Below are 46990 nucleotides of genomic sequence, written 5' to 3'. Positions count from 1 at the left end.
TGCTATTAGTTTACAGGGCAGAGAAAAATCTGTCCGTAAATCTAGCATAAGAGCAAACTGCCTTTTATTAATTAGTAGAAATATAAATTCCGCGTAATTACGCAACGGGTGTTTAAAAACAGTTATCTATCATACGGGTGGGAAAATTATAATTTATAAACACACTGCTAACAACTATTGTTTTAATAAAGTATTTCAAGTTATTATCCGGAATTTGACATAAAGCATTTAAATATAGAGTTGTACTTTATTTTAATTATAGGGCAGAAATGAATACGCAATTATGTTGATTGACAATGACAAGAGATATAATTACAATTATTGACAAGGTGTCATTGACATTGTGTCAACGAAAGGAGTGCTATATGCCTAAAGAAATGCTTAGTAAGATAAGTTTTGAGAAAAAAAGTAACTTAAAAAAGGCGTTAATAGATGAATTCTCACACTATAGTGTGTCGGATTCTCAAGTTGCCAGAATTGTCCAACAGGCTAACATATCAAGAGGTTCCTTCTATACTTACTTTGAAGACTTGTATGACTCGTATGAATGGGTTTTTGAACAAGTTATGTCCGATGTTCATCAGGAAAAACTTGACACACGATTAGATACAGCCATTTATTTTATTGAACATGTACAAGATAATCCATATCGTGAGTTTCTTAAGAAATATTATGAAGTAAATAAAAGTTTACTTAGTTCATATAACTCCCATAAGGAATCAAGCAGTTGCCTAAATTATCGAACAGGAAAATATGATGCACTGTCCTGGGTTGAAAAAATAGTTATCCATGAATCAATTAAAGAAGCTTTTATTACAGGCACAGATAGTAATAATGAAATAATTAGCAGACTTAAATATATTGAACAGTGGCTTAAGGATAAAGAGGTTTAATCATGTTTTTGGCTCTTAAAGAAATGGGTTATGAAAAATTAAGATATAGTCTTATAGTGATAGTAATTAGTTTAATTAGTTTTCTAATTTTTATTTTAAGTGCTTTAGCTCTAGGACTGGCAAATGGCAACACAGCAGCAATTGATTCATGGGAAACGAAAAGCGCTCTTATGAATAAGGATTCCAATGGAAATATGGGGCAGTCATTGTTGACAAAGGAACAAGTGGATAGTCTTAATCACAATAGAGATACGGCAGTAGTTGGTGTAACACCTACTAATATTAAATATAATGATGGTTCAGAATCTCAGTCTGTACAATTTATTGGTCTTCAACCATCTCAGTATATTTTTAAAAATCTTGTATTATCATCTGGTACGAAGCCAATAAATAGTGATCAAGTTATGGTTTCTGATAAATTAACTACCCTTAAATTGGGAACAAAAATAAAAATTGGCTTGGATAATAAGGTTTATACAATTGTTGGAAAAGTTAGAAATGCGCAATATAATATGGCGTCTGTAGTTTATGGTGATATCAGAAATTGGTTTACCATCAAGGGTGTTGGAGAAAATTATTCAGCGAGTGGATTTATTTCAAAAAGAACCAATGCTCTAAATGTAAAAGATAGTACATTGGTAAGTTATTCCAAAAAAGAATACTTAAACAAGTTGCCCGGATACGCAGCACAGAACAATACATTTCTCTTTATGATAATTTTTCTCGTACTCATATCTTTGGTAATTATCACGATATTCTTGTATATACTAACTATTCAAAAATTACCGAGTCTATCAGTTTTGAGAGCGCAAGGCATTCCTAGTGCATATCTTATTAAAAATACATTTAGCGAAGCTGCCTTGATTTTGAGTATCTCAATTTCACTTGGTCTACTAGTCACGGTATTAATTTCTTTTGTAATACCTAGTACTGTACCAATGTATTTTGACATAGGGTTAATTACAGGTGTAGCCAGCGGAATATTGGTAACTGGCCTTATCGGCGCAATTATACCTATGAGAATTATTTCCAAGATTGATCCCGTGACAGCTATTGGAGGATAATATGGCAACTTTAGAATTAAAGAAGGTTAATAAAACTTTCGGTAGTGGAACAAATGCTGTACAAGCTCTAACAGAAATAGATTTCGAAGCAAATGAAAATGAATTGACTCTGATACTTGGACCATCAGGATCGGGTAAAAGTACTCTATTAACTATTCTTGGGGGATTACAAACACCTACGAATGGAGATATTATTTTAAATTCTGCATCTATGAGTTCCTTAAATAATCGAGAGAGAGAAGAAATTAGGTTACATCAAATTGGGTTTGTTTTACAAAGATACAGTTTAGTTCCTTTTTTAAAAGTTCAGGATCAATTTTTACTGGTAAACAAAGTAAAGCCAAATAACAATTTAAATAGCAGCGAATTCGATAAAATATTAAATCAACTCGGTATAAAATCATTATTAAATAAGTACCCAAATCAATTATCAGGTGGGCAGTCGCAAAGAGTAGCTATCGCGCGCGCGTTATATACTAATCCTAAAATAATTTTAGCTGATGAACCCACTGCAGCATTAGATACCGATCGTGTGGAAGTAGTGGGTAAGTTACTACAATCCATTGCGCATGAACAAAATAAAGCAATTGTTACAGTTACACATGATCTACGATTAAAGAAATTTGCTGATCATGTTTATGAGCTAGTAGATGGTAAATTGTCTAAATCTTATTAGTCAATTACTGTATACACTATGGATACAGTAATTATCTAAGTAGGTAGTAACTGAAAAAGGCTTCACCTTTGATTAAGGTGAAGCCTTTTTATACAGAATTAATTGTGTATCTTTTTACCTAATTTGTCTCCAGCAGTATCAATCTCTTTTGCCGTAAAAACTGTGGCTGCAACAACAATACCACTCAATACAAGTGATGTTACAGCAGCGACTTTTAATATAGTGTTAACCATTAATCAATGCCCCTTTCTTCCCTATTAAGATAACAGGTGTAGTTATTGTACTCGAGCATCATCTGAATCGGTAACAGATTTTACCTTATCAATTCCTACCGTGGCTTTATCTTGAACTGATTTTCCAGCATCAGTTACGCGATCCTGTATTGTTACTTGTGATTCTTCGAATTCTGATTTTGTCTGAATATCGATCACTTCAACATTCAGCTCCACTAGAGTAAGACTTGTTGCTTCTTCTATCTGTTTTGCTACAACCTTACTGATTTCTTTATAGACATCATGTGCGTTATGGCCAAACTCCATCACAATATTCAAATCAACAGCTACTTGCTCTTTACCAACCTCTACATTAATTCCATCAGTTGGATTATCACTATTAACGATTTTATTCTTAATATTAGCTACAAAGCCGCCATCTACGCCTAGCAATCCTGATACATTTTCAATTGCATAACCAACAATCTTTTGGATTACTTTATCATCAAACGTCAATTGTCCTTTAGGAGCTACAGTCTCCTGCGTTACTGTCTTATTTTCCGTAGTCATAAATTTATCCTCCGCATTATTTATTAAAAATGTCATGTAACAATTTACTTAATTGGATACGATTATTATCAAACAAAAGGCCTAATAAACCGAACATTCCTGTTATAAAAACTACTAGTATCGTTTTTATAAAGCCAAATTGAATTAATAAAATAGTAATTACAAAACCAATTAAGCTACTTAAAAAAACTACTGTCTGTTTACGATCCATACTCGATAAACTCCTAAAATTAAATAACTCGCGATGCTTTATTATTACGCTTATTAGATTGATTTACCTTTATATTTACTCGAATAGGTGATTTATCAACCCCAGATAGTAAGTTTCTCAAGCTATCAGTTAAGTTTTTTTCTACTCGTGGCAAATCAGATATAATCGATTTTTTATATTCAGAATCGGCGGTAACGTTGAAACGCTTAATATGTTTAGTGTTTTTGATATTGACTTGAATATTACTTAATCCTTCGCCAGATAACTGTGTCTTAATAAAACTGCTAATTCCCTCATTTCCCAAAGATAGTGTGCCTTTCCCTGAGTTAATTAACAAAATAGATTTTCTTTGCCGAGGCAACGCAATTACAACAATTAAAATTACACTAGTTAATCCTAGAATAAATAGCTCATTATATCTAAGTAACATTTGTTCGCTTAGCGAACTGTGTAAATTAATATGATCTAAAAATGAAAGTATTTTGGTAATTATATCGGGCCAGATTATCGTAGAAATACTAACTAAGTAGATTAGAAGAATAATAACAAGTAACACCTTGTACAATCTCTTCATAGCATGCCCCCTCAGTACGATATAGTGCTACTTTTTTGCCTTAATGCCAAAAATTGCAGACACAATCAAAACTAAAATAACTGCTCCAATAATTGATGGGAAAATTGCCATTCCAGCTAAGCTAGGGCCCCAACGTCCCAAAACACCTTGTCCAATTGAAGAACCAATCAAACCAGCTAGAATATTACTGATCCACCCCATTGACTCTCCACGATTTGTAATAGCTCCAGCTACAGCTCCAATTACAGCACCAACAATTAGTGACCAAATCATGATGTATCCCCCCTGAAATATAAAGATTGAAACTTTCTGTATAAGTTTCTTGCTTAAAGAGTATCACCATTTTCAAAATATACAAACTAATATGCCTTGTGTGTTCAAACTTTATCTATAAAGGTACTAAAAGCCAATCCTATGTATTTTATTCGGTCAAGTTAATCAGCATATGATAACGGTAATCATTAAGACAACGATCACTTTTAGCGAATCTATATCTATTGGTTACTACGGTTGAGATATGGAACCTATTTATGTCTATATCCGCTGATCAGAAGTTAAAATATTTATCCATATGAGTAAATTTGTGCAACAAGTTGATTATTTATATTGATTGCTTTTAAATAAATATTCCAACTAGTTCTAGGGGCGCCTGGACCTTCCGTATGATTATAGTGGACCAGTGTACATTCAATACATAAATCATACCTAAGATGGTTTTTTCGTATCATAATTTCAGGCGCGTATTATGTATTGTATTTATTATGATGATGTGAAGGACATTTAGAGACAAAAACCGATGAGGCCCATGCATGAGTAATTAACTATGCTGCAATCAAGAAACTCTTACCTCCAATTAAGATAAAATCTCTTTGCCTACGTTCATATAAAGAGCGCTCTGTTTCAACTTTGGATCCATGTACTTTTCTATACTGTTTAAAATTTTAAATCATATTTTTAGAACACCTTTAATTGAGTCGGCCTGTAGTAGCTAACCATGTATACAAAGGAACGATATGTTATATTACGTCATCGAAAATGGTGTCCTTAGGGAGTTACTTTTAGTGGTTACCAACACGCCTGCTGACAAAAAACACTTTTTTGTAAAGAAAACCCCAAACAGGTGAGTACATCTGTTTGGGGATATCTAGAAAGACGCTCTATGGTCGAGAAAAGTGAGATGGTGTAGAACTTAATATACTGTACACACAAAGCGAGTTGAATTGGTTAAGGTTGAAGATCACTAAAGGTATCTAAGGAACAAAGGTGAAACAAAAAGTATTAGCATTGGAAAGTGAATTACAGCAAGATTAAGTTGTGTCAGAATCCAACGCCAACGGCGCTAAGAATAAAAAATTTTTTGGCCTCGTATATTTAGATAGTCGGCTATTTTAACTCGTAAGATCTAGCCAAGATTTCATTGCACCAGTCAACCTTGTGCTGACAATGTGAACTTATGCCCTTGACACCTGTCAAGAGTAGTTTGCCAAGGATTTCATCCTTGATTTTTACTTGTATCAGAAGGCTAACGCCAACAATTAATTAATCACATTATGCAGGATCCAATGGCTATAAGATAAGTGGGCGCTCATCGTAATTAACCATGGGTGATTCACCTCGAAAATTTGAATTTCCGTTTCTAAGTACAGGAGTGTTTTACCATGATTAAAAGTTAAAATTGGTGCTGGGAAATCGGGTCTGGTCGCAACCTGATGTACGCTTTGCCGTGAGTTCATCTCCCAACGGTCTTTTAAGTCTTCTCGTGATAAAGTTTTGGCAACTGTTCTTTCTTAACTAACACTTGTTTTGTGAGTTGTGCCGTTAATTCTTCCTTAGCCGCATTGGGATGCCAATCATTTAAAATATCATATGCGTTATTACCTAAATCTAATTCCATGAATAGTCCTCCTAATGTGGCATGGTTACAAGATAAATATTCACCGCGGATAGTAAACTTTACTATCATCGCCATGAAATACTTCAACGCTTAGATGGTAATAATTATCATAGATACCAGCTTGATACATCGCTTCCGTGATGTTGTGTAGCATAGGCGGTTCTAAGATACGTTCACGTAACAACCAGAAATGTTCATTATCATTTTGAATAAACACACAGCACCGTTTATCTTTCACATTAAACACACGGATTTCACGGCCGTCATCATAGCGAATAATAGCTTGTAAGGCTAAATTAGTATTGGTCATATATTCATCAAAATTAGTCATGATTCATCACCAAAATAATGATCCAGTAATAGATAACCCAGTAAGTCAGTATCGCAGGTGTTATCCATGGTTGCATCAAAGGCGTCTGCAAAATAAGTCTGGCTAGCTGTATCAGGACCTTGTTTATCTGACGCTGTAATGATGCTATCTAATTGTGCCTTAGTAATCCTAGTCATTAAAAATACCTCCATGGTGGCGTCAAAATGAGCAAATACGGGCTAATTTCAGGAGAATAGTTGGCGATATTACCCAAAATCAATTTAATCTAACATTGTTTCGCGACTTGCTTGATCTACCCCAAGATAAGTCGGTGTCATAGCCTCACTCGAATGATTCAATAAGTGCACGACTAAGCCAATATTATAATATTTTTACTTATTTAGAACTATTTCATAAACTTGATGGACGTCAAGTTTATATCTCCCCAAAGCTAATACACTTTAGTTGAACTAAAATTAAGGGAGAAATCATATGCAACATAATATTCTTAAACATAAAAATAAAGTTACTAGTATCAGTGGCTTACTCATTGCTTTAGCACTAATCGCACACTTTATTTTTGCCAATACAACAATTTCTAATAGTGCTTTTATTATAGCTTCGATATTAGGCGTTACCCCCATTTCTTTACAAGCTTATCAGGCTATGAAAGTAAAAGTAGTAAGTATTGATGTTTTAGTAACGATAGCGGTCATTGGTGCTCTCTTTATTCAAAATTATGAAGAATCAGCAATTGTTACTTTTTTATTTTTATTTGGATCATATTTAGAACAACGAACACTTAACCAAACACGATCAGCTATTAAAGAGTTGACGGAAATGGCTCCAGAAACTGCTTTTAAGCAATTGACAGGGGGACAATTTGCAGAAGTAGATATTGATGAAGTAGAAGAAGGGGATATTCTCCTAGTAAAGACTGGTTCCAAGATTCCCGTAGATGGTAGGGTAACTACTGGAAAAGGATATGTAAATGAGGCTAATATCACAGGTGAATCTTTACCCTTAAAGAAAGAAAAAGACGATGAAGTATTTGCCGGTACTATTATGGACAACGGTACTATTCAAATAGTGGCTGATAGAGTAGGGGAAGATTCTACATTTGGAAAAATTATTGAGTTGGTAGAAGAAGCACAGGATTCTAAATCAGAAGCAGAACGATTCATTGACCAGTTTTCTCGCTGGTATACACCTGCAGTACTTACAATTGGGCTGTTGGTTTGGGTATTAACCAAAGATACAGAACTTGCGATTACCGTATTAGTACTTGGTTGCCCAGGAGCCTTGGTAATTGGTGTACCTGTTTCAAATGTTGCAGGGATAGGAAATGGCGCAAAAAATGGTGTTTTATTTAAAGGTTCTGAAGTGATTAGTCATTTTGCCAATGCAGATACAGTGTTATTCGATAAAACAGGTACCTTAACTGAAGGAAAGCCTGAAGTGAGCGATATTATTTATTATGGAAGTAATCAGGAGGAGGATTTATCTCTATTGCTTTCAGTTGAAAGTGAGTCTGATCACCCATTAGCTGTCGCTATTGTAAATAAATTAGCACAATATAAAGTAAGGCCTATAGAAAATACACAGGTTGTAAAAGGTGGGGGCGTAATTGCTCACGTAGATGGGCACGTTGTTTCAGTAGGAAATAAAACCTTAATGAAACAAGAAAGTATACCGCTATCTGATGATGTTCTTAAACAATTGAATAAATTAGAAAGAACCGGTAATTCAATTGTATTAACGGCAGTTGATCATAAGTTAATCATGTTAATGGGTATCCGCGACAAAGTTCGACCAGGTGTTAAGCAGGACTTACAAAAATTAAAATCACTCGGTATTAAAAATCTTATTGTATTATCAGGTGATAACCAAGGTACAGTTAATTTAGTTAAAAAGGAACTAGGTTTAACGGAAGCCCATGGTGATATGCTACCAGAGGACAAACAAGCATTTCTAAAAAGACGACAGGACTCGGGTGAAATAGTTGTTTTTATCGGTGACGGCGTTAATGACAGTCCCTCTCTGACTACTGCAGAGGTAGGTATAGCTATGGGGAATGGAACAGATGTCGCAATTGAAAGTTCAGATATTGTTTTAATGAATTCTAACTTTAACCGCCTTCCTCATGCTTTAGGCCTAGCAAAAGTAACATATGCGAATATGCGACAAAATATTCTAATTGCTGTTGGCGTCGTGATAATACTATTGGTTAGTTTAATATTTAGTGAATGGATGTCTATGTCAATTGGGATGTTGGTTCATGAGGCCAGTATTTTAGTAGTTATTTTAAATGCAATGAGACTAAGAGGTTATCAATTAAGATAATTGATCTATATCAAGTATCTTAAAAAGAATGGCCTATATAATTTATTTAAAGGAGTGATAGATATGACTAAAGCAATATTAAAATTAGAAACATTAACTTGTCCATCATGTTTACAAAAAATCGAACGTGGCTTAAAACAGACTGCTGGTGTAAAAAAAGATTCTGTAAAAGTACTTTTCAATGCGAGTAAGGTAAAAGTGGATTTTGATGAAAATCAGGTCAATTTGAATACAATTGAAAAAGCAATTGAAGACTTAGGATACCCAGTAATTAGTTCAAAAGTAAAGGAAGGTGCATAAAATGACGACAGTAAATGAAAGGCAAGAAAAATTAGCCGTCGAACAAGCATATAAAGAACACATTCATCATACTAAGATTAATTCTGCAGCTGTTACAGATCATATACTTGCTAATATTCATACATTACATGTAAAGTTGCATCAATATCATTGGTATGTAAAAGGCAAAAACTTCTATGCATTGCATAATGTTTTTGAAAATTTATATAACGAGAATGAGGCATGGTTTGATAAAATTGCAGAACGCTTACTAGCTTCAGGATTTAAGCCAGCATCAACAACTACTGAATTTCAAGAATTTACAACGATTTCTGAAGATTCTTCGGAAAAATATTACACTGCTGATGAGATGGTCCTACAGATAGTAGAAGATTTTAGATCTAATCGTGAATTTACTATTCGTGCAATTCGCTTAGCACAAGAAGAAGGAAATGATGCTTTGGAAGATTCACTAATTAGTTATAAAGCTTATTTAGACGTAAATATTTGGCAACTTCAAGCATTTATTAATAAGGATGCCTTAGAAGACGATGACTATATAGATAACGATTAATTAGGAGAAAAACGGAATGGCATACCATAATCATCATAGTCATGTAGATTGTATACGTTTAGTGCCGATTTTTAATCATCTCAATGATGAACAAATGCATCTAATTGCTCAATCAGCGAATGAAGTACAATACGTAAAGAATGAGCTATTATTTAGGTTTGGTGATAAAGATGACACATTATATATCATAAACAATGGACGTGTACGTATTTATAGCCTAAGTGAGTCTGGTCGTGAGCAAACCATACGTATCCTACATCCGGGTGATTTTATGGGGGAATTTGCTGTTTTACAGACTGAAGGTTATCATTCGAATTATGCTGAAGCAATATCGGAATCAAGTATTTGTAGGATTCATAAAAAGGATTTAGATCAATATCTAGATCGCTATCCAGAAATCATGCGACGAATGTTATCGGATATTACAAAACGGCTACAGTTATCAGAAAAACAAACTGTGCAAGTCAGTATTGAGCCTGTTGAAGCTCGGATTATTGATTTTCTATCAGAAAATGTTGAGGATGAAAAAAATCATACTTATGTGACTTTACCCATGTCAAAAAAAGATTTGGCTACTTACTTGGGGACAACTCCAGAAACAATAAGCCGTAAGTTCTCATCATTGGAAGAGAGAGGTCTAATTAAACGGCACACCCAAAAATGTGTTGAGATATTTGATTTAGATGAATTATTATTTGTATCAAGTTAAGTCGATTTATACTTAAAAATAAGGATATTGATTTGAATGCATACCAAGCATTAATTGAAGTCCAAGCAGCCATTGGTTGATATATCAATTTTTATAATCGCAATCGCATCTCAATTATCACTAAGTAACTGGATAAAAATGGTCCAATTATTCAGTATGCTTTTGATGTAATTATCCAAAATCAATTTGATCTAACATCGTCTCGCGACTAGCTTGATCTAAACCAAGGTAAGTCAGTGTCATGGCTTCGCTTGAGTGATTCAATAAGTGCACGACTAAACCAATATTGTAACTTGACTGTGTATAGACACGATAAGCGCCTGTTTTACGCATGGTGTGCGTGCCTAAATAGTTGATACCTAGTAGATCACCAACACGCGCCATCACTTTATAAAACTGTTTCTCGGTGATATGGCGATCATGATGGGCTGTCGAGGGGAATAACCACTCAGAATTGATGTTTTCTTTTACCAGCCAATCATGATATTGCAACAAGTCTTGCTGAACAGGCTTTAAATATAACGTGTTTGCTTTACCGGTCTTTGTATCATGAATAAAGGCTGTATTTTTGACAGAGCCGTCTGGATTATAGACATCTGATTTTTTTAATGTCATGACATCACTCACACGTAGTAGCGTGGCCTTACCAACTTGAAAAACGGTGTAATTTCGGCGACCAGCACGGAAACTATCGAGAAGTGTATCTTGTACCATCTTTAAAACGTTGGAGTCTTTGATGGGTAGGACAATTTGTTGCGCCATGATTCATATATACCTTTCTGAAATTAAATAATTAAATAAATAATTATGTTTATTTATTGATGACCAGGACCATATTTCTAAACTTTTTATGGTTTATTATATCACTTAACAAAAAAACAACCCCCATTATCTAACTAGTAGATAATGGGGGTTGTTTTAATAAGGTTTCATAGGGGCGATATTATAGATAGACCCTGTAAAATTTAGAATTAATCAGTGTATACATTAAATAAATCAATCAATTTCATGCTGAGAAATCGTAAGCGGCATTCGTTTAATAATGTACTCCCGATTAATGAGTAAATCTCATGGAAAGTTGTTTTTTTACCATTCTGAATTCCAGATATTGGAACTGGAATTAGCTATTTTTTGACATAACATATCAGAATAATTTTCTGTATGATGTGAAACAAGCCTTAATCGCTCTGACCATGTTTCAATAAAACCAACGTTAGGCTCTCTTAGTTACGTAAAGGGCACTATTACGCTAATGTCCACATCGCAAGGGTCACTCGTTACTCAAAATGACAGAAATACAATATTATTTCTCACATGAATCACATGCTCCCTTATCAATCGGAAGTGTAAAGGTAAAAGTACTACCCTTGCTTTCTTGACTCTTCACGGAAATATTACCACCTAACTGCTCCACAAGTTCTTTAGCAATATACAATCCTAGTCCATGTCCTCCCGTTGTAGAATTTCTTGATTCATCAACTCTATATAATCTTTGGAATACATTTTCCAAATTACTGCTATTTATTCCTTTTCCAAAATCCGTCACGTCAAATCTTAATTTATTTTCTTCAATTGCTGCATTGATAATTATTTCTGTTCCATCATTAGAATACTTGATGGCATTATTAACTAAATTAAACAATATGCGATACACTTGCTCTTTTTTGGTATATATGCTCGCCCCATTTGGATTAACATTAATCTTAACTTCTCGATGTTCTTTTCGTAACTGTACCTCAAATTCCGATAAAACATCAATAATTAATTGATCAACAAATACATTCTCAAATAAATCTGTTTTTCGACTATTACTGTAGGTAATATACGTTAATTCTTCCACTAATGAATTTAAACGTTCTGTTTGATGATTCATTATATTTAAATGATGTCTAACCTCATTTTTTGGAATAATACCATCTAAAATAGCTTCAATAGTTGTATTAATTGAGGTAATCGGTGTCTTAATATCATGTGATAATTGTTCGATCATGCTATTTTTCTCTTGTTCACTCTCATGCAAAGATTTAAATGTACGATTAAGTTTTTTTGACATATCATTGATATCTTTTGACAATTCTTTTAATTCAGAAGGGAAAGTAATACTATCAATAATTTCAAATTCATTATTTGCAATTTTATTTGTTTGATCTCGAATATATGTTAAAGATTTAAAAACAGGTCTTAAGAGAAGTAGATTAACACAAATTCCTAACACACTTGCTGCTAGTATCAGCAAAACAATTAAGTATCCTGTTTTTTCGTTAATATACATTTTATTTATTGCTATAAAAATCAAAAATGTTGTTACAAAAACAGAGGCACTATATCCACATATAATTATGCTTTTTAACTTAATAATTACACCTCCATTTTATATCCAAGACCCCAAACGGTACTAATTTTTGGAGTTTTATTCGAGCCGTATTTTGAGAGTTTTGATCGCAAGTCATGAATATGCACACTAAGTGTATTGGCATCTATATTTTGATTATATTCTTCATGCCAGACCTTTTGATATATCTCAGATTTTGAAAAAGCTCTATTTGGTTCATTAACTAATATCCATAATAATTCAAATTCTTTAACAGTAACATCAATTTTATGACCGTTAACGCTCACTTCATGGGTACGATTATCTACTTTTAAATCTTCCAAGAGACCTACTTCTGAATTATCTGAGTCACTATAAATTCTCCTTAAAATATTTTGCACTCTTAAAACCAACTCGCGTGGACTAAATGGCTTGCTAATAAAATCATCTGCCCCTAAACTTAATGAAAATATTTTATCTTGATCTGATGACTTAGCTGTAATGAATAAGAATGGTTGATCTGGATTAATCATCTGAATATTATCCATTAATTCATATCCATCCATTTCAGGCATCATGATATCACTAATTACTAAATCAAAGCTCTTTTCCTTATACCTTTCAAGCGCTTCTTTTCCATTAAAAGCGACTACTATTTCGTATCCTGCTTTTATCAAATACCGCCTATTTATTTCAGTTATATCTAACTCATCATCTATTAATAATATAGTTGCTGCCATTATATCGGTCTCCTTCCCACAATTATTTATTTGAATAATATTTAACATATCATATAAAAGTAAAGAGGTCATTCCCTAGAATGGCCTCTTTACTTTTATAATTACTTATTTTGATTAACTAATTGTAACAAATCATCACGGTGGCCACTAGTAGCTAATTCACTTAATTGTTTTGAAGGTTTGTGATCGAATCCCTCATTTTTAGTGGAAGAGACTTGCCATACTCCTGATGAGAAAGGTGTCTTATAATCCTTTTTAGACATATTCTTAATTTTCACAACATACTGATCATCTTTAACCTTTACTTTAGCAGACAAATATTTATCAGTTGGTTCAAACTTCAACTTACCATCATTCTCTTTTACTTTATTAACCGTGTCCTTATCAGGGGCCGCATATAAACTGATTTTATTGGTAATATCTTTTGTTGAATCAGATTTCATGCTCTTGTTATTCAATTCGACTCCATCACTAGATTTAGGTGCAAAATACCATCCTTTATCCCCCGAGGCCGCATGCATGAATGCAAAATGAAGATATGTTTTGTTCGTTTTAGTCATAGGTACAGTAAATGTAACGTCTTTTCCTGGCAATGTTGCGCCGACAACTGTTTTATCTTTACTATTGTAATCCCCAACAATTGAACCTGACATTTTCATTTCTGATTTATTTGAGTTAGAATTTGCAGAAATTGAATTATCAAAAAAACCAAATAAACTTACTGGAATAGATAGCAATGTGGCGCTCAATAATACCTTATTTTTCATAATTTTATATCTCCTTTTGCTTTTTAAAAAGTTATACCCTTCACAGTCAAATAGTAATATGTAAGCACCAATTTTGTCAAAAAAAATAAACTTACAAATATTGATTATTTATATATTTAAAGTCAGTTAAAAGTATTGATTGGGCATTTATTTTTCTGGAATTAATAGAAAAATAATGATTGGTTAATTAATTTTAAACATCAAATTAAATATATATCTAATTTTATTTAGACCGAGTTAAAGTTGAATTCAAGAGTCTTGTTGTACAGCTACTTGATATTTTATTAATGTGTTTCGAGTGTAAGGCCATTTGAATATTTTAATTGAGCAAAAAGGCCTCCTATCAAATACAGAAAAGGATAGTCAGGATAAACATTAGGATTTAACAAACCTCTGACATTTAATGTAGGCGCCTAGTTGCTTGACTGAAGTATTCTTAACGATTTTAAAAATTGACGGTCAAAAGTCAGAGGACGACTTTGGACTACACACGCGTTGAGACGCAGACCACTTTGCATACATGGTTGTTAAAAACGCTAAGTTTCATGAGACTGACCGTGATCTATTCTACGAGAACGAAATCAAAACTGTTACGGTCGATGGACATACTGGTCAAGAAAATGACCTAATTGTGAACCGCACAGAACTAGAACGTCGTGTTAATGCAACCCTAAATTGGCTGTTTAACTATTTTGCTGAAATTCAATTTGCTCACGGCATTGAGAATGCAGAGTTTAACGCGGAGTATTACAATAAGCCAGAGAAAAAGGCTGTCATGCCAGCTGATAAGTTTGTAGCCGCTAAGTTTGCAAATATGAGCGAACTATTGTGGGCAAAACTTGATTACGTCTATAATGCCATTGCAAAAGATGACTGGTTCGATGAATTTGAAAATTCACGAGTTCTTGATGGTACATCATTTGACTCATGGATGTGTATTATGCAACTAATCATTCGGGCATTCGTCGCAAGTGATAAAGCAGAGGGTGACAAGTCTATCAGTTTTGACATCTGGTGGTAAGAGAAGAAAGGATATTCTTAAGCCAAAAGACTATACGACATTCGAGAAGATTAAACATTGATGGAAGTAAGGAAAAGTATTACAATATAGGTAAGGAAAAGTATTACCAGGAGGTGCTTACAATGGCTCAAACTGTATCAATGACTTCAAAAGGTCAAGTAACAATTCCACGGTACGTTCGAAAAGATATCGGTGCCAATGAAGCAGGCACGCAAATTGAATTCGTAAAAAACGATAATGGTCAATATGTTGTACAAGTTGTTGCGTCTGAACCCGAAAACCTATTTGCACAATTAGCACCCGGTGAAGGCTATCAAATGATTCAAGAATTTGGATTTGCTGATACATCTGTCGGTGTAGAAGGAAAGATTGCTTTCTAATGGAAATCAAACAAGGCGACATATTTTGGGTAGATTCAGAACCACACGCGGGTAGTGAGTTTGGAGGACACAATGCAAAAGCAAACAACATTCGTCGACCAGTTGTAGTTGTTAGTGGCAATATGTACAATCGGGCACAGGCGCCCTTTGTAGTAGTTGTCCCGGTAACTTCCGGATCATCTTCTCAAGAAGCGCAAAATCGTTTGGAAAACGATCCACTAGCGTTGCCAATCTTAGTTAAGAATGGCGCCGATGAAACGCACGGGTTTATGTTCTTGCATCAACTGTTGGGTTACGACCTAGAAGCACGTAATGCTGAATACGTTGGACAAATTGACGCAACCACGCTACGCGTTTCACTTAAAATTATCACTAAGCAAATTTTTGCGTAATAAGCAAATCTCTTACCAGACAAATGCGCTAGGTAAGTGGTTATTTTTTCAAAGACAAAACACTTTGCGTGATAGTGGGTGATTCTCACCCACAGAGGCTGCTTTTCAAGCACAAGAAAATTGATGAATAAAATTATCAATTGTACTTGGAGGTACTAATCATGACTGAACTACAAACACCTGAAGAAATACTTGCATCTGCCAAAGTGCCAAAGTTAGACATCGTGCGAAAAACCGCTGAAGAAGGTAAGGTAGCTGTGGCGCTTAAGAAGGCTCGTGACCATGCGCAAGACATCGCCAACAGCCGTAACAAAGTAGGTGCGTTGATTGACGAAGCTGCTAAGGCAGGCGACGATTTCGTTGTCGTGCGATACTCTGACGCAAGATTGCACGACGACAAAGAGTATCGTCAAATGCTTGAGTCAGAAGGATTCGAACTGGAAAGTGACTACTTCGACGCAGATAAAGTCAACTACGTCATTAAGTGGTAATCGTTATTTGATAAACACGGCTCGTCCCCACAAAATATCATCTTATAAATAATTAATCCCTTATTCGCTGACATGGTGAATAGGTGATTCTTTTACTATTCGTGAAAAGAATAGAACCGTTATTCTGCGACAAAATAAATAACAGTGAAAAAGGCACCGTGCGATGAATCCCATCGAGCGGTGCCTTTAACTTGAGATTATAAAATGGCGCCAGTCCACTTCTTCATGGCGATGTTGGTAAAGTTAAACTTTTCCAAAGCAGCAAAACCTTCTGTTGCAAGGTCAACATTTGAAACGGCCCCGTATGACAACATCAAGTTAACTGGGTGTTCGTTACGATCACCGACCGTGACCAAAATAGCAGGCTTGTTTGAAGCAGTCATGTAACCAACTTCAAACGCCGTGCCTGAATCTGGGTCAGTCGCATCGATAAAGGCCACAATCAAATCGGCGTTGTTCATCGCCGTGATATCAGCCTTGTAAGTCATCGTCCCCCATTCGAAGTCAGGTTCAAAATCACCTTCAGATTCGATAACTTGTCCACCGTATTGGTTAAGGAGGGGAACATAGATATCGTTAATTGTTGGGTTAGCCTTCAACGCTTGGTAACCTTGCATCAAGATATTTTGTTGGTCCTCGTTGAACCAACCTGCGCCAAGATAGATGTTGCGAGTGCGTTGACCAACAACTTCGCTGGCCTCAGCAATTTGCGCAAGCTCAGAAATCAATTGGTGTTCAGTAAGCATTAAAAATTCCCCTTATCGTATAATTATTAATAGTATAGCAATATTTTTAGAAGATATTTTGGTGCTCAACCAGTTTTAAACAGCGAAATGCCCACGCCTGTAAGGACGACGGCTAACGCGAATCTTTTAAATTGTTTTGAAAAATAAGATGTCGAATATAAAGGGCGGTCAGGATATCTTGAAAGTTAATTTTAACCGTGGTATATTAGGTTTAACTTAACGGGAGCGGGTGAACAACATGGCAGATAAACAAACGGAATATCGCATGTGGCACGGTCGGTTGGCTGCGCTACTTGCGAGTGAAATTGAAGATATTAGATATGACGCTTTTAACGAATTTGATGCCAAAGTAAATGGTGGCTTAATTCCGGTTGTCGCGTTTAAAACGATGCAACGTGATTTTGTATTGCCAATTATTCAAACGCACAACCTAGACATGAGTGATTTTTACGATGCAGAGGCAAGCGTCTTGGGGAGTGTTTCATTAGCTGATATTAAGTTTTGGGCGAAGTTAGCGACCCGAATTGGTGTGAGTGCTGCTAATGGCAATTGGCGGGCCCGCGATAAGAAAATGTACGTCTAGTCTTGGTGGGTAACCGCAATTTCCAACGTCACATCAATCTCACTACCAAGCGCATCACAATGCCCATACGTCGAATAAGTGGCGAGAAAGCCAATCGCGGGTTCTTCTGATTGCTGCGCTAAATCGGCAATGAGTTGGCAGGTTTTTGCTTCATCAAATGGGATGTTGCGAATGTCTGCATCAAGTTCAACGCCGGCTAAAAATAGGTCTAAGTCGTCATTGCTGAAGAGTGGTTCGCGTTCGTAAAGTAGGACGTATTGCATATCATGACCTGCTGGGAATCATGCTATTAAGATAGTACTTATTATAAGAGGACACCCGGGGTGTGTGCTATGATTATGGTACAAACTACTTAGGATAGGGGGATAACAATTATGGTTGAAGCACAACATCAAGAGGCAATTGAGCAGGTTATTTTGAATTTGAAAGCTCAGGCTGCCGGGTTGAATCAACAAATTGCAGTGTTGTCGAAGTTATTAGAAGTTAAGCATGAAGACGTTAATATTGACGATGTACCAGGTCAATTGAAGCGTGCAACGACGAAAGTCATGAACAATGATCATTTGAAGATGATTTTGGTTCGTGGTGAGAACTACGAATTCCGTGAACGCTTGATTAACCAGGCGTTCGATACCGATGTGACCATTGTTGAAGTTGAGCAATTCATGGAAGACTATGAAGCTGGACAACGTGGTGGTCAAGTTGGGGCGCAAAAGTTCAAGGATTGTTATGACGATTACGATGTTCTTGTGATTGAAAACTTGGAGCAATTGGCCGGTAATCGTACTAAATTGCAAGAAGAATTATTTGACCGCGTATATGCCCGTTCACACGCCGGAAAGTTGACGGTGCTTTCAGGTAATGCGGCCTTTATTATTGGTGGTGAATCTGAAGAGTACTTGCAAATGTTGAGTTTGGGTAAGAATATTTTTGTGGGCTAACAATAGCCAAAAAGCCGGTGAGCCTTTGTATCTCACCGGCTTTTTTAGACTGTCGTGGCTCCGTGTAGTAGATTTGGTGCGACGTAAACTGACGTTACCGTTTCGCCAGCCAATTGTTTCATGAGCAAAGCGACCATACGTTGGGCAATGGTTGCAAGTGGTTGCTGAATTGTCGTAAGTGGTAACTCCGCTAGTTGATGGATGTAGATACCATCGAAACCAACAATCCCTAAATCAGTAGGTACCGTTAGTCCCTGACTGTGGCCAGCCCGTAATGCCCCTAATGCCAACCGATCCGTGGCGGCCACGATACCGGTATTGCCGCGCAGATTCAAATCAGCTAAAAAGGCTTGGGCTACGTGCTCATCATTTGGCAGATGATAAATTTCAGTTGTCCGACCAGCTGTTAACATCGCGTCACGGTAACCAACCTCACGATTAATAGCAAATGGTTCAGACATATCGATACTAAGATAAATCAGGCGCGCATAACCAGCGTCGATCAGGGCGTTGGTCGCCAATTGTGTGCCAGCTTTATTGTCGATATCCACCGACGGAATCCCCGGCTCAGTACCATAAATGACGACAGGGACGGTTAAACTTTGTAAGAGTTTAAAGTCCGAGCCTCGTGCGCCACTGACTAAAAAACCATCCACATTCGTTAAATCAAAATTACGATCGTGTCGCATTTCCAATGTGTAACCAGCATGGCGTAATTCATCCGTTAAATGCATCAATAAATGCGCATAATATGGTTCGATTTCATTGATATCATCTAATAAGATGAAGGCGATATTATACTGCCGATTGTTGGCCAGCGCTCGACCAGCCCGATTTTGGACATATCCCAATTCGGCAATCACTTGCTGGACGTCAGCAATAATCTCGGGTGATACCTGATCGGGGTGGTTGAGAACGCGTGAAACGGTCATTTTCGAAACGTGAGCAGCCTGTGCTACGTCTAATAGTGAAACCATGATAATTCTCCTCAAAAATAATGAAAACGTTTTTGAAACACTCAATTTAAATCATAACACTAAAATATGAACGAGATAAGGTCACTCTTGAAAAGCGAAGATGTTACCGGTAACATAAAGAAAACGCTTTCATTTAATTTTGTGGCCGGCTATAGTTGAACTTGTAAATAAAGCGCTTACATTTGCAAACAAAATGGATTTTATAAGGGGAACGAAAATGACAAATGAGGGGACTCGTCAAAAGCTACCAACGTTACCATTACATACCATTTGGATGTTGAGTTTCGCATTCTTTGGGGTACAAATGGGGTTCTCATTGCAGAGCTCAAACTTGGGGCGACTATTACAAACACTGGGAGCTGATCCGCATTCGCTGGGATGGTTCTTTATCCTACCACCGACTGCCGGCTTGTTCGTGCAACCAATTATTGGTCGTTTATCAGATAAGACATGGAATCGATTTGGTCGTCGCATGCCTTATCTGATTGTCGGAACGGTTGTGTCAGCCATCGTGATGTTTTTATTGCCTAACGCAGGAAACTTGGGCTTTAAAGCAACAATCGCGTTGATTTTTGGTGCCATCACCATCATGTTTATGGATACATCATTCAACATGGCGATGCAACCAATCAAAATGGTCGTTGGTGACACGGTTAACGAAAAACAAAAGGGATATGCTTATTCAGTGCAATCATTCTTGGCTAACGCTGGTTCAGTATTAGCATCAGTTTTCCCATTCGTATTGACGGCGATGGGCGTGGCCAACACGGCTAAGCCAGGAGTCATTCCTGATTCAGTGGCGATTTCATTCTATGTTGGTGCGATTGTTTTGGTAATTACGACCATCATCGCGGTGATTAACGTCAAGGAATATGATCCAGAAACATATGCCAAGTATCACGGTATTCAAGAAGAAGGGCCAAAAGAAAGTGTGATGCATTTGTTGACGCACGCACCAAGTATTTTCTGGAAGCTGACAGTTGTGCAATTCTTTAGCTGGGTAGCTTTCCAATACCTTTGGACGTATGGAACTGGGGCAATTGCTGATACAGTTTGGCATGTTACGGATGCTCATTCAGCCGGCTATCAAGCTGCTGGTAACTGGTTCGGTGTGTTGAGTGCTGTGCAATCAATCGGCGCCGTACTTTGGGCTTTGGTTTTGACGAAGGTGAAGCCAGCGCAAGAGTTCTTCGCTTATGGCGGTAGTTTGCTACTTGGAGCCATTGGGTTTGGCTCAATTTTGTTCATCCATAACCAATGGGCTTTGCTAGCGTCATTCATGTTAATCGGCTTTGCCTGGTCATCAATTTTGGCTTATCCATTCACATTTTTGACGAATGCATTGGATGGTAAGAATAACGGCACATATTTGGGTCTATTCAACGGGGCCATCACGATTCCACAAATTGTGGCGTCAGTTGCCTCATTTGGCTTGTTCCCATTGTTGGGTTCATCAATGCCACACATGTTGTTAGTTTCTGCAATTGCTTTGCTCATTGCAGCATTGTCAGCGGTGCGTTTGCTCCGTGGTCACGTTTAAAAATAATAGGAGAATATCATGAAGCGGATTTTTGAAGTTAATCCTTGGACAATTACCTCGCATGAGTTGCAACCAGCGGACAAGCGTTTGCAAGAATCAATGACGTCACTTGGAAATGAGTATATGGGGATGCGGGGTATGTTTGAAGAAACGTATTCTGGCGACTCTTTGCAGGGCGTTTACATTGGGGGCGTTTGGTTTCCTGACAAGACGCGTGTTGGTTGGTGGAAAATCGGATACCCAGAGTACTTCGGAAAGGCGATTAACGCGTTGAATTTTGTGAAAGCAATTATTCAAGTTGATGGGATCACGGTTGATTTAGCAACGGTACCTTACACTGATTTTGAGGTCTCTTTGGATATGCAAGCAGGTGTCTTGCATCGTCAATTTACGGTTAACGGGGTGCAGGTGCAAATCGATCGCTTCATCTCGGTTACGACGAAGGAATTGGCTGATTTGCGTTGGTCATTCACCGCTATTGATGGGCAGACCCACGATGTGCAGTTGACGGCATTGATTGATGGCGACGTCGTCAATGAGGATTCGAATTATGATGAAAAATTCTGGGACGTGCTTGATGCAGAAGCAACCAACGACACGGCGTTATTAATGACGCGAACTGTACCAAATCCATTTGGCGTGCCCCAATTTACCGTGGCGGCCCGGCAACGATTTTTGTCAGATTTGCCAGCAATTGATGTCGTGCAAGAAGACAAACAAGTTGGAAATGTTTTTGCGGGTCAAGTTGGTGCGGCGACACAGCGCATTGAAAAGCGTGTGATTGTCACGACTTCACGTGATTATGCAGATGATACGGCTGTTAAGAATGCGACTGACACGATTTTTGCTAGCATTGCATCAGCAACCTATGACGACTTGTATGATGCACACGTGGCTGGCTGGGCGGCACGTTGGGAAAAGGCCGACGTTCAGATTACAGGTGACGAAGCGGCCCAACAAGGCATTCGCTTCAACCTATTCCAATTGTTTGCCACGTATTACGGTAACGATGCTCGCTTAAATATTGGGCCAAAGGGCTTTACCGGTGAAAAGTACGGTGGGGCAACTTATTGGGATACCGAAGCATTCGCGATTCCGGTTTATCTGGGCGTGACCGATCCAGCCGTGGTGAAGTCATTGTTGCAGTATCGTTATCAACAATTACCTGGGGCCTATCACAATGCTCAACAACAAGACTTAGCCGGTGCTTTGTTCCCAATGGTGACCTTTGATGGTATCGAATCACACAACGAGTGGGAAATTACGTTTGAAGAAATCCACCGTAATTCGTCGATCGCCTATGCCATCTACAACTACACGCACTTGACGGGTGACCGTTCATGGCTTGAAAACGAGGGTAGTGAAGTGTTGATTGGTATCGCACGCTTCTGGGCTGACCGTGTGCACTATTCAGCACGCAACGATGCGTACATGATTCACGGTGTTACCGGACCAAACGAGTACGAGAACAACATCAACAACAACTACTACACTAACTGGATGGCTAAGTGGGTCTTGTCATACGCTTTGGAAAACATCGACACGGTTGCACCAGAGTTCCAAACGAAGTTGAACGTTACAGCTGAAGAACGCAAGCACTGGCAAGAAATTGTCGACAAGATGTACTTGCCTGAAGCGGACGTTACTGACGTCAATGGTGTGCCACGTCACGTCTTTGTTGCGCACGACACATTCTTGGACAAGGAATTGGTACCAGTCCGTGATTTGGATCCAAAGCACTTGCCAATTAACCAACACTGGTCATGGGACCGTATCTTGCGTTCACCATACATCAAGCAATCAGATACATTGCACGCGATGTACTACTTCCCAGATGCCTTTACGGAACAACAAAAGCGTGACAACTATGAATTCTATGAGCCATTCACGGTGCACGAGTCATCATTGTCACCATCTGTTCACTCAATTATCGCTGCTGACTTGAAGATGGACGATAAGAGTGTCGAGTTCTACGAGCGTACAGCACGTCTTGACTTGGATAACTACAACAACGACACGTCAGACGGGTTGCACATCACGTCAATGACGGGTGCCTGGCTATCAATCGTGCAAGGATTTGCTGGCATGCGTGTGCGTGATGAACAATTGCACTTTGACCCATTCTTGCCAGCTGAGTGGGACGGCTATAAGTTCCGATTCATGTTCCGTGAGCGTTTGCTTGAAGTGGCCGTCGATCACGACGGTGCGCAAGTAACGTTAATTTCTGGTGATCCATTGACGATTGATGTCTCAGGCGAAACTGTCGCATTGGAGGTGCAATAAGATGACTAAATTTGCAGACATTAAGGGGTTTGCGTTTGATTTGGACGGTGTCATTACGGACACGGCTAAATTTCATACGATTGCCTGGCGTCGTTTGGCGGAACAGCTAGAAGTGACTTGGACGCCGGAGCTGCAAGAATCGTTGAAGGGTATTGATCGCATGGGCAGTCTCGAAATGATTTTGCAAGCCGGCGGTAAGGAAAATGCGTATACGCAAGCAGAGAAAGAAGGCTTTGCTGTTTGGAAGAACGAACACTATGTTGAGCTCATCTCTGATTTAACACCGGATGATATCTTGCCAGGAATTGCCGCTTTTATTCAGGAACTTAACGATAAGGGCTATCGGGCGAGTGTAGCGTCAGCTTCAAAGAACGCACCGTTTATCTTGGATCGACTGGGCTTAACGGATAGCTTTGTCGGGATTGTTGACCCAGCGACGCTACATGCTGGTAAGCCTGACCCAGAAATTTTTGTTCGCGCAGCTGAAATTTTGAACTTGCCACCAGACCAAGTCATTGGTTTAGAAGATGCAGCAGCAGGAATTGCGTCAATCAACGGGGCCGGTGAAGTTTCGTTGGGGATTGGGGATGCGACCGTACTTGAGGCGGCGGACCTTAATTTCGCTAGCACGGCTGAGGTCACTTTAGCCAATATTGCGGCAAAACTTGATTAACTCACAACGGTGAATAATCTCAAAAAATAAACCACTCAAATAAGTTTTGCCACTAAAAAGGCCGTCGGTTTCCATTGCGGAGACTGACGGCCTTTTACTGTGATGTTAAAAATAATCAGGATAACTAGGTTACATCAGTTGCTTGTTCAGGGACTTGTAAGTCAACGGTGGCTGTGGCAACATTTGCTGTTGGTGTCATTTTAGAAAAGGGCGGTTACATTGATGGTGAAACAACCCAAAGCATCGCCACTCAAAACACAATTGCCGGTGTCTTGGTGATTAGAACGGGTGGGCTATTGGTGATCGCAGGTGCGTTTGCGATGACATTGCAATTGAACTGTGAAACGCACAGTACTATCGTTTACGAAATTGATCGTTTGAAGGCTGGCGGTGTGAAATCAGACGCCACGCCAAAGGTTTGTGCTGTGGTTGAAGCACTAACTGGTTTTGATTATGACGATGTTTGGGATGACAAAAATGTTCCAACAGTGGAAACAGCACAGGCTCGCGTAGACATTGAGGAAGATTAAATCATGAAACTAATTGATAACTATATGACAGAACGAGACACGCTTAATGAGATGGGCATTGATGTGCGAACGTTTAACCAGGCTGATTTGGTAAAGACAGCCAAAGTTACCCCAACTTGGGTGCACTTTGGGGGTGGAATTTATTCCGTGGTTTTCACTCAGAAGTGGCCCAGGAATTAGTGGCTGCAGGTGAATTGCCGGCCGGCGTAATTGTTGCCGAAACCTACGATGATGCCGTGATTTAAGATGTGTATCGACGTTTTGATAATCGCCACTTGAACGTCACGATGAAGGCGGACGGCTCATTGAAGCGTGAGCTAATTGCCTCAGTTTCGGGGAGCTATACTTTTAATCGCGATTATAAGGCTGACTGGCGAACGATGATGAATATTTTTGCCAAGCAATTGGCAACGTTCTCGATTACGGAAAAAGGCTACAATTTACGCCAACCAGATGGATATTTTACTAATCAAGTTTTGGCTGATTTGGCGACAAATCCACATATCGATTGTTGGCGCTCGATTTAGTAACACAAACTACGCAAATCGTCTTTGACGCCAATGCAACGTTACAATTCCCACGCGCTGAAAAGTATGTCTTCAGTAGTGAGGATGGCTCGCCAATGGATGGTTGGTTCTTGGTGGCGCAACGTGATGCACCGTCACCGGTTGTGTTGTACGTGCATGGCGGACCGCACGAGGCTTAGGGGGATGCCTTTTTCTGGGAATTCCAGCGTTTTACCGAAGCGGGTTATAACGTGGCATTCACGAACCACATGGTTCAACCACGTATGGCCAGGACTTTATCAACGCCGTGCTTAACCACTATGGCGAACAAGACTTCCGTGATATATTTGGCGGTTTGGATGTCACATTGCAACGCTTTGGTGAGTACATCGATGCCAGTCAGCAAATCATTATCGGTGGTTCGTATGGTGGCTTTATGACCACTTGGGCGATCGGTCACACCGGTCGATTCGAAGCGGTTATTTCACAACGGCCGGTCACCGAGTGGTTACACCTGACCGGTGCCGGTGATATTGGCTACAATTTTGTGCAAGACGAAATGGGCGCCAATCCCTACACGCCAGGTGGCCGTGAGGAATTGATTAAGCGTTCACCAATTACGTATGCGGCGCAAGTGAAAACACCATTGCTCATGTTGCATGGTGAGTATTACCTTCGAACGCCAATTGCACAAACCGAGATGTATTATACCGCCATCAAAACGTTGACGGATACGCCGGTTGAAATGGTGCGGTTCCCACAAGCATGGCATGGGTGTCACGAAATGGCTTACCAACCTTACGTGAGACACGTTTGACTGTGATGTTTGATTGGCTAGAAAAGATACTAGCATAGCAATAATATAAACACCGCCTCCGCACAAGCAGTGTGCAGAGGCGGTGTTTTTCGTTATATAACTGTATATATTTATGCGAATATGAATTTCTGTCCTTATATATATTGGCGTAGGGTATAATAGAGGAAATATTCGGAAATGAGGCCACTTATATGGCAAAAGTAAATCCGTTTTCACCTAATTTTAGGAAACTACCCAATGTGTTTTTGGGTCAGGAAACGTTAATGAGGTCTTTATTAGATGCTGTTAAAAATAGCAATAGCCCTTGGCGCACCACGTTATTGACTGGTGCAAGGGGAACTGGTAAAACAGCTGTGCAAAAAGTTGGCGACTTTTTATGGTAAAGCCACCCCAATAATTCAGCGATTGATGAAGTACAGACTGATGTCGAGGCGTGGATTGAATTTGCCAAGGCTTATCAACTTTGGGTTTGAGATGGTTATAACGTCATGCTGGTTATGGCGGGATTGTCATTCTATATGGACGACCTATTGCATAATAAAGCGGTGACATTTTTACGTCGGTCACAGCAATATAAATTACGCCCCGTATCGACCCCTAAAGAAATTGCCGCAACGTACATCACTGAGTTACAGAAAACGGGATAACGCTGTCGCAGCAACATGCGTTGTACTTGGCGAAAGAAACCCGGGGCTATCCATATTTGATTCAATTATTTGGTGCTAAATTGTGGGATTTAGGTGTAAAGGTGATTGATGATGAGGTAATTAGTGCCGTTGAGAATTATGCGAAGGATATGATGTTCAGCAATGTTCACCGGTTAATTTTGCATGAATTGTCAGCACAAAGGTCGCTATATGCACAAACCATGGCAAAATTGATGGGTGATAGCAATATTGTAACGACAAGTGCAATTGCTGAGAGTATGGGAAAAACAACGTCAGCACTCAGTCAGGTACGCGAGGCGCTTTTGAATTTTGGCTTAATTGCTAGTCCGAAGCGTGGGGAAGTTATTTTTACTATTCCGTACACGAAGGAATTCTTTCTAGGCGAATTATCTGAATTGCATGACGATTAGGACTACACGATGTGGTTATAAGGATTGAAAAACGTGAGTTAATGAGAGATATGAAAATAACGAAAAATACGGTCATTCTGGGAATTGCGACAATCGCAGTGCTAGTTGTCGCGATGCTGGGTGTCGCAAAGGGGACCAAACATGAATCAACGGCGACAAAACATGTGGCGGCAAGCCTGTCAGCAGCTAAATTACCAAGCAGTAGTCAATCGATTGCCTCGTCACAATCAACGAGTAGTCAGGCTGATGACGTATCAGCCTCATCAGCAACCTCGGTGACAACAGCCACGGCGACGAATGATGCTAAGCCAACGGACGCCGATCAAAGTTACGCGGATGCTGTGGCGTTAGCAACACGTGAGGCTCGTCAAACTGTTACGTCAGACCGTTACCGCTTTGTGGGACCAAAGGGTGGTCGTAATACGGATAAAGAAATTAAGATTGGTTTCCAGAAAATTAGTAACAACCAAGATAGCGCACAGGGTTATGCCTTTTTGGTTTATGATCGCGCGGGAAAATTATTACGTCGCGAAGGATTCTAAGATATTGCTAGCATCTGTTAGATTTGTATGCGAAACTGGCAGTATGGAGGGGTAGCTTATGACATTACCAAAGTTAATCGCCGTCGATTTGGACGGCACACTTTTTGATGACCACCAGCAAGTTAACGCTGCCAAGTTTACGGCGTTATTGGATCGTTTAGATGCAGCTGGTGGCCATTTTGTTGCAGCAACGGGGAATAGCCGCAACGTGGTGGATCATTTTTTAGCACCGTTTGTCGGTCGATTTGACTATGTTATCCAGAATGGTGGCCAGGTTGTCACCAAGGACAATGAGACGTTAGACTTACACGGCTTAGATCAACGACAATTGGAACTCGTTAAGGCGACGGTTGAGGCCGACGATTTGGCGCCGCGCCACGGGAACGTTTATAGCACGGCAACGGATGGTTACATGATGCGTGCCGACAAAGGTAAGGGTGAATTGTATCAGAATATGGTGATGGAATTTCCAAACTTGATTTTTATCGATGATTTATCAGAAATTCCTGACCCAGTAATCAAGATTATTTTGAACTGGCCCGAGTCTGAAGCAACACCATTTATGGCCAAGTTAAACGCCGAACTCGCAGGTACGGCGCACGTCACAACATCTGGCTTCGGCATGATTGATGTGGTGGCACCGAATGTTAACAAGGCGGTTGGATTGCAGACGTTGGCGAATCACTATGGGGTGACATTTGCGGACATGATGGCCTTTGGGGACGGTGCTAATGACATCGAGATGTTGCAGGCGGTTGGTCAGCCATTTGCAATGACCAACGCAGCGCCTGACTTGCTTGAGCAGTTCCCTCAGACAGTCGCCGACAACAATCATGACGGTGTATTAGACACAATTGCGACATTCTAGGCGGTTCATTTCGTTAGTAAAGGTATCGGGCCTGATAATAACGACATGGAGGTACGGGAATGAAAGGATTTGAATTGGTATTTGAGACAAACGTTGTGAACCTTGCAACAGCCACCTTACGACTACGATCGGTGACGAAAGTTGAGAAGACAGGGTTCAAGTCTGAAGCAAATAAGTAAACTAATCGTTTCTCCATTTAAGGTATCACTGATAAAATGATCGTACAAACAAGATTGGAGGAACGAATGTCATGACATCATCACTATATATGTTGTTCAATCAAACGACAGGGACTCCGGAATTGGGGGCCTACTTCGTGACTGAACTAGACGCCATAAAGTATATGTATGCTCACGGCATGCAAGGTTACACAGTTGTAAAGCCAGCACGATTGACTTTTGACAAGCCAACTCGTAAGCGTGCATAAAATCAGAATGATGGAGGACCTAGGTAACTGGGCCCTCTTTTATTTTGCCTGCAAGGTGGTTGGGGTGGGACAGATCGATTTGCCTGGGTAAATCACAAGTTCGGCCGACTGCCGGTTAGATAAGGTGATAACCGGTGCTCGCACCGAGGGAGTTTGCCCAGGTAAATCTTTGACGGAGTCACACCCCAACCGCCATGTCTCGTGCGGTAGCACGACACGCGATACAAAACCGAATACCCGCCGTTTGTGTTAATCAGGCTACTCGCGTTATAATTGTAAGGATAATAAGTAACTGTTGAGAAGTTAGAAACGAGAGTAGTATGTTAACAGTCATCAAACAGCACGAAGATGAAAATGTGATTGTTTACGATTACTACATCGAAGGGCGACAAGATGTTTACGAAGATACCGGCCACATTATCATTGAGTCGATGGGTGGTTCTGCGACTTGGCGCGCCGTAAACGATGATACAGAAAAGTATCTCAAGCAAGCCATCACCGCGTTGATCATGAAACGCAACGAAAACGGTGGTGTGTACCCAGATAACTTAAAGGTTGTGCAGGGTTAACAAAATTGAATAAGAGAGTCGGCAAGAGACACAAAGACCGCTCGCACGGTAAACAGATGATGTTTATAATGCCAGCGGTTTTTTTATTAGCTATTTTCGAATATTATTAATAATAATCACTAAAAACAACGATAAAGTTTGTAACGGGGAGAATGATTGGGAATATAAAATTACTAAACATGCGTTTTTACGCCTTTAATGGTGTGTATGCGGAAGAAAAACGGTTGGGGCAATAGTTGAGCGTGGATGTGGGCGTGCATTATCCCATTGAGCGCCTGGTGCAGGGGGATGACTTAGCAACGACGATTTCCTATAGTGCGGTGTATCGCACTGTTGAACGCGTTGTGACGACGACTCAATTTGATTTAATTGAGTCTGTTGCATTATTAGTCATGAGGACCTTGCAAACTGAATTTCCACAAGCAATGCAGGTCGATGTTGCCGTTACCAAGCACGCCTAACCAGTGCCAGGTATCTATGATCCATTTACCGTTTCCATATCGACGGCAGAAGAATAACGCATGACCACAGCATATCTGAGTATCGGCAGTAACCTTGGTGACCGCCAGCGGCACTTACCAACGACACCTGAAAATCGGCAATTAGCCTTATCACAAGTGACGCTATTTGGTCGGTTAACGGTGACTGGACGGGTGATTTATGATGGTGCGCATAACCCAGCGGGTGCTCAGCAGTTAGCTAATGAATTGAATCGCTGGGTGTTACGGGGACACGTTATTTTAATTCTGGGGATGCTAGCCGATAAAGATACCGCGGCAATTCAAGCAGCGTTAACACCATTAGCGCGCCAAGTGATAAGGCTAATTGCCGATAATCAACGGGCTACGTTAGGTGAAACGATGACACAGGTAAAACAACTCGCAACAGCGGCGGATTGGATTGTTGTTGCTGGTTCGTTTTATACGATTAAGGGAGTAATGACACATGGCGATTTGGCAAGTGAACACGACGCGTTTATCTGATGACGCCGGGTTAATTATTGGCATTTTAAATACCAGCCCGGAATCGTTTTACGACGGTTGTAGCGCTAATTGCGATTTCAAATACTGTGGGTCGCTTCGCAATCGGGACATTGTCGGATCGTTTTGGCCGTAAGCCGATGCTGATGCTGACATACAGCGCAACGTTGATTGCCGTTTTAGTGTTGACCTTTAGCAGTCATATTGCTGTACCAATGTTCTATGCCATGATGATGGTCGGTTTCTTCTTTGGTGGGACGATTACAGTCTTGCCGTCGCTAGTTGGTGACTACTTTGGTCTGCAAAATCACAGCCAAAATTATGCGATGATTTATCAGGGGTTTGGTTTTGGTAGTTTAGCTGGGGGCAATCTTGCCGTCGTCTTTTACACCTATATTGTGCTATTGATTGTGTCATTAATCATTTGGTTGACAATCAAAACACCTAAATATGTGGAATCAAGGTAATGACTGGATGAGAGCTACTAGAAAATGATGTGAAGCGCGAGGACAACTCGCGTTTTTTTGATTAACCGATCTATGAAGCATAGGCTAAATACCTTGGCTGAGTAATGGAGAAAATAACATGGCAGAAATATCAAAGGATTTGATTCGCGGGCACATGGATACGATTGTAATTAACATTTTGGCTCAGGGAGATTCATACGGTTACCGTATCGTACAAGATATCAAGACGATGTCGGGCGGACAGTATGAAATTAACGAAGCCAAGTTGTATACCGTGTTCCGGCGCCTACAAAAGGCCGAGTACGTGACGCCATATTACGGCAATGAAACGTAAGGTGGTCGGTGCAAGTACTATGCCATTACAGATGCTGGTAAACAAGCGTTGGTCGAAGCACAGGTGGCAAAAGTTGTCATCGATCAACTCATGGCCGGTCTGACTATTTGGTAAAGGCACAAGTGAAGTCTGGTAATGTCAAAATGATGTAAATTAAACGGCGCAATCATGATGGTTGTGCCGTTTTTATTAAGCGGCATCAGACAAAATCCCATAATCGTCAGACAAAACAGTGATTAATTGCAAGATGCTTAAATAATCTGTAAATGGTGGTGATGCCAAGCGCTTTCGTGCATGATAGTTCAGTCTCACAAAACTGGTGAGACTAATTTTTTGATGTGGGGGCGTACTGATGACAACAACTATTGTCATTAATAAGCAGGGTTATGCAGTGAAAGACCTGCATGTATTTGGGGAGACGGTGACGATTTCGCCGGAACGAACGGTCATGATTGTGGCCTGCCAAGTCAATGGGATGACGACGGCTGCCGTGGTGTACCAAGCAGATGGCACTTTCATGGGTATTGCGCAATCGAGCAATACGTTGATGCAACAGTTAGAACACGCGTCGGGTTATTTTCGCCGCCGCCAAGTCCAAACGATGCAACGCTTGTTACCGAACACGTTAGATCCTGAGGCAAAGTCATTACCGTGGGTGAAGGGACAACACGCATTTATGCCGATTACCTGTTACACCGATGGACCGACAACGTGGGTGAATACGGCCTTTTTGACAGCAATCGAAACGCAGGGGTTTCAAACGCGATTAGTCATGGATGGGGCACCAGATATCGTGACAAGCAAGGGACGGAACAAGTTTATTAAGCAGCTGACGGCCATTAAAATCATCAGTTTGTGGATGTGCCAAGACCTGTATGGCCGCGGGTCGCAGTTAGAACGGGCGATTTTGCCAATGATTAATTGGCCGGATAATGCCCCAATCAATGTGGACCAGGCAGCTTTACAGGCCTCACGTGATTTAACGTGTTTAACCACCCTTGGCGAAAGGCTAAAATTACCTGTCGATGAAGAAACTACTTTAGCAGATCTACAGCGACAGGCGCGTCTAAATATTTGTCAACGTGGTATGAAAACGTTTTAACGGTAAAAATTATCGTTTTAGAATAAAAACGGGGGTAAGCATACAGAGAGTGGATAGAAAAGATGTACGTGATTAAATGTTCAGATAGTTACTTAATGGGCGCAGCTGTTAACCATACGTGGCAAACGGCTACCAGTGCTGATTTGGCAAAGAGATTTGAAGCAAAGTCAGATGCTGAAGCCTTTTTAGCAAAGTAAGAGTTAGCTGAAGTTGGTAAGACTGTAAAACTGTAGTGATTAGTTAATGCGTTGACGCGAAACCGTCGGCGCATTATTTGTCTCATTTGGATTAAATGCTATACTTTGAATTATCACAATCTGAAAAGAGGATGTTCTTCAATGGCAAATGAAGAGAAATTGAATATCAATGACATTGCAGAACGGGCAGGGGTCAGTATTGCCACAGTGTCACGATATCTCCATGGCCGACTTGAGAAAATGTCGGATAAAACCGCGAATCGCATTAAGCAAATCATCGAAGAAACTGGCTACGTGCCTAATGCCTCAGCGGTCCAATTGATGACGCAACGCAGTGGTCTGATTGCCATCGTGGCTGCGGATGTGGATGATTATTTTTCAACGGAATTCTTCAAAGGGGCCTCATCGATTCTTGAAGCAGAATCGTATACCGGGGTGCTTTTTGACACGAATTCATCAGTTAAGCGGGAAGCATCATTACTTGATCGCATCAGCCAACAAAATTTTGATGGTGTGATTATGCAACCAATCTCGGCTGATAACGAAGTTCTACAAAAGCACATTAGAAAGAATTTACCGGTCGTGTTGGTTGACCGTGAGACAACGGGTGGCGACTATGATATGGTCGTGACGGATAATGAGCAAGCTGCAAAACGGGCGGCGCAACACTATCGTGACCAAGGCTTTGCGAATGTTGTTGTGATTTCTGAGCCAATTGCTAACGTGTCAACACGTACGGCGCGTTGGCGTGGGGTGCAAGCAGTTTATCCAGATGCTCAAATGATTGAAATTACGCATCCGGGGATCATTGGCGCAGAACAGGTGCAAACGATTATTAGTCAATTGCCAACGGATGCCCCGACCGTTGTATTCTTCTTTAAGGAACGGTTGATGTTGGAAATCTTGCCGCACATGATTCGTGAAAATGTCTTGACTGCGCAACTACGAGTGACTGGTTTTTCAGACACAAAACTCGCGCGCGACCTTAATCCAAACGTGAAGCTAATCCAGCAAAACCCTTTTCTGATGGGGGCTTCAGCGGCTGAGTTGCTCTTGCGTCGGTTGGATAAAAAGACGGCCAAAACACAAACTGAAAAAATCGTCATTGCGGCGACTTATGAATAGACTGTTTACAACACCCAACTTGGGTGTTATTCTTGTCACGTAAGGTTAAGCGCTTACCTAACTTTGTGAGTAAGCAAGATTAGGTAGTGACTTAATTTTAACGGGCCATTGTGCCCATATATTTTTGGATATTGGTTAAGCGCTTAACCTAAAATGATGACGGATATTTTAGAGATTAGGTGAGCAATGGTGCGGTTTGACGAAATGGTGCCACTGTTCTTAGGGGTATGACATGGCAAAGCTATTTTTGAACACATGGATTTTTGAGGATGCGGTGAAGCAAGGACGTACGCAAGCTGAGTTAATTGCTCAAGTTAAGGAATTGGGGGCCGACGGCATTGAAGTTCGGCGCGAATACTTCCACGATTTGGCAACAGAACTCGCAGCGGTGCACGAAGCGGCTGCGACAGCAGAGTTGGCTGTTGCATTGAGCATCCCGGATGAATTGTTTGTCAACGGGTTAGTTAATGAAAAGTTACCGCAGTACATTGCGGAGCTACAAACACTAGGCGCAGTTAAAGCGAAGTTCAATTTGGGTGATTACGCCAACTTTACTGGTGACCTGGCGACAGCCTTTAAGGATTGGCCAGCTGATATCACCATTAATATTGAAAATGATCAAACGGCATTAAGTGGTCACCTTGAACCGATTCATGCCTTCTTGCAAGACGCAAAGTCAGCGGGAGTTGAGATTGGGTATGTTTACGACCTTGGTAACTGGGCATTCACGAAGGGGGATGCGGTAAAAAGTGCTGAGCGATTGGCACCTTATACCGATTACGTGCACTTTAAGAATGCAGCTGACACGGACAATGGGTTGATTGTGACAACTGATTTGGCTGAAGGCTTGTTTGATTGGGAAGCCATTTACAAGCTATTCGACAAAAACGTTGATGTTGCCCTGGAATTCCCAATGGCAACTAACGAACAAATTGCCGTGCAAGTGACGATGTTACGTCACGCAATGGAGGCTCGTTAATCATGGTTAACACGATTATTGCAATTTTGTTGTTGCTGACATTTGTCGGTTTTATCTTCTACATCTTCAAGGGTGGTAACTTGATGGTTGGGTTCTTCGTGATGGCAATCCTTTGGTCTGTCATCGGGCTAGTGCCATTTGATGTCGCCATTAAGAAAGTCTTCGCTGAGCCAGCGTTAAATTATGGACCAACGATTATCTACATTGCGTTCGGATCATGGTTTGGTCGTGTTTTGGTTGACTCAGGTATTGCACCCGCCATTTCACAACGCACGGCGAAGGCAGGTAAGAAGAATGTGATGTTGGCCGCCATTTTGGTTATCTTGGTTACGGCGTTGATTTTCATTAGTGCGTACGGTGTTGGTTCAGTTATCGCGATCGGAGTTATCTTGTTGCCGATTCTATTGTCACTTGGTATTCCACGTAAGATTGCCTTGCCAGTCTTCTTGATGTCGGTTGGTGCACCAATGTACTTGAATCTGGTGCTTTTCAACCAAATCAAGGCCTTCTTCCCAAAGGCTGACTATAGTGGCAAGTATTTGATTTTCGGTATCACAGCCATGACTGTGCAACTGTTGGCGGTTATCATTTACCTCTTTATTCACCGCAAGTCATTTGATGCCTCAAAGGCGGACGAGAACTTGAAGCTAGTTGGTGCTGAAGTCTCAACAGAAGAAATTAAGATTCCATGGCCTGCCTTTATTGTGCCGGTTGTCCCAGTCTTTATGAATTTGGCGTTTAAGTGGGATGCCGTACCATCATTGATTTTGGCAACCTTGTTGGCGATGTTGTTAACGGGTAAGATGCGCCACTGGAAAGCATTTAACGACTTCCTGAACGATACCATTAAAACAGCAATTTCAGATATTGCTGGATTGATTATGTTCTTGATGGCACTGATCATGTTCTCCGGCGCTGCCCAAATTAATGCAGCTCGTTTCCAAACGTTATTGACGTCAATTTTGCCATCAAACATTTGGATGTTGGCCTTGGCACTTGGAATTGCCGCACCATTGGCGTTGTTCCGTGGTCCGTTGCACGTTTGGGGCGCAGGAGCTGCCACCGCTGCCGTTTTGGCGGGAGCGCACATTTTCCCAGATACCTTGTTGTTGCCTTTGATGTATGTGCCTAGTTTGATGGCGGTGTCGACTGACTTGACGCAATCATGGAACGTTTGGGCCTTGAAGTACATGAAGGTCGACAGTCGTGAACTGTTGAAGCAGGGTGTGCCGGTAATGTGGATTGTTTCAATCATTAACGTTATTTTGGCCGTTTTGATTATCAAGTAAGAGATTGAAGGATTATAATCATGAGTGAATTTTTAACGATTGGTGAGCCAGTTGTGACGTTCATGTCGAAGGACGCGGACGCTAGCTTGGTTGACACCATTAATTACTTTAAGTTGCTGGGTGGCGCAGAGTTAAACGTGGCTATTGGGGTACAGCGTTTGGGTCACACAACGGAATATGTGAGTCGCTTAGGTGCTGATCCGTTAGGTGGGTACGCCAAAAAGCAAATCCTTGAACATGGGGTTGGAACGACTTTCGTGACCGAAGATGCAGATAACTGGACGGGATTCCAATTGAAGCAGATGGTGACGACGGGGGATCCACAAACGTTTAACTACCGGACAGGGTCAGCTGCAGCACACTTGTCAGCAGATGTGTTGGATGACGTGAAATTGGACGACGTGAAAATTGCCCACATGTCAGGGATTTTCCCAGCGTTGTCAGAGACCTCAAACAAGGCCTTCCGTCACTTGATGGATCGCTTGGTCGCAGCCGACAAGTTGATCACGTTTGACCCTAACTTACGTCCAGCCCTTTGGAACGACGATGCCCGTATGATTCGTGAAATTAACGAATTTGCAAAGTCTGCAGATATCATTTTGCCAGGTAACAACGAAGGTAAGATCTTGATGGGCAGTGAAGACCCTAAGGATATTGCGGACTTCTACTTGAATCAAAGTGAGCGGACGAAGGTTGTCATCGTGAAGGTTGGGCCTGCCGGAGCATACGTGCAAACACGCGATACAGAAGGCTTTATGGTACCCGGCTTTAAGGTCGCTAATGTAGTTGATACAGTAGGTGCTGGTGACGGTTTTGCTCTTGGTGTGATTACGGCCTTGCTAGAAGACAAGTCATTGCGCGCTGCCACCATGCGTGGAAACGCAGTTGGGGCCTTGCAAGTGCAAACACCTGGTGATAATGATGGTTATCCAACATCAGCGCAATTGGCAGCATTTTATGCCACAGAAGGAGTAAGTGAAGACTAATGAAGTTACAAGTAGCAATTGATCGTGTGTCATTAGCACATGCCATTGCATTGGCGAAGGACCTTGATGGTATCGCTGATGTGATTGAACTCGGTACATCTTTGGTAAAGGACTATGGCTTGATTGCCTTGTCAGATATCAAGGCAGAAATTAAGCATTCAGAATTGTTGATGGACTTGAAGGCCATCGACGAAGGTGTTTATGAATTTAACAAGGGTTTTGAAGCCAACGCCGACATTTTGACGGTCATGGGGTCAGCCGACTTATCAACGATCAGTGCCGTATATGAGGTGACGGAAAAGGCGGGCAAGACAATGTTGATTGACTTGTTGAACATGACGGATGAGGAGATTGCACCATTGATGACGTTTGACCACGCCATCTTTGGATTGCACCACTCACACGATAATGCCACCAACTTCGATGCAGCCGGGTCAGTTAAGCACTTCCATGAACAATTCCCAGCTGCAAAGCGCATTGCCGTGGCCGGTGGGATTGATTTGGACCAAGTGAAGAAGCTGTCAGCGGATGGTATTGCTGAAATTGCCATTGTTGGTGGAAAGATTGCCGGTGCAGCTGATCCAGTTGCAGCCGGTCGTGAATTTAAGGAGGCGCTATAATGGCTTTAGTAAATGAGGTATTGTCAGAAATTCAAGAAGTGATGACACAAGTAGATGATGCTCAACTGGACGTTGCTGAAAACATCATCACGAAGGACAAGCGTATCTTCGTATTGGGCGCTGGCCGTTCAGGTTTGATGGTGAAGGGCTTTGCCATGCGTTTGATGCACATCGGATACACGGTGTTCGTCATTGGCGAGACGATTACGCCTTCAATTGCTGAAGGCGATGTCTTGGTTGCGGTCTCAGGTTCTGGGACAACCGGCTCAGTTGTTGGCCCTGCGCAAAAGGCAGCTGACAATGGTGTCCACGTGATTGGTGTGACGTCAAACCCAACCTCACCATTGGCAGCCTTGGGCGAGGCCACGATTGTGGTACCTGGTGCTACTAAGGCTGGTGACGGAGTGAAGTCAATTCAATTGTTGAGCACGTTGTTTGATCAAAGTGTGCACATTACGTTGGATATCTTGACGTTGATGATTAGCCGTCGTGACCACGTGTCAAACGACACTGCCAAGGCCACGCACTCAAACATGGAATAGTATTACATTAAGTTTCAAACCTTTACTCAAAAAAATCTCACTGAAAAAATAAAGCGGCTCCCTGGTGATGCGAGGGGCCGCTTTTTTTGCAGACCTCAAAACCAGTAATTACCAGATAAGAGGTGTAAGATTGATATGACAATTTTTGAAATGGGGTTCATGAAGATGTATGCGATTGAATATTATGGCGGGTACGTTAGGGACGTAGTGAATGGACAAATTCAGAGGACATTTAGTCCGTTTACAGCTAAGCAGTTTTGGTCTGAGATAGATGCACAGAACTTTATGTATCAACATGGCATTGCGTTTGTGGGGAAGATTGTACGGCGGTAGTTTGGTACTAATTTCATAAAGTCAGCCGAAAGATAGCTATTTAGTAAATGGTTTTACAGGTATAATGATAACCATACTAGATTGTGGAAGGAGACTGATCGTGATGAAAAAAGCGTCGATTAAAGATGTGGCAAATTTAGCAGGTGTGTCACCGACAACGGTCTCACAAGTGCTGAATAAACGAAATGATCATTTTCCACAGGAAACGATTGATAAAGTGCTTGCTGCACAGAAAGAACTGGGCTACGTGCCAAATCAAAGTGCGAAGACCTTACGTGGTAATGCGAATCCCTTGATTGGGGTGTTGGTACCCAGTTTACGGAATCCGTTCTTTTCAGATTTGATGCAAAGTATGCAAGAACACGCACATGGCATGGCTGACCTGGCATTTTTTTCAGCGACAGATGACGAGATTGATCAAGCTATTTTGACGCTGATTGGGCGTGGCGTTAATGGCTTGGTAATCGCACGCATGTTGCCATATGTGCAAGATGTGAACACCTATCTCAATAAGCAGAAGCTGCCATACGTAGTTTTGGACCAAACAAATGCTGATACTGATGCTGATTCCGTGAAGACGAATGAATATCAAGGCGGGGTGACGGTTGCTGAACATTTGCTACAATTGGGCCACCGTGATGTTGCGTTAATTCTACCTGACCATCTAACAGAAAATTTGCGTGAGCGTATTCAAGGCTTTGAGAAGACGGTCAACCAGACGGAAAACACCAGTATTACACACTTTGAAACGTCGATGTCAAAACACGGCGGCTTAGCAATTGCCTCCCGTGTTAAGCGAGCAAACGTGACAGCGGCCTTTGCCCTAAACGATGAATTAGCTATTGGCTTATTACGTGGTTTGAAAAATGCCGGCGTAGACGTGCCCAAAACATTTAGTGTGGTTGGTTATGACAATACGGATTATTCAGAATTTATGGTACCTTCAGTAACTACGGTCACGCAGCCGGTTTGGCGAATGGGGCAGATTGCTTTGGATATGGTATTAGCTCGGATTAATGATCCGAGCATCGCCAAGCAAACGGAAATTTTAGATACTCATTTAATTATTAGAGAATCAACAGATTCGATTTAATATCATTGATATGATGCCAATCAAGCATTAAAAACGACGTGTTTTTAGTGCTTGATTTTTTTATTTGGGCAAATGTAAGGGTTTACATTTTGTTTATTCGGTGTATATTAAAACTTGTAAAACGATTTACAAAAACGATTTACATGGAAAGTATAACGTTTGTTTGGGGGACATTCATCATGAAGAAGGTTGGAATTTTAAATTCTGAGCTAGCATACACGGTAGCTCAAATGGGACATAAGGATACGTTAGCGATTGGGGATGCTGGTTTGCCGGTACCAGCTGGAACAAAGAAGATTGACCTGGCCGTGACGTTCCAAACGCCAGATTTCCAAACGGTACTTGAAAATGTTTTGACGGAAATGCAGGTTGAAGCCATCACGTTAGCCGAGGAAATCAAGACGGAAAATCCAGATCAATTAGCGGCAATCTTAGCAGTTTTGCCGAATGTTGACGTGACGTTTGTACCGCATGAAGAATTTAAGCAACAATTGGGGGCCACACGGGCAGTGGTTCGAACGGGTGAATCACATCCGTTCGCTAATATTATTTTGCGTAGTGGCGTGGCATTTTAGTCGAAGGGGATAAATCATGGAAAACATGGGGGCAAAGGTTGTACGACCTTTTACAAAGCATATTGATGAATTGTCGGATGGGTATTTAACGAAGACGCCGTTATTCCAATTCATTGTAATTTCGCTAATCTTCCCAATGTGGGGGGCAGCGGCTAGTCTGAATGACATCTTAATCACGCAGTTTAAGACAGTCTTTCAACTGAATGATGCCTCAACCGCATTCGTGCAGTCAGCGTTTTACGGTGGGTATTTCTTAATTGCGATTCCGGCATCATTGGTTATCAAGAAAACATCTTATAAGTTTGCGATTATGTTGGGGCTGATTGCTTACATTATTGGCGCAGGATTATTCTTCCCGGCTTCACGTGTTGCAACGTACTCAATGTTCTTATTTGCCATTTTTGCTATCGCGATTGGGTTGTCGTTCTTGGAAACAGCCAGTGATACCTATAGTTCGATGCTTGGACCTAAGAAGTATGCGAACTTGCGTTTGAACATCTCAGCCGCATTGACGCCATTGGGAGATATTGCTGGAATTCTACTTGGAAAGTACATGATTTTTAGCACAGGTGGTAATTTGGCGACCAAGATGGCGGGGATGCATGGTGCTGAACGAATTGCCTATGGTGAAAAGATGTTGCAATTAACCTTGCAACCATACAAGTACATCATTGGTGTCCTGATTATTATGTTGTTGATCTTGGCTGTGACCAAGATGCCAAGCGCTAAGCCAAAGGTTGAAACACTGGCTGGTCAAGAGACCACTGAAAAAGCCACTTTGGGTGAAACCATCAAGTACTTGTTGGGAAACTTCCGTTACAAGAAAGGCATCCTCGCCCAATTCGTTTACGTTGGGATGCAAACAACGGTTTGGTCATTTACGATTCGTTTGGCCTTGGATTTGAATAAGCAAATTAGTGATGCGGATGCCACAACCTTTATGGTCTATTCATATGCGATGTGGTTCGTCGGTAAAGTGGTTGCAACCTGGTTCTTGGGCCGTTATAAGGTCGCAACCGTGTTGAGTATCTACTCAGTGTTGGGAACTATTACGTTACTGGTCACGACATTCGGCCAAGGCATGATTGCCGTGTACGCGGCTGTGTTTGTGAGCTTCTTCTTTGGCCCACAGTGGCCAACGATTTACGCCCACACATTGGATAATGTCGCAGATAAGAAGTATACCGAAACGGCCGGTGCCATTTTGGTAATGGCGATTGTTGGTGGTGCAGTATGGCCACTATTCCAAGGGTTGGTATCTGACTGGTCTGGTTCAATGCAATTGTCATTCATTGTGCCAACCATCGCATTTATGATCGTGTCATGGTACTTCATCTCTGAAATGAAGTATGCAAAGGAAGAAAAGTAGGTGATTGTGATGAATAAGATTGTTGTCATTGGTAGTTTGAATTTGGACATTATTCAAAACATTTCGCGTTTACCATTGCAGGGTGAGACGCTGCGAGTTGATTCGCGTGGCACGAATCTAGGTGGTAAGGGTGCGAACCAGGCTGTTGCGGCAGCCCGCCAAGGTGCCGACGTGAGTTTCATTGGGGCCATTGGTCAGGATGCAGCAGGTGTGCAATTCAGAAATTTGCTTGAAGATGAAGGTATTAACACAGCTGGCCTGGTTGAAAAAGAAGACGCTACGGGTACCGCAACGATTTTGCTAGAAGAAGATGGCCACAATACGATTTTGGTGTATGGTGGTGCGAACATGAAGCTGACAGCAGACGATGTGGTGAAGTCAGAACAACTTATTGCGGAAGCTGATTTTGTGATTGCACAGTTTGAAGTTGCCCAAGAGGCGGTTGCGAAGGGCTTCTATCTCGCCAAGAAATACGGTGTCACGACAGTGCTTAACCCAGCACCGGTCTTGAATTACAAAGATATTGATCCAGCAATTCTTGCCGCAACGGACATTATTGTACCAAACGAAACAGAAGCAGCGGCTTTGCTAAATTGCGAACCATCAACTGATTTCGATGACTTATTGGATATCAGTGAGCAATTTGCGGACCTCTCAATTACGGGCACGATTGTGACTTTGGGTGAAGATGGGGTTTACTACAAGTTAGCTGGCCAAGATGCACGCACCCAACCCATTTTTAAAGTGAAGGCGGTCGATACAACCGCTGCGGGTGACACATTTATTGGAGCAACGTTTGCGTACCTAAATGCTGATTGCACGAATATTTATGACGCAATTCAATATGCATCCAAGGCGTCGTCAATTGCGGTTTCACATTCAGGGGCTATTCGGTCAATCCCAACGAAAAAGGCTGTGTTGGCATCATTAAATTTGGTACATGCATAGTTGGAGGTGATCTGATGAACACATTAGAACAAAAGCGCGCGGCTGGAAAGTACGCTGCGACGTTAATTGAAAATGGCATGGTTGTCGGTCTTGGCACAGGTTCAACGGTTAAGTTTTTCGTCGAAGAACTGGGGCGCCATGTCAATGAAGAAGGATTAGACATTGTCGGGGTGACAACATCGACGCGTACAGCCGAACAGGCTCGGACGTTAGGGATTACTTTGGCAGATGTAGATGATGTAGACCACATCGATATTACCGTCGATGGCGCGGATGTTGTTGATGCACAATTGAACGGGATTAAAGGTGGTGGTGCGGCACTGTTGTACGAAAAGGTTGTCGCTAAAAACTCCTGCCGGAATGTTTGGATTGTTGACGAATCAAAGGTGCACGAGGAACTAGGTCATTTCCCATTGCCGGTTGAAGTTGTCACTTATGGTGCTGAGCAGCTGTGCCGGGTCTTTGATAACCATGGCTTGCACCCGGTGCTACGTCGTACGGCTGATGGGGAGCCGGTGAAGACGGATAATGGGAATGAAATCGTTGATTTACATTTAGATACGATTCCGTTTCCAAGTGAATTAGCAAATTGGTTAGCTAATCAAGTGGGTGTGATTGAGCATGGGTTGTTCCTGAATGTTGCTGATGAAGTGATTGTTGGTGGGGATGAAATTCAGGTGCTGAAGTCGCCAGCTTTGATGTATTAGATGGTAGAAAGTCTGTTGAGATATGCTCGACGGACTTTTTTGTGAATATAGCTAAATGATGCAATAAATCAAAGTTATAAAGCTTGTTGTTAATAAGTTGATCCATTTAAAAAAGTGATCAACAATTAAGATCCAATTTGACGAGACAGAGGATCACGCGCATGCTTAACCAACCAACCAACCAACCAACCAACCAACCAACCAACCAACCAACCAACCAACCAACTAGGTGAGATCCGTCCATTTATCAAATGGGTCGGTGGAAAAAAGCAGCTTCTGCCAGAATTGGCTAAGTACGTTCCAAAGCAATTTGGGACGTATTTTGAGCCGTTTCTGGGAGGAGGTGCCTTTTTGTTGTCTTTGGAACCCCATGATGCGGTTGTGAATGACTTTAATCCGGAATTAGCAAACGTTTGGCGCATTGTGCGTGATCGACCAGATGAACTATTAGAAAAATTGGTAGAACACCAGGCTAATAATTCAAAAGAATATTACTTGGATTTGCGATTGACTGATCGTGATGGTCGTCTTGAAGAAATGACAGAGGTTGAACGAGCAGCGCGATTCATTTATATGATTAAGGTTGGTTTTAACGGTTTGTGGCGTGTAAACAGTAAGGGGCAAAATAACGTACCTTATGGGAAATACAAAAATCCAAAGATTGCAGATGAGCCAACAATTCGACGCGTTTCCGAGTATTTGAATAACGCGAATGTAGACGTTATGACTGGTGATTTTGCAAAAGCGGTCGAAAAGGCACAGACAGGGGACTTTGTGTATTTTGATCCGCCCTATATTCCAGCTAGCGAGACGGCTAGTTTCACAAGTTACTCAAGTGAATTTGGTTATGACGAACAAGTGCGGTTACGTGACTTGTTTAAAGAGTTAAAAGATCGTGGTGTGTTCGTACTGCTATCAAATAATGATGTGCCACTGCTTCATGAACTATATGAGGGGATTGGTGTAATCGAAACAGTAGAAGCGCATCGTTTCGTTGCTGCAAAAGCAAGTAGTCGAGCCAAAGTTTCTGAAGTGCTTGTGCGGAGTTGGGAGTAAGATGAATGGCAAAAGCAAGAACTAGAAAGCAAGATATCGCCTGGCGTTATTTATTTGACCGCTTTGATATACCAAAACAAATTGAGCAAAACGGGGCGTATGAAATTACCAGTAGTGACATTAATAAATACGTACGTGAATATTATGCCGATCGACCTGATAATGCGCCTGACGCTCGAAACTTATTGAAGTTTGATTTTAGTAGTGACTTGCCAGAAGTTTTTAAAGATTCGGTCGATAAGAATATTTTTGGTAAAAGCGCACAGTTTACGTTAATGCCAAAGGGACGGGATCGGTATGTTATTTCTGACTTTAAGACGTTTGAGAGTTTGAAGTATGAAGTACTCGAACCAGTTCGAATGACCTTTCCAAAGTGGATTTCAGGTATTCGCCCAGAAAGTCCGGAAACAATTAATAGTGAGGCTGTTGCACAATCTGTCGCTGAAATGAGTGGCATGCTGAAATATGTGATGGATGATTTAAATGCTGATGTTGTGACAACGTTAAGTGGTAAGAAGGGAACAGGACTGATTGATTTTCAAATCAGTCATTACCGTAATGGCCAAACTAATTTTGTGATTGACGGATGGCAGTCTGAAATTGATGGTGTTTATGAGTCGCCAAGTCGTGTCTTGATTGTCGAATCGAAAAAGAAACGACCTGAGGATTTTAATATTCGTCAGTTGTATATACCAACGCGTATTTATCATGATCAGATGAAGTTTCCTAAGGAAATTTATTCAGCGTACTTTACATATACTGATGATGTATTTTCATTTCACGTTTATCAGTTTACGGATATTGATGATTTTAATTCGTTAAAGAAAATTCGTGAGTATGAATTTGTATTTGAAGAAGAATCGCAGCAAGTAACGCGTGAAACTTTGAAAGTTTTATTGGCACAGCAAAAAGTTTCGGTAGAGCCAAGACGTTTGGATGGTGAATTAGTACCGTTTATTCAAGCTAATGATCCTGAAAAAATCTTTGAAATACCAGTTGTACTTAGTGGTAAACCGCTTACGAGTGAACAAGGGGATGTATTTGAGATAGGTACGAAGGAGTTTTTCGCGGAAGCGTTCAAGTTTGATGTGAGACAATCAGATTATTATGCAAACGCGGCCGAATATTTTAGCTTAGCTCAGAAAGTAGATGGGAGATTTAAAGTCTCTCAATTAGGACGCGTGTTTATTGATGCAGACTATAATACGAAGATTGGGCTATTTGCTAAAGAGTTGGTGCAACGGCCAATTTTTAGAGCGATGATTGAAATTTGGGTGGCTACGGGACATTTACCTGACAATAAAACAGTCGGTGAATTAATCAAACTACATCGACCGGACATTGGTGGAAGCACAGTTCCTCGTCGGGCAAGTTCGGTGAATGCGGTGATGAATTGGTTTGTGATGAGAATTGAATAGGGTGAGAAGCACGGGATAACTAATTTCCGTGCTTTTTCGTAGCCACCTTGTAAATAATGTGATCTAATTAAATGTATATATTATTTACAAAAATGGGAGTATTGAAATGGCTGAAATGAGTTTTGAACGAGTGACGATTGGCACTTTATTTTCTGATAATAAAAATTTAGCTGTGCCAACCTATCAACGTGGCTACGCATGGACAAATCAGGAGTGGGAAGATTTTTGGAACGATTTAGTCGAGGTCTTAGATGAGAATGAAGATGATCATTTTTTAGGACAAGTCGTTACTAATAAGCTTGATGGCAATGATTATGTGGTTGATGGGCAGCAACGAGTGACGACATCAACAATATTTTTAGCCGTCTTACGAGATAGTTTTAATAGTTTGGATTCAGAACGAGCCCGTATGCGTGCGCAAGACCTTCAAAAGAAGTTTATTGTTCGCCGAGGAAACTATAACTTTACACAAGCTGAACAAGTTGCTGATTTTTTTAGTCGATTGATTCAAAATGAAGCGTTCTCTTTTAGCGAGGTAAAGGGGCAAGCTAGCCAAGACAGTGAGCGCAATTTTGTGAAAGCTTACGATTATTTGTACAAGCGTGTGGGTGAACGACTAAAGGATTTTAAGACGGTTGACGATAGGGTTGAATTTTTAGAAGATTTGCAGGATGCATTTCTTGATCACATGTTTGTTATGAAGATTTCAACGCCAGATGAAGCAAGTGCCTTTGTTATCTTTGAAACGTTGAATGCTCGTGGTCGTGACTTGAATAGTTCCGACCTCTTGAAAAATCATCTATTCCGCAAAGCTAGTGGCGATCCCGACATACAGCGCCATTGGGAAGAAATGATGACTCCATTAGATTTCAATTCTGATCGTGCTACGAAGTTCATTCGTGCATACTGGAATGGAACACATGACTTCGTTACTGAGAAGAAGTTGTATCGTGCTTTGAATCGAAGTGTGGAGACTAAGAGCGATGCAACGCGATTGGTTCAGAAGCTTTCAGATTTGTCAGATGAATTTGCCTCTATGCTAGATCCAAAGAACCAAATTTCGTTTCATGATGAAACATTGATTAATAACTTGTATGTACTTAATCAATTGGGAGCAAAGACTTTTTATCCGCTAATTCTTGTTATGGTTGAAAAAGACTTTGACGAAGCAGAAATCACACAAGTGTTGCATAAGATTATTTCGTTTACGATTAGAAACTTTACTATTGGTGGTCTAGTAGCCAATAAGTTTGAAAAATCGTTTGCAACAATTGCGAGAAAGCTAAGCGATGGCGAAATTAGTACTGTTAAGGATATTAATGGTTGCTCTTATGCTAGATTTACGGACAGATTTTTCTCTGCCCTGTAAACTAATAGCA

At 40.9% G+C, this 46990-nt stretch carries 61 protein-coding genes and 4 pseudogenes; 49 read left to right on the top strand and 16 right to left on the bottom strand.

Annotated elements, in window-relative coordinates; genetic code table 11:
* Positions 1-365 precede the first annotated feature (365 nt).
* The 3 genes from EST42_RS03770 to EST42_RS03760 are packed head-to-tail and all read left to right on the top strand — an operon-like array spanning position 366 to position 2633.
* A complete protein-coding gene (locus EST42_RS03770; RefSeq protein ID WP_134644275.1) occupies positions 366-893 on the top strand; it encodes a TetR/AcrR family transcriptional regulator in 528 nt (175 codons plus the stop codon).
* Positions 894-895: 2 nt separating this feature from the next.
* Entirely contained in the window at positions 896-1957 is a 1062-nt protein-coding gene (locus EST42_RS03765; protein WP_134644274.1) for an ABC transporter permease, read from the top strand.
* 1 nt (position 1958) lies between these two features.
* Positions 1959-2633, top strand: coding sequence for an ABC transporter ATP-binding protein (locus tag EST42_RS03760; RefSeq protein ID WP_134644273.1), 675 nt, complete (start codon positions 1959-1961; stop codon positions 2631-2633).
* A 98-nt stretch (positions 2634-2731) separates the two neighbouring features.
* Here the strand turns inward: EST42_RS03760 and EST42_RS11370 are convergent, their stop codons facing one another.
* The 8 genes and pseudogenes from EST42_RS11370 to EST42_RS03725 form a co-directional block, all read right to left on the bottom strand.
* Positions 2732-2866 carry a hypothetical protein gene (locus EST42_RS11370; protein WP_280633869.1) on the bottom strand — a complete coding sequence of 45 codons (135 nt, stop codon included), beginning with the start codon at positions 2864-2866 and terminating at the stop codon, positions 2732-2734.
* Positions 2867-2908: 42 nt separating this feature from the next.
* Complete coding sequence (locus EST42_RS03755; protein WP_134644272.1) at positions 2909-3415, bottom strand: Asp23/Gls24 family envelope stress response protein; 507 nt, start codon at positions 3413-3415, stop codon at positions 2909-2911.
* 16 nt (positions 3416-3431) lie between these two features.
* Positions 3432-3626, bottom strand: a complete 195-nt coding sequence (locus EST42_RS03750) for a hypothetical protein (protein ID WP_108731173.1) — start codon at positions 3624-3626, stop codon at positions 3432-3434.
* A gap of 19 nt (positions 3627-3645) precedes the next feature.
* Positions 3646-4200, bottom strand: coding sequence for an alkaline shock response membrane anchor protein AmaP (gene amaP, locus EST42_RS03745; protein WP_134644271.1), 555 nt, complete (start codon positions 4198-4200; stop codon positions 3646-3648).
* A 27-nt stretch (positions 4201-4227) separates the two neighbouring features.
* Positions 4228-4473 carry a GlsB/YeaQ/YmgE family stress response membrane protein gene (locus tag EST42_RS03740; RefSeq protein WP_134644270.1) on the bottom strand — a complete coding sequence of 82 codons (246 nt, stop codon included), beginning with the start codon at positions 4471-4473 and terminating at the stop codon, positions 4228-4230.
* Between the two features lie 1262 nt (positions 4474-5735).
* A pseudogene (locus tag EST42_RS03735) lies at positions 5736-6094 on the bottom strand (hypothetical protein).
* A gap of 40 nt (positions 6095-6134) precedes the next feature.
* Entirely contained in the window at positions 6135-6425 is a 291-nt protein-coding gene (locus tag EST42_RS03730) for a hypothetical protein (protein ID WP_134644269.1), read from the bottom strand.
* A complete protein-coding gene (locus EST42_RS03725; protein WP_134644268.1) occupies positions 6422-6601 on the bottom strand; it encodes a hypothetical protein in 180 nt (59 codons plus the stop codon). Before EST42_RS03725 ends, EST42_RS03730 begins: the two co-directional genes overlap by 4 nt.
* Positions 6602-6896: 295 nt before the next feature.
* Between EST42_RS03725 and EST42_RS03720 the strand changes: the two genes are divergently transcribed.
* The 4 genes from EST42_RS03720 to EST42_RS03705 all read left to right on the top strand — a co-directional run bounded on the left by EST42_RS03720 (position 6897) and on the right by EST42_RS03705 (position 10309).
* Positions 6897-8747 (top strand): heavy metal translocating P-type ATPase, encoded by a 1851-nt coding sequence (locus EST42_RS03720; protein ID WP_134644267.1) that lies wholly within the window; start codon positions 6897-6899, stop codon positions 8745-8747.
* 63 nt (positions 8748-8810) lie between these two features.
* A complete protein-coding gene (locus tag EST42_RS03715) occupies positions 8811-9047 on the top strand; it encodes a heavy-metal-associated domain-containing protein (RefSeq protein WP_010372439.1) in 237 nt (78 codons plus the stop codon).
* A 1-nt stretch (position 9048) separates the two neighbouring features.
* Positions 9049-9600 (top strand): Dps family protein, encoded by a 552-nt coding sequence (locus tag EST42_RS03710; protein WP_134644266.1) that lies wholly within the window; start codon positions 9049-9051, stop codon positions 9598-9600.
* Positions 9601-9616: 16 nt separating this feature from the next.
* Positions 9617-10309, top strand: coding sequence for a Crp/Fnr family transcriptional regulator (locus EST42_RS03705; protein WP_134644265.1), 693 nt, complete (start codon positions 9617-9619; stop codon positions 10307-10309).
* A gap of 171 nt (positions 10310-10480) precedes the next feature.
* Here EST42_RS03705 and EST42_RS03700 read toward each other — a convergent pair whose 3' ends face one another.
* From EST42_RS03700 to EST42_RS03685, 4 genes are all read right to left on the bottom strand, one after another.
* Positions 10481-11071 carry a site-specific integrase gene (locus tag EST42_RS03700; RefSeq protein ID WP_134644264.1) on the bottom strand — a complete coding sequence of 197 codons (591 nt, stop codon included), beginning with the start codon at positions 11069-11071 and terminating at the stop codon, positions 10481-10483.
* Between the two features lie 541 nt (positions 11072-11612).
* On the bottom strand, positions 11613-12581 hold the full coding sequence (locus EST42_RS03695; RefSeq protein ID WP_134644263.1) for a sensor histidine kinase: 969 nt from the start codon (positions 12579-12581) through the stop codon (positions 11613-11615).
* A gap of 86 nt (positions 12582-12667) precedes the next feature.
* The gene (locus EST42_RS03690) at positions 12668-13360 is read right to left on the bottom strand and encodes a response regulator transcription factor (protein ID WP_134644262.1); all 693 of its coding nucleotides are present in this window, start codon (positions 13358-13360) and stop codon (positions 12668-12670) included.
* A 101-nt stretch (positions 13361-13461) separates the two neighbouring features.
* Positions 13462-14127, bottom strand: a complete 666-nt coding sequence (locus EST42_RS03685; protein WP_134644261.1) for a hypothetical protein — start codon at positions 14125-14127, stop codon at positions 13462-13464.
* A 520-nt stretch (positions 14128-14647) separates the two neighbouring features.
* Here EST42_RS03685 and EST42_RS03680 point away from each other — a divergent pair.
* The 4 genes from EST42_RS03680 to EST42_RS03665 all read left to right on the top strand — a co-directional run bounded on the left by EST42_RS03680 (position 14648) and on the right by EST42_RS03665 (position 16411).
* Positions 14648-15148 carry a hypothetical protein gene (locus EST42_RS03680; protein WP_134644260.1) on the top strand — a complete coding sequence of 167 codons (501 nt, stop codon included), beginning with the start codon at positions 14648-14650 and terminating at the stop codon, positions 15146-15148.
* Positions 15149-15270: 122 nt separating this feature from the next.
* Complete coding sequence (locus EST42_RS03675) at positions 15271-15528, top strand: AbrB/MazE/SpoVT family DNA-binding domain-containing protein (RefSeq protein ID WP_134644259.1); 258 nt, start codon at positions 15271-15273, stop codon at positions 15526-15528.
* Complete coding sequence (locus tag EST42_RS03670) at positions 15528-15920, top strand: type II toxin-antitoxin system PemK/MazF family toxin (RefSeq protein WP_134644258.1); 393 nt, start codon at positions 15528-15530, stop codon at positions 15918-15920. The genes EST42_RS03675 and EST42_RS03670 overlap by 1 nt, the downstream gene beginning before the upstream one ends.
* Positions 15921-16081: 161 nt before the next feature.
* Positions 16082-16411, top strand: a complete 330-nt coding sequence (locus EST42_RS03665) for a hypothetical protein (protein WP_134644257.1) — start codon at positions 16082-16084, stop codon at positions 16409-16411.
* A 197-nt stretch (positions 16412-16608) separates the two neighbouring features.
* Here the strand turns inward: EST42_RS03665 and EST42_RS03660 are convergent, their stop codons facing one another.
* On the bottom strand, positions 16609-17157 hold the full coding sequence (locus tag EST42_RS03660) for a nucleoside 2-deoxyribosyltransferase (protein WP_134644256.1): 549 nt from the start codon (positions 17155-17157) through the stop codon (positions 16609-16611).
* Between the two features lie 238 nt (positions 17158-17395).
* On the opposite strand from EST42_RS03660, the gene EST42_RS03655 reads away from it, so the two are divergent.
* On the top strand, positions 17396-17740 hold the full coding sequence (locus EST42_RS03655) for a hypothetical protein (RefSeq protein ID WP_134644255.1): 345 nt from the start codon (positions 17396-17398) through the stop codon (positions 17738-17740).
* Here EST42_RS03655 and EST42_RS03650 read toward each other — a convergent pair.
* Complete coding sequence (locus tag EST42_RS03650; RefSeq protein WP_134644254.1) at positions 17737-18003, bottom strand: hypothetical protein; 267 nt, start codon at positions 18001-18003, stop codon at positions 17737-17739. The two genes, EST42_RS03655 and EST42_RS03650, sit on opposite strands and share 4 nt — an antisense overlap.
* A 111-nt stretch (positions 18004-18114) precedes the next feature.
* On the opposite strand from EST42_RS03650, the gene EST42_RS03645 reads away from it, so the two are divergent.
* Positions 18115-18681 (top strand): hypothetical protein, encoded by a 567-nt coding sequence (locus tag EST42_RS03645; RefSeq protein ID WP_134644253.1) that lies wholly within the window; start codon positions 18115-18117, stop codon positions 18679-18681.
* Positions 18682-18725: 44 nt separating this feature from the next.
* Here EST42_RS03645 and EST42_RS03640 read toward each other — a convergent pair whose 3' ends face one another.
* Positions 18726-19658 (bottom strand): LacI family DNA-binding transcriptional regulator, encoded by a 933-nt coding sequence (locus EST42_RS03640; RefSeq protein ID WP_134644252.1) that lies wholly within the window; start codon positions 19656-19658, stop codon positions 18726-18728.
* Between the two features lie 217 nt (positions 19659-19875).
* On the opposite strand from EST42_RS03640, the gene EST42_RS03635 reads away from it, so the two are divergent.
* The 17 genes from EST42_RS03635 to EST42_RS03575 all read left to right on the top strand — a co-directional run bounded on the left by EST42_RS03635 (position 19876) and on the right by EST42_RS03575 (position 30474).
* On the top strand, positions 19876-21198 hold the full coding sequence (locus EST42_RS03635) for an SLC45 family MFS transporter (protein WP_134644251.1): 1323 nt from the start codon (positions 19876-19878) through the stop codon (positions 21196-21198).
* An 18-nt stretch (positions 21199-21216) separates the two neighbouring features.
* Positions 21217-23481: a glycoside hydrolase family 65 protein gene (locus EST42_RS03630; protein WP_134644250.1), complete on the top strand. Its 2265-nt coding sequence runs from the start codon at positions 21217-21219 to the stop codon at positions 23479-23481.
* Position 23482: 1 nt separating this feature from the next.
* Positions 23483-24154: a beta-phosphoglucomutase gene (gene pgmB / locus EST42_RS03625; RefSeq protein WP_134644249.1), complete on the top strand. Its 672-nt coding sequence runs from the start codon at positions 23483-23485 to the stop codon at positions 24152-24154.
* 173 nt (positions 24155-24327) lie between these two features.
* Positions 24328-24684, top strand: coding sequence for a hypothetical protein (locus EST42_RS03620; protein WP_209019471.1), 357 nt, complete (start codon positions 24328-24330; stop codon positions 24682-24684).
* A 3-nt stretch (positions 24685-24687) separates the two neighbouring features.
* Positions 24688-24864, top strand: coding sequence for a hypothetical protein (locus EST42_RS10475; protein WP_167711076.1), 177 nt, complete (start codon positions 24688-24690; stop codon positions 24862-24864).
* A gap of 68 nt (positions 24865-24932) precedes the next feature.
* A complete protein-coding gene (locus EST42_RS03615; protein ID WP_134644248.1) occupies positions 24933-25211 on the top strand; it encodes a hypothetical protein in 279 nt (92 codons plus the stop codon).
* Positions 25196-25390, top strand: a complete 195-nt coding sequence (locus tag EST42_RS10980) for an alpha/beta hydrolase family protein (protein WP_245150367.1) — start codon at positions 25196-25198, stop codon at positions 25388-25390. The genes EST42_RS03615 and EST42_RS10980 overlap by 16 nt, the downstream gene beginning before the upstream one ends.
* Positions 25391-25497: 107 nt before the next feature.
* Positions 25498-26007, top strand: coding sequence for an alpha/beta hydrolase family protein (locus EST42_RS10975; RefSeq protein ID WP_245150366.1), 510 nt, complete (start codon positions 25498-25500; stop codon positions 26005-26007).
* 191 nt (positions 26008-26198) lie between these two features.
* Positions 26199-26390 carry a P-loop NTPase family protein gene (locus EST42_RS03605; RefSeq protein WP_134644247.1) on the top strand — a complete coding sequence of 64 codons (192 nt, stop codon included), beginning with the start codon at positions 26199-26201 and terminating at the stop codon, positions 26388-26390.
* Positions 26391-26495: 105 nt separating this feature from the next.
* Positions 26496-26654 (top strand): hypothetical protein, encoded by a 159-nt coding sequence (locus EST42_RS10470; RefSeq protein ID WP_167711074.1) that lies wholly within the window; start codon positions 26496-26498, stop codon positions 26652-26654.
* A 56-nt stretch (positions 26655-26710) separates the two neighbouring features.
* Complete coding sequence (locus EST42_RS03600; RefSeq protein WP_134644246.1) at positions 26711-27085, top strand: hypothetical protein; 375 nt, start codon at positions 26711-26713, stop codon at positions 27083-27085.
* Between the two features lie 50 nt (positions 27086-27135).
* Positions 27136-27627 (top strand): hypothetical protein, encoded by a 492-nt coding sequence (locus EST42_RS03595; protein ID WP_134644245.1) that lies wholly within the window; start codon positions 27136-27138, stop codon positions 27625-27627.
* 58 nt (positions 27628-27685) lie between these two features.
* Positions 27686-28495 carry a Cof-type HAD-IIB family hydrolase gene (locus EST42_RS03590; protein ID WP_134644244.1) on the top strand — a complete coding sequence of 270 codons (810 nt, stop codon included), beginning with the start codon at positions 27686-27688 and terminating at the stop codon, positions 28493-28495.
* 250 nt (positions 28496-28745) lie between these two features.
* Positions 28746-28922: a hypothetical protein gene (locus EST42_RS10465; RefSeq protein WP_167711072.1), complete on the top strand. Its 177-nt coding sequence runs from the start codon at positions 28746-28748 to the stop codon at positions 28920-28922.
* 320 nt (positions 28923-29242) lie between these two features.
* Entirely contained in the window at positions 29243-29491 is a 249-nt protein-coding gene (locus tag EST42_RS03585) for a hypothetical protein (protein ID WP_134644243.1), read from the top strand.
* 242 nt (positions 29492-29733) lie between these two features.
* Positions 29734-29952, top strand: a complete 219-nt coding sequence (locus EST42_RS03580; protein WP_245150369.1) for a dihydroneopterin aldolase — start codon at positions 29734-29736, stop codon at positions 29950-29952.
* Positions 29953-30012: 60 nt separating this feature from the next.
* Positions 30013-30474 carry a glutamate ligase domain-containing protein gene (locus tag EST42_RS03575; RefSeq protein ID WP_134644242.1) on the top strand — a complete coding sequence of 154 codons (462 nt, stop codon included), beginning with the start codon at positions 30013-30015 and terminating at the stop codon, positions 30472-30474.
* Between the two features lie 77 nt (positions 30475-30551).
* Here EST42_RS03575 and EST42_RS11525 read toward each other — a convergent pair.
* A pseudogene (locus tag EST42_RS11525) lies at positions 30552-30602 on the bottom strand (hypothetical protein); the annotation flags it as partial.
* Between EST42_RS11525 and EST42_RS03565 the strand changes: the two are divergent.
* The 19 genes and pseudogenes from EST42_RS03565 to EST42_RS03480 form a co-directional block, all read left to right on the top strand.
* A pseudogene (locus EST42_RS03565) lies at positions 30582-30938 on the top strand (MFS transporter); the annotation flags it as partial. The pseudogenes EST42_RS11525 and EST42_RS03565 overlap by 21 nt on opposite strands.
* Positions 30939-31056: 118 nt before the next feature.
* A pseudogene (locus tag EST42_RS03560) lies at positions 31057-31386 on the top strand (PadR family transcriptional regulator).
* A 238-nt stretch (positions 31387-31624) separates the two neighbouring features.
* The gene (locus EST42_RS03555) at positions 31625-32374 is read left to right on the top strand and encodes a hypothetical protein (protein ID WP_134644241.1); all 750 of its coding nucleotides are present in this window, start codon (positions 31625-31627) and stop codon (positions 32372-32374) included.
* 62 nt (positions 32375-32436) lie between these two features.
* Complete coding sequence (locus tag EST42_RS11365; RefSeq protein WP_280633868.1) at positions 32437-32571, top strand: hypothetical protein; 135 nt, start codon at positions 32437-32439, stop codon at positions 32569-32571.
* Positions 32572-32712: 141 nt separating this feature from the next.
* Positions 32713-33696, top strand: a complete 984-nt coding sequence (locus EST42_RS03550) for a LacI family DNA-binding transcriptional regulator (protein ID WP_134644240.1) — start codon at positions 32713-32715, stop codon at positions 33694-33696.
* 232 nt (positions 33697-33928) lie between these two features.
* Complete coding sequence (locus tag EST42_RS03545; RefSeq protein WP_134644239.1) at positions 33929-34675, top strand: sugar phosphate isomerase/epimerase family protein; 747 nt, start codon at positions 33929-33931, stop codon at positions 34673-34675.
* A 2-nt stretch (positions 34676-34677) separates the two neighbouring features.
* The gene (locus EST42_RS03540; protein ID WP_134644238.1) at positions 34678-35964 is read left to right on the top strand and encodes a gluconate:proton symporter; all 1287 of its coding nucleotides are present in this window, start codon (positions 34678-34680) and stop codon (positions 35962-35964) included.
* A gap of 20 nt (positions 35965-35984) precedes the next feature.
* Positions 35985-36950, top strand: coding sequence for a sugar kinase (locus tag EST42_RS03535; protein ID WP_134644237.1), 966 nt, complete (start codon positions 35985-35987; stop codon positions 36948-36950).
* Positions 36950-37570 (top strand): orotidine 5'-phosphate decarboxylase / HUMPS family protein, encoded by a 621-nt coding sequence (locus EST42_RS03530; protein ID WP_085637773.1) that lies wholly within the window; start codon positions 36950-36952, stop codon positions 37568-37570. Before EST42_RS03535 ends, EST42_RS03530 begins: the two co-directional genes overlap by 1 nt.
* Positions 37570-38112 carry a 6-phospho-3-hexuloisomerase gene (gene hxlB / locus EST42_RS03525; protein ID WP_134644236.1) on the top strand — a complete coding sequence of 181 codons (543 nt, stop codon included), beginning with the start codon at positions 37570-37572 and terminating at the stop codon, positions 38110-38112. Before EST42_RS03530 ends, hxlB begins: the two co-directional genes overlap by 1 nt.
* Positions 38113-38247: 135 nt before the next feature.
* On the top strand, positions 38248-38445 hold the full coding sequence (locus EST42_RS03520) for a hypothetical protein (RefSeq protein ID WP_134644235.1): 198 nt from the start codon (positions 38248-38250) through the stop codon (positions 38443-38445).
* 103 nt (positions 38446-38548) lie between these two features.
* Positions 38549-39538 (top strand): ribose utilization transcriptional repressor RbsR, encoded by a 990-nt coding sequence (gene rbsR / locus EST42_RS03515; RefSeq protein WP_134644234.1) that lies wholly within the window; start codon positions 38549-38551, stop codon positions 39536-39538.
* Between the two features lie 179 nt (positions 39539-39717).
* On the top strand, positions 39718-40113 hold the full coding sequence (gene rbsD / locus EST42_RS03510) for a D-ribose pyranase (protein ID WP_010370848.1): 396 nt from the start codon (positions 39718-39720) through the stop codon (positions 40111-40113).
* 16 nt (positions 40114-40129) lie between these two features.
* Positions 40130-41482, top strand: coding sequence for an L-fucose:H+ symporter permease (gene fucP, locus EST42_RS03505; RefSeq protein WP_209019470.1), 1353 nt, complete (start codon positions 40130-40132; stop codon positions 41480-41482).
* A gap of 9 nt (positions 41483-41491) precedes the next feature.
* Entirely contained in the window at positions 41492-42430 is a 939-nt protein-coding gene (gene rbsK / locus EST42_RS03500) for a ribokinase (RefSeq protein WP_209019469.1), read from the top strand.
* Between the two features lie 14 nt (positions 42431-42444).
* A complete protein-coding gene (gene rpiA / locus EST42_RS03495) occupies positions 42445-43137 on the top strand; it encodes a ribose-5-phosphate isomerase RpiA (RefSeq protein ID WP_134644232.1) in 693 nt (230 codons plus the stop codon).
* A gap of 234 nt (positions 43138-43371) precedes the next feature.
* Entirely contained in the window at positions 43372-44193 is an 822-nt protein-coding gene (locus EST42_RS03490; protein WP_245150368.1) for a DNA adenine methylase, read from the top strand.
* A gap of 5 nt (positions 44194-44198) precedes the next feature.
* A complete protein-coding gene (locus EST42_RS03485; RefSeq protein WP_134644231.1) occupies positions 44199-45611 on the top strand; it encodes a type II restriction enzyme in 1413 nt (470 codons plus the stop codon).
* 106 nt (positions 45612-45717) lie between these two features.
* Positions 45718-46980: a DUF262 domain-containing protein gene (locus EST42_RS03480; RefSeq protein ID WP_134644230.1), complete on the top strand. Its 1263-nt coding sequence runs from the start codon at positions 45718-45720 to the stop codon at positions 46978-46980.
* Positions 46981-46990 lie beyond the last annotated feature (10 nt).

This window comes from Weissella cibaria (assembly GCF_004521965.1).
GTDB classification, from domain to species: Bacteria; Bacillota; Bacilli; order Lactobacillales; family Lactobacillaceae; genus Weissella; species Weissella cibaria_A.
This window is presented reverse-complemented; position numbering and strand designations above follow the sequence as displayed.

Bases quoted from the DNA above. Each gene is read 5' to 3' on its own strand.
- EST42_RS03770 (WP_134644275.1), top strand. From the start codon at position 366: ATGCCTAAAGAAATGCTTAGTAAGATAAGTTTTGAGAAAAAAAGTAAC.
- EST42_RS03765 (WP_134644274.1), top strand. From the start codon at position 896: ATGTTTTTGGCTCTTAAAGAAATGGGTTATGAAAAATTAAGATATAGT.
- EST42_RS03760 (WP_134644273.1), top strand. From the start codon at position 1,959: ATGGCAACTTTAGAATTAAAGAAGGTTAATAAAACTTTCGGTAGTGGA.
- EST42_RS11370 (WP_280633869.1), bottom strand. From the start codon at position 2,866: ATGGTTAACACTATATTAAAAGTCGCTGCTGTAACATCACTTGTATTG.
- EST42_RS03755 (WP_134644272.1), bottom strand. From the start codon at position 3,415: ATGACTACGGAAAATAAGACAGTAACGCAGGAGACTGTAGCTCCTAAA.
- EST42_RS03750 (WP_108731173.1), bottom strand. From the start codon at position 3,626: ATGGATCGTAAACAGACAGTAGTTTTTTTAAGTAGCTTAATTGGTTTT.
- amaP (WP_134644271.1), bottom strand. From the start codon at position 4,200: ATGAAGAGATTGTACAAGGTGTTACTTGTTATTATTCTTCTAATCTAC.
- EST42_RS03740 (WP_134644270.1), bottom strand. From the start codon at position 4,473: ATGATTTGGTCACTAATTGTTGGTGCTGTAATTGGAGCTGTAGCTGGA.
- EST42_RS03730 (WP_134644269.1), bottom strand. From the start codon at position 6,425: ATGACTAATTTTGATGAATATATGACCAATACTAATTTAGCCTTACAA.
- EST42_RS03725 (WP_134644268.1), bottom strand. From the start codon at position 6,601: ATGACTAGGATTACTAAGGCACAATTAGATAGCATCATTACAGCGTCA.
- EST42_RS03720 (WP_134644267.1), top strand. From the start codon at position 6,897: ATGCAACATAATATTCTTAAACATAAAAATAAAGTTACTAGTATCAGT.
- EST42_RS03715 (WP_010372439.1), top strand. From the start codon at position 8,811: ATGACTAAAGCAATATTAAAATTAGAAACATTAACTTGTCCATCATGT.
- EST42_RS03710 (WP_134644266.1), top strand. From the start codon at position 9,049: ATGACGACAGTAAATGAAAGGCAAGAAAAATTAGCCGTCGAACAAGCA.
- EST42_RS03705 (WP_134644265.1), top strand. From the start codon at position 9,617: ATGGCATACCATAATCATCATAGTCATGTAGATTGTATACGTTTAGTG.
- EST42_RS03700 (WP_134644264.1), bottom strand. From the start codon at position 11,071: ATGGCGCAACAAATTGTCCTACCCATCAAAGACTCCAACGTTTTAAAG.
- EST42_RS03695 (WP_134644263.1), bottom strand. From the start codon at position 12,581: ATGTATATTAACGAAAAAACAGGATACTTAATTGTTTTGCTGATACTA.
- EST42_RS03690 (WP_134644262.1), bottom strand. From the start codon at position 13,360: ATGGCAGCAACTATATTATTAATAGATGATGAGTTAGATATAACTGAA.
- EST42_RS03685 (WP_134644261.1), bottom strand. From the start codon at position 14,127: ATGAAAAATAAGGTATTATTGAGCGCCACATTGCTATCTATTCCAGTA.
- EST42_RS03680 (WP_134644260.1), top strand. From the start codon at position 14,648: ATGGTTGTTAAAAACGCTAAGTTTCATGAGACTGACCGTGATCTATTC.
- EST42_RS03675 (WP_134644259.1), top strand. From the start codon at position 15,271: ATGGCTCAAACTGTATCAATGACTTCAAAAGGTCAAGTAACAATTCCA.
- EST42_RS03670 (WP_134644258.1), top strand. From the start codon at position 15,528: ATGGAAATCAAACAAGGCGACATATTTTGGGTAGATTCAGAACCACAC.
- EST42_RS03665 (WP_134644257.1), top strand. From the start codon at position 16,082: ATGACTGAACTACAAACACCTGAAGAAATACTTGCATCTGCCAAAGTG.
- EST42_RS03660 (WP_134644256.1), bottom strand. From the start codon at position 17,157: ATGCTTACTGAACACCAATTGATTTCTGAGCTTGCGCAAATTGCTGAG.
- EST42_RS03655 (WP_134644255.1), top strand. From the start codon at position 17,396: ATGGCAGATAAACAAACGGAATATCGCATGTGGCACGGTCGGTTGGCT.
- EST42_RS03650 (WP_134644254.1), bottom strand. From the start codon at position 18,003: ATGCAATACGTCCTACTTTACGAACGCGAACCACTCTTCAGCAATGAC.
- EST42_RS03645 (WP_134644253.1), top strand. From the start codon at position 18,115: ATGGTTGAAGCACAACATCAAGAGGCAATTGAGCAGGTTATTTTGAAT.
- EST42_RS03640 (WP_134644252.1), bottom strand. From the start codon at position 19,658: ATGGTTTCACTATTAGACGTAGCACAGGCTGCTCACGTTTCGAAAATG.
- EST42_RS03635 (WP_134644251.1), top strand. From the start codon at position 19,876: ATGACAAATGAGGGGACTCGTCAAAAGCTACCAACGTTACCATTACAT.
- EST42_RS03630 (WP_134644250.1), top strand. From the start codon at position 21,217: ATGAAGCGGATTTTTGAAGTTAATCCTTGGACAATTACCTCGCATGAG.
- pgmB (WP_134644249.1), top strand. From the start codon at position 23,483: ATGACTAAATTTGCAGACATTAAGGGGTTTGCGTTTGATTTGGACGGT.
- EST42_RS10475 (WP_167711076.1), top strand. From the start codon at position 24,688: ATGAAACTAATTGATAACTATATGACAGAACGAGACACGCTTAATGAG.
- EST42_RS03605 (WP_134644247.1), top strand. From the start codon at position 26,199: ATGGCAAAAGTAAATCCGTTTTCACCTAATTTTAGGAAACTACCCAAT.
- EST42_RS10470 (WP_167711074.1), top strand. From the start codon at position 26,496: ATGCTGGTTATGGCGGGATTGTCATTCTATATGGACGACCTATTGCAT.
- EST42_RS03595 (WP_134644245.1), top strand. From the start codon at position 27,136: ATGAAAATAACGAAAAATACGGTCATTCTGGGAATTGCGACAATCGCA.
- EST42_RS03590 (WP_134644244.1), top strand. From the start codon at position 27,686: ATGACATTACCAAAGTTAATCGCCGTCGATTTGGACGGCACACTTTTT.
- EST42_RS10465 (WP_167711072.1), top strand. From the start codon at position 28,746: ATGACATCATCACTATATATGTTGTTCAATCAAACGACAGGGACTCCG.
- EST42_RS03585 (WP_134644243.1), top strand. From the start codon at position 29,243: ATGTTAACAGTCATCAAACAGCACGAAGATGAAAATGTGATTGTTTAC.
- EST42_RS03575 (WP_134644242.1), top strand. From the start codon at position 30,013: ATGACCACAGCATATCTGAGTATCGGCAGTAACCTTGGTGACCGCCAG.
- EST42_RS03555 (WP_134644241.1), top strand. From the start codon at position 31,625: ATGACAACAACTATTGTCATTAATAAGCAGGGTTATGCAGTGAAAGAC.
- EST42_RS11365 (WP_280633868.1), top strand. From the start codon at position 32,437: ATGTACGTGATTAAATGTTCAGATAGTTACTTAATGGGCGCAGCTGTT.
- EST42_RS03550 (WP_134644240.1), top strand. From the start codon at position 32,713: ATGGCAAATGAAGAGAAATTGAATATCAATGACATTGCAGAACGGGCA.
- EST42_RS03545 (WP_134644239.1), top strand. From the start codon at position 33,929: ATGGCAAAGCTATTTTTGAACACATGGATTTTTGAGGATGCGGTGAAG.
- EST42_RS03540 (WP_134644238.1), top strand. From the start codon at position 34,678: ATGGTTAACACGATTATTGCAATTTTGTTGTTGCTGACATTTGTCGGT.
- EST42_RS03535 (WP_134644237.1), top strand. From the start codon at position 35,985: ATGAGTGAATTTTTAACGATTGGTGAGCCAGTTGTGACGTTCATGTCG.
- EST42_RS03530 (WP_085637773.1), top strand. From the start codon at position 36,950: ATGAAGTTACAAGTAGCAATTGATCGTGTGTCATTAGCACATGCCATT.
- hxlB (WP_134644236.1), top strand. From the start codon at position 37,570: ATGGCTTTAGTAAATGAGGTATTGTCAGAAATTCAAGAAGTGATGACA.
- EST42_RS03520 (WP_134644235.1), top strand. From the start codon at position 38,248: ATGACAATTTTTGAAATGGGGTTCATGAAGATGTATGCGATTGAATAT.
- rbsR (WP_134644234.1), top strand. From the start codon at position 38,549: ATGAAAAAAGCGTCGATTAAAGATGTGGCAAATTTAGCAGGTGTGTCA.
- rbsD (WP_010370848.1), top strand. From the start codon at position 39,718: ATGAAGAAGGTTGGAATTTTAAATTCTGAGCTAGCATACACGGTAGCT.
- fucP (WP_209019470.1), top strand. From the start codon at position 40,130: ATGGAAAACATGGGGGCAAAGGTTGTACGACCTTTTACAAAGCATATT.
- rbsK (WP_209019469.1), top strand. From the start codon at position 41,492: ATGAATAAGATTGTTGTCATTGGTAGTTTGAATTTGGACATTATTCAA.
- rpiA (WP_134644232.1), top strand. From the start codon at position 42,445: ATGAACACATTAGAACAAAAGCGCGCGGCTGGAAAGTACGCTGCGACG.
- EST42_RS03485 (WP_134644231.1), top strand. From the start codon at position 44,199: ATGGCAAAAGCAAGAACTAGAAAGCAAGATATCGCCTGGCGTTATTTA.
- EST42_RS03480 (WP_134644230.1), top strand. From the start codon at position 45,718: ATGGCTGAAATGAGTTTTGAACGAGTGACGATTGGCACTTTATTTTCT.